The following is a 41008-nucleotide window of genomic DNA, read 5'->3' as shown; positions in this document are numbered from 1 at the left end:
AGCAGCCAGCAGCTGAAGGTCACAAAAGCAGTGTATATGTGCCCTTCGCGGGATCGTCCATCAACTGAAGGTCACAAAAGCGGTGTATATGTACCTTTCGCGAGAACAGCCAGCAGCTGAAGGTCACAAAAGTGGTGTATACGTGCCCTTCGCGAGACCAGACTGAAGCTGAAGGTCACAAAAGAGGCGAATATGTGCCCTTCGCAGGCTCAGCCAGCAGCTGAAGGTCACAAAAGTGGTGGATATGTGCCCTTCGCGATAGCAGACTGGAGCTGAAGGTCACAAAAGAGATGTATATGTGCCCTTCGCGGGAACAGCCAGTAGCTGAAGGTCACAAAAGCGGTGTATAAGTGACCTTTGAGGGATAAGTCAACACTTGGAGGTCACAAACGTGTATTGCTTATCTTGAGAGAGGACTATCATTGCTGAAATCAAAAATAGGGACGGGCTGTCTCTTCAAACGCTTTAACTGCAATAGATAACTTTTGACAGTGAATTTGTGACTCTTTAAACTTAGTAGTATAAGAATTTTCATTTTTTTATAAATAATATAATGACACATCTGAAAAGAACGAAGGAGGTAATATAATGTCTGAAAATGCTAATCTCTTTCACATATTGTCATGGGCCTGCCTGTTTTTAGGTTGGATGGGCTTATCCATACTGGCCTTTCCGTTAGGTGTCTATTTGGCTGGCCAGGCGATGGAAGGCGGCGTGGATGCGGCGCTCGCGCGTAAGTTGAACAAATGGTCACTGGTAATCATTCTTGTTCTGATCGTTCTTGCATTCTTAGCTTTCTTATTGTTAGCTACTGCTTAAGAGCCACTCTGAAGCAAATGTGATGACAGCTTTTAACATTTAGGAATAGAAGTGACTGATCAAGCTTCTATTCCTTTTTTATGTTTGAACAATTAAGTATAAATTTGGAGAACTTCATAGTCATAATTGAAGACAGAATATATTGGAGGCGAGCAATTGGATAATTTAAAATTTCACGACATGACCCTGTACTGGCTGGATGGTGGTGTCGTTTCATTCGACGGGGGAGCGATTTTTGGGGTCGTTCCCAAACCCTTATGGAACAGAAAATATCCCGCCAATGAAAAGAATCAGATTACGCATGCCACCGAGCCCATCCTTATTCAGTATCAGGGAAAGAATTATCTGATCGATACAGGGATCGGAAAAGGGAAGCTCACTGAAAAGCAGAAACGCAATTTCGGCGTTCAGGAAGAATCGCGGATCGATGAGAATCTGGCTGAACTGGGACTGACTAAGGAAGATATCGATGGCGTGCTCATGACGCATATGCATTTCGATCATGCGACCGGACTGACTCATTCAGAAGACGGAAAGTTCGTGTCGACTTATCCCAATGCGGTGATCTATATGACGGAAACGGAATGGGACGAAGTGAGACATCCGAATATCCGGTCCAAAAGTTCTTACTGGAAACAGAACTGGGAAGCCATTCAGGGTCAGGTCAGAACATTCGAAAAAGAACTGGAAGTCGTTCCGGGCATCACGATGACCCATACCGGCGGCCACAGCAACGGCCATGCGATAGTGAAACTGGACCAGGACGGAGAAACCATCATGCATATGGCGGATATCATGGCTTCGACCGCGCATCAGAACCCTTTATGGGTCATGGCGTATGACGACTACCCGATGGATTCCATATACGCCAAGCAGGAATGGATGCAGCGGGCCTATCAGAATAATTATAAGTTTATTTTCTATCATGATGCCTACTACCGCATGATCCAGTGGGATGAAGAAGGAAAAGAGATCGTGGATATGATGAAGCGTTCTAAAGCCTGACATCACTTATTAAGTAAGATAAGAATCGTTAACAAAGCGGCGATCATTGATAAAATAATGATCGCCGCTTTTACTATCGGCATTTTTTAAAACATTTAGTTTCAGCGGTGAATCCAAACTTCACATAATTGTCCATAATATAACCTTTTCAGCTGACTTATCTATGCTATATTCTGTATAACAAATGATTAAGGGAGGTCTCCGGATGAAGAAACGCGTAAAACTATGGCTGCCTGCAATTATTCTTGTGCTGTCAGTGGCTGCATACTTTTTTATAACTGAACGTTATAATGAAGCTAACGAAGGAAATCTGTGGCCGGACGAAGCATCGATCGTTCAGATTCCTTCTTCCAGAGACCATACTGACCAAGCGGCTTATTTCGTGTCGTCAGACAAGCCGAGTCCTTTGATCATCAGCCTGCATCAATGGAGTGCGACGTATTCAAAATACGATGTACTGGTGGAACATGCAATTGAAAATGACTGGAATTATATCCGCCCGAACTTTCGAGGTCCGAATAAACACGCAGAGGCTGGAGGAAGTGACTTAGTCATTTCGGATATTGATGACGCCATCGACTACGCTATAGAGAATGGCAATGTGGATGAAGATTATATACATATCATCGGAACGAGCGGAGGCGGACATGCGGCCCTGCAGCATTTGATGACATCCCAGAAGAAGGTAGCTTCCTATTCGGCATGGGTGCCGATAACAGATCTGGTGGCTTGGTACGGTGAAAGCAAGATTCGTGGGAATTTTTATTCTGAAGATATTCTGACCATCACCGGCTCTCAAAATGGAAGACTGAATATAGAAGAAGCACGCCGGCGCTCGCCCATCCATCAGCCGACACCTGTTGATAAAGCAAGTCAGACGACGATCCAGATCTATGCGGGGGTCAATGATGGTTATGATGGTTCAGTACCGATCAGTCATTCCATCCAGTTCTACAATAAACTCGTTCGCGATTTAGAATACGGCGAAGAACATGTCGTTCCTCCGGGAGTCAGTTCAGAACTACTGTATACGCAAAGCGTCACCGAACAACTTGGCGCTCAGCTGCTCTACGGCAAAAGAGACATCATCTACAACAAGAAAATCAATAATCTTTCCTTAGTCATCTTTGATGGGAATCATGAGATACTGAGTGATGAAGCCTTCAAAAGCATACTGGAACGTTACGACCTAGCAAATGACGGACAATAACTGCTGTCTAATTATCAATTTTTTAATAAAGGTATTAACATTCCGAAATAATTATGCTATACTAGTGGAGTTCCGGCTAGGTGGTGGAATGGTAGACACGCTAGACTCAGAATCTAGTGAGCGCAACGCTCGTGAGGGTTCAACTCCCTTCCTGGCCATATTTTAAACGAATCAAACGCATATTCCGATATGCGTTTTTTTTATGCGATAAAATAGATGTTGGAAAAGTTTTGCCTGCCCTTCGCGCGTTCAAAAAGTTACTGGAGGGCATGCAAACGGCTAGCGCGTGCCCTTCACGAGCTCAGAAAGCGTCTAGAGGTCACGCAAACGGCTGGCGCGTGCCCTTCGCGAGGTCAGAAAGCGTCTAGAGGTCACGCAAACGGCTGGCGCATGCCCTTCACGGTATCAGAAAGTATCTGAAGGTCACGCAAAGGATCGGCCCGTGCCCTTCGGAAGTTCAGAAAGCATCTGGAGGTCACGCAAATGGCTGGCGCGTGCCCTTCGCGAGGTCAGAAGTGATCTGGAGGTCACGCAAACGGCTGGCGCGTGCCCTTCGCGAAGTCAGAAGTGATCTGGAGGTCACGCAAAGGGTCGGCGCGTGCCCTTCGCGAATTCAAAAAGCAGCTGAAGGGCAAGCCAAAAATCAAAAGCTTAAAAAGGAAACAATCGCCGGGCGATTGTTGACCGTTCTCATTACAACAGGGGCTTATTTTGATATACTGATCTTCGGAAATTAAGAGCATATTATTAATTGATAGGTATTAAACTGAAAACGTTCTCTGATTCTTTTTCTTAAATAAAGTAAAAAATAGCTCTCAAGGATTGCGCATTAATGAAATATCACTTAACATAATACAGTATAGGATAAAAATCCGAAAAAGAGAGGGACATTTTATGAAAAGGGTAACAATTCATGATGTGGCAAGAAAAGCTGGTGTTTCAGTCACGACAGTTTCAAGAGTATTAAATGATCGAGGATACATCAGTAACGAAATGAAAGAAAAAGTTCTAAATACTATTGAGGAACTCAATTATATTCCAAATGAAATGGCAAGATCTTTTTTTAGTAATCAAAGTAAATTTATTGCTTTAATAGTACCAACTACTGAGAATCCCTTTTTTGGTGAACTCACTTTTCATGTTGAAAAAGCTTTAGCAAAGTTTGGTTATCATTTATTTATCTGTAATAGCCTTAATGACTCTGAAAATGAAGAAAAGTATTTACGACTACTAAATGAAAAAAGAGTAGATGGTATTATAGTGGGCTCTCACAATGTAGATATATCTGAATATAAGAATTACGAGGATCAGATTGTATCAATCGAAAGAAAATTAACCAAAAATATTCCTATGGTACAAAGCGATGATTACAATGGTGGTAGATTAGCCACTCAAGAATTGATTACTCAAGGCTGTACTAATATCTTGTGTGTTACCGGGGATAAAAATGTTGAAACTCCAGCGAATGATAGATCAATTGGGTACGTCGATGAAATTGAAAAGAACAACTATAGGAAAAACTTTATAGAGATTCCTTTTCAAATAGACTTAGATGAAAAATTAAAAATAATCAAAGAAACTTTTCAAGGTGATTTTAAATACGATGGTGTCTTTGCGGGTGATGATGTTAATGCCAAACTGTTTTTAAATGTTGCAAAAGAAATGGGTTACGATGTGCCAAAAGACGTTAAAGTCATTGGGTTTGATGGAACACAGTCTATACGGTATTTAGTACCGGAATTGAGTACTGTGGTACAACCTATTGAGAATTTGGCTTACGAAGCTGTAACTACTTTGTTAGATTTACTCAAAGGAAAAAAAGTTAAAAATGAAGTTATTTTGCCTGTTGAGTTGTATCTTTCCGAAACAACGCAAGGATCAAAAAAATAAAAAATTTTATTATTAATAAAATTTTTTATTTTAAATTTATGTCATCCGGTTGACATATGAAACCGGATGACATATACTTCAAATATAAATAAAACGATTACAAAACGGAGGGTTAAAAATGAAAAAAATGTCAAAGTATTTTATGTTAATGAGTTCAGCAGCATTATTGGCTGCCTGTGGAAATGGTGAAAGTGATAGCGATACAGCAAGTAACGGTGAAACCGAATCTGCTGCTTCTGACGAAGTTACAGTATGGGTTCAATATTCAGAAGAATCTGCTGAAGGACAAGTAATGGTGGAGTCAATCGAAGAATTTAATGAAACTAATGAACAAGGAATCACAGCAGTTGTTGAATATATTCCAAGAAGCGGTTCAGGTGGTGGTTATGAAGATAAGATAAATGCAGCCCTTACTACTAGTTCCTTACCGGATGTCATAACTTTAGATGGTCCTAACACAGCAGCATATGCAAATTCCCAAATTATTCAACCATTGGATGAATACTTAAGTGATACTGAAGATTTTCTACCAAGTATCATTGAACAGGGAACTTATAACGATGAACTTTATTCAGTTGGTTATTCGGAATCAGGTGTTGGTTTCTTCTACAATCGAACAATGTTAGAAGAAGCAGGGGTAGATTTAGAAACTCTTCCTACTGTAGAAAATCCATGGACTTGGGATGAATTCAATGGTTTATTAGATACATTGGCCACTAACCATGATGGTCCAGTGTTAAATATGGGATTTGATGATCAGTCTGAATGGTTATTGTATGCATTTTCTCCATATGTCTGGTCTGCTGGCGGAGAAATCACAAATGAAGCAGGAACTGAGGCCGTAGGTTACTTTGATTCTGAAGAGACAGTTTCAGCTTTTGACTTCATACAAAATCTAGTTGAAGAAGGTTATTCTACAATCACTCCAGTAGAAAAAGGGTTCCACACAGGAGAGTATCCTTTATATATGAGCGGTTCTTGGACAATGCAAGAACTTAATAATGAATATGAAGATATTGATTATGGTATTATGCCTTATCCAGTTTCCCCAGAAACCAATGAACTGGTCAGTCCTACAGGAAGTTGGGCATATGGGATGACATCATCTACTGACAAACCCGAAGCAGCCGGGGCATTGATTGAATTTCTAACATCTGAACAAGAACTGTACGATATGAGTATGGGGAATTCAGTACTCCCAGCAAGACAGTCAGTGGCCGATCGTATGCTGGAAGAAGTTGAAGAGCCAATGCAAGTGCTTATCGAGCAAAATAGTAAAACAGGAAGAGCGCGTCCAACCCTTATCAACTATCCTCAGGTGAGCAGAACATTCCAGGAAACGGTTACTGAATCAACGTACTTTGAGCAAAACCAAGATTTAGAGTCCTTACTAGAAACAAAAGCTCAAGAAATAGAAACTCATTTAGAATAACAAGTAAATCATGTAAGTAGTAGTACTTTATATATAGGAGTATAAAGTACTACTACATATAAAAAAATAAATGGAACTGCAATCAATAAGGAGCTGAACAATGAAAAACGTGAAAGGAATTTTTAGAGGATTTACAGGAGTGAGACCAAAAGCTAGAAGTACGATACAAAGTTCTGCTTTAAAAGAAAACGCAACAGGATTTCTATTTCTATTACCTGCTTTGATAGTATTAGGATTGTTTTTATTCATTCCTGCTATGATGTCTTTATACTATTCATTTACGGATTATTATATGTTGACTCCTGATCTTACTGAATTTATTGGTTTAGAAAACTTTAGAACACTTTTATCAGATGCTACATTTCGAACGAGTGTAGGGAATATATTTCAGTTTGTATTATTCATAATGCCTATACAAGTAGGAACTGCATTAGGACTGGCTTTACTAGTCAATAGATCTCGAAGAGGGACCATGTTTTATAAAATTGCTTATTTTTCTCCAGTAGTTATGTCACTGGTTGTTGTGTCTGTTTTATGGTTGTATATCTTAAATCCTGCATCAGGACTATTAAACGAGATATTACAAACGATTGGTCTGCCAGCGCAACCTTTCTTGAGCAGTCCAAATCAAGCAATGTATGTAATCATTTTTGTATCAGCCTGGCAGGGCGCAGGGTATCAAATGTTGATTTTCTTAGCCGGATTACAAAATATCCCCGAAGAAGTATACGAAGCTTCTACAATAGACGGAGCTAATAAATGGCAACAATTTCTCAATGTTACACTGCCCATGCTAAAACCGACATCGTTATTGATTCTAACAACGACTTTGATCGATGCATTTAAATTAATTATCCAGCCAATGGTAATGACACAAGGTGGACCATTGAATTCTACATTAACACCTGTTTACTATATATTCAGAACTGGCTTTACCGATAGACAAATAGGCTTTGCCAGTGCGTTAACTGTTATGTATGGCGGTATCATAATTATCTTTACCGTTCTTCAAAGAAAATTCGTAGGAGGGGATAAAAATGAATAATAAGACAACATCATTCTTGTACCATTTTTTAAGTATTCTCTTAGCTATATTGTTTATATTCCCTCTTATATGGATGCTGGTGTCTTCCATGAAGCCGGAAGCAGCGATTTATAGCGACATGGGATCACTGGAGGCGTTTTTACCATCAATGAATGTCAGTGAATGGTTAATGCCTTATAGAGAAATCTTCAATCGGTTCAACATTATTCGATACCTTGGGAATAGTATCTTTTACGCATTAAGTGTAACGGCAGGATCGATCATAATAAATTCTTTAGCTGGATATGCATTTGCCACTATAGATTTCAAAGGTAAAAAATTATTATTTGGTTTAATGATTGCTCTATTAGTCATACCCGGAGAAACGATTATTATAACTAAATTTGTAATTACTGAAAGATTAGGAATTTTGAATACCCCACTAGCTGTAATCTTACCGCTTTTGGCAACACCGTTATATATCTACATGTTTACGATATTCTTTAGAGCCATTTCTACAGAACTTCAAGAAGCGGCGATGCTGGAAGGTGCTACAAAGTTCAAAATATATTGGAAGATAATGCTGCCTATGTCGAAACCGGCTATAGCTACGGTAGGTACACTTTCATTCATTATGAGCTGGAACGATTATATTTGGCCGTTGATGGTTTTAACTGATTCAGAAACCTATCCTCTGCAGGTAGCGATAACAAACATTAATAACACTCAACCAGTATACACTAATCAGGTGATGGCGATTTTAACGATATCGACGATTCCTTTGATTCTGATTTACGTCTTTTTCCAGAAACATTTAGTGCAGGGATTGAGTAGTTCAGGTACAGGAGTGAAATGATGACTAAAACGTACACAATTGAAAAAGCTAACAAATTTATTGCATCGAACAAAGATAAATTAAATCAGAAATATTATCCGGAATATCACTTTGCTTCTCCGTACGGATGGATAAACGATCCTAACGGTTTTTCGATATATAAAAACGAATACCATTTATTTTATCAATACTATCCCTATGCTTCACAGTGGGGTCCTATGCATTGGGGACACGCTAAAAGTCCCGATGGAATAAAGTGGGAACATCTTGACGTTGCATTAGCCCCTGATGAAGCATACGATCAGGGAGGCTGTTTTTCTGGGAGTGCAATTGAGAAAGACGGAAAATTATATGTTATGTACACAGGTCATTTACCAAACGACAGTGATGAAAGCCTGACTAGACAAAATCAGAATATCGCTGTCTCTGAAGATGGGATTTCATTTAAAAAGTATGAAAACAATCCTGTTCTGACCGAGAAAGACATACCTGAAGGCTCTTCAATAGTAGACTTTAGAGATCCTAAAATTTTTGAGAAGGATAATGTATATTATTGTGTTCTAGGTTCAAAAACCGAAGATAATGAAGGTCAAGTTCTGTTGTATAAATCAGACGATTTATTGAAATGGGATTACGTATCAGTATTTTTCCCCTACAATAATTATTTAGGAACAATGGTTGAATGTCCTGATTTTGTACAAATAGGTAATAAGGAATATTTTGTATTAAGTGCTATGAACTATGAGGACGAAAAAACTGGGAAAGTATATAATCATATCTCCTGGCTTATTGAAGGAGAAGTAGATTGGGATAATTTCTTGTTTAAAATGAAGAACATAAAAGAAATGGACAACGGTTTAGATTTCTATGCTCCTCAAACAGTTGCTAAAGAGGATGGACCTGTTGCAATTGCCTGGATGCAAGGCTGGGGAAGAGATTTTCCTTCTGATGAACAAGATCATGGATGGGCTGGTCAAATGACATTACCCAGAAAATTGATGCTTGATGGCGATGTATTAAAACAACAAGTCCCATCTGAAATTGAAAGCTATAAGCACGTGAAAACGAGTGAGAATAATGTAAGTATTGATAAAAAACACATTGCTTCTAGAGAAGCCGTTCAATATTTAAACATACAAGCTAACAGTGATGAATTAAATGATTTTATTATCCAATTTTCTAATGATATGAATGAGAATATCAAATTATCTTATAATCATTCTGAAAAAGCTTTCCACTTTTCAAGAAATAACACTGAGGTCAAGATTATGAATGAAGATAATGAAAAAGTTCTGGTCTCTTCTTCAACATATCCATACACTGGTGATACTTTAAATATGGAAATATTTTTGGATAAATCATCATTAGAATTATTTGTTAATGAAGAAATCACTCTTTCTAACACTTTTTATTTAGAAGACAAGATCTCAGAAATATCAATTGAGAGTAAAGAATCGGTAACACTAAAGCGTTTAGAAACAGCAAACATCGATTTAAGGAAATAATATAAAAAATAACAGGATAAGTAATAAAAGACGATACAAAGTTTTATAGAAAGAACATCTCTACTACTGATTCCAGTAAAACATAATGAGATGTTCTTTTTCTATTGATTATATGAGGAGGAATAAAAATGTATGGTGCGATAGAAGCTGGCGGTACAAAATTTGTTTGTGCAATTGGAAATGAAGATCTGAAAATTATTGAACAAGAAAGTTTCCCTACTACTGATCCGGAAGAAACAATGCATTTAGTAGAAAAATTTTTCAAAAAACATCAGAATAATATAGAAAGTATTGGGGTGGGTTCGTTTGGTCCGATCGATGTGGACAAGTCTTCCGAAACTTATGGATACATAACCTCGACACCGAAAAAAGCGTGGGCATATTTTGATTTTGTAGGTAGCTTAAAAAAGAGGATCGACCGTCCAATTGCCTGGACAACGGATGTAAATGCAGCAGCATATGGAGAGTTTATCAATTCATACAGACAAGAAAACTTAAATGTGGTTTACTATACTATTGGAACAGGTGTAGGAGGTGGCGCAATACAAAATGGAGAATTTATACAAGGTTTCAGTCATCCTGAAATGGGACACATGAAAGTTGTATCGCACCCAGAAGACTCCTTTAAGGGAAATTGTCCTTTTCACGACAATTGTTTAGAAGGAATGGCTGCCGGACCCGCAATTGAGCAGCGAAACGGAAAGAAAGGGCAGGAAATTCCAGTTGAAGATCCATTTTGGGATATTGAAGCGTATTATATTGCTCAAAGTGCGTATAATACTACATTAATGTTATCACCAGATGTTATTATTTTTGGTGGAGGTGTGATGAAACAGGAACACCTTATAGAAAAAGTTAGAAAAGAATTTTTGAATCTCATAAATGACTATGTTAAAACTCCTGATATAAAGGAATACATTGTTACTCCCAAATTAGGACAAAACGCAGGAACTGTTGGTTGTCTAGCTTTAGCCAAAAAGTTAGTCACTAAAAAGTAAATGAACTGAAAAAATAATATCGTATATCAAGCATAGCATTCGCTTATGAGTAAAATCGTAAGAGTCGTTATGCTTGATTTTAATTTAAACAGCTGAAGTCCAATATTTAAATCATTCTAATTCTTGATAACATAGATAATCCTTTATGATACAATTAATGCAATTACAAAAATACAATAATTTAACTATGAAGAACAGGAGGACAATCATGAGAATCTTACATACGGCAGACTGGCACATTGGTAAAATCGTCAATGAGTTTTCAATGCTCGAGGATCAGGAAGCGGTGCTGCATGCGCTGGTCGATAAAGTCAAAGAGCTGGATGTCGACGTCTTGATCATGGCGGGGGATCTGTATGACCGTTCAATTCCTCCAAAAGAAGCGGTGACCTTGGCCAATGACATTTTCAACCGACTGATCAGGGAAGCGGGCATCCCGGTCCTGGCGATCGCCGGGAACCACGACAGTAACGAACGGCTGGAATACGGTGCCGAACTGCTGGCCGGAAGTCAGCTCTATATCGAAGGCACCGTGAAAAAAGACGTCAGAAAAGTATCGATCGACGGGGTCAATTTCTACCTGCTTCCTTTCGCGGATCATGTCACGATCAGACAGCTGCTCGAAGACGATGAGATCAAGGATCTGCAGGATGCGACGCGTGCCCAAATCGAGTCGATCAAAGCGGCGATGAATCCGGATGAAGTAAATATCCTGATCGCGCACGGCTATATCATCAACGGGGCCAAGGATTCGGTGGAAGCCTCAGATTCCGAGCGGCCGTTGAGTATCGGGACCGCAGAATACGTGGATGTGAACCTTTTTGACGATTTTGATTACGTGGCTTTGGGACACTTGCATAAGGCACAGAAGGTCAAGACCGACCGGGTGCGTTACAGCGGGTCGCCACTCAAGTATTCAAAATCGGAAGTCCGCCATAAAAAACAGCATGTCCTTTTAGACATAAATAAAGACGACTTCAACTTTGAAATGATCAAAGTGGAGCCGGAAAGAGACATGAAAGTCTTGAAAGGTACCTTTGACGAGCTGATGCAGGACGGATCGGATGATTATATTTTCTTCGAGCTGGAAGATAAGAATTACGTCATGGATGCGATGAATCAGCTGCGCCGCCGCTATCCTTATGCCATGGGACTCGAATACACGGCTCAGAAGGAACGCCGGGAATCAAGTCAGATGACCAAACAGGAAGCCGTAGAAAAACGAAGTCTCCTGGATCTGTTCGACGATTTTTATTCAAAATACAAACGGAACCCGCTGGACGATAACCAGAAAGAAGCCATCCATGAAACCTGGGAACAGGCACTGAAAGGAGAGGAATAAATGCGTCCGTTAAGACTCGTGATGAATGCCTTCGGGCCGTATAAAAACAAAGTGGAAATCGACTTCACCCAGTTTACCCAGTCTTCTCTCTTTTTAGTCAGTGGACCGACGGGCGCGGGGAAAACGACGATCTTTGATGCGATCGCCTATGCGCTCTTTGATTCGGCGAGCGGTGATGCCCGCGGGAAAGATACCTTCAAATCCGACCACGCGACCGATCTGGACTTGTGCTACGTCGAGCTGGAATTTGAACTGGGCAAGAAAACCTATAAAGTGCGCCGGGAACCGGAACAGACGGGACCGGGGACCCGGACAAAGACCAAACAAGTCAAGTCAAGCGTCGAGTTCCATAACGAAGACAGTGTGACCACGAAGATCGCCGAAGCGAATCAGGAGATACAGGACCTGATCGGGCTGACCTATGACCAGTTCCGTCAGATCGTGATGCTTCCCCAAGGGGCTTTCAAAAAGATGCTGGAATCCAACAGCCGTGAAAAAGAAGCGATCTTCCGAAATATCTTTGAGACCGGTATTTATGAACGTTTCCAGGAAGAACTGAAGAAAAAGGCCAAAGAGCTGTCGGACCAGCGGAAAGAATATGAACTGGCGCTGCAGGAAGCCTTCAAGCGTATCAACTACGAAGAAAACGAAGCTTTAGACAAAGCCATCGAGCAGTTTGACGTCAAACCGGTTTTGAGTGAACTGGACCAGCTTATCGAGACTGAAACTGAAGAATTAAAAGCAGCGAAGAGCAAACTGTCTCATCTTCAGGATGAAAAAGTCAGACAGACCAAGCTTATTGAAATGCTGACGAAGCAGGAAGCCCTTCAAAAAGAGAAAATCGAACTGGACGAAAAAGAAGAAAAAGTAATCCAGTATAAAACCCAGCTGGACCAGCACAAAAAAGCCGAAGCCTTAGTTCAGGCGCAAAAAAATGTCGAAGAAACCCGTACAGAAAAAGAAGCGAATCAGAAATGCCTCACGGAGCTGAGTGAAAAGATCCAGCAGGTGAAAGAAGAGCTGGTGTCTGTCGATGAACGCTATCAGGCTATTTCAAAAGACTATGCCAAGCTGGACAGTTCGAGAAAAGAAGTACAAGACCTTAACGAAGAGCTGAAGCGTTTTGAAACGATCAAAGAACAGAAAACGCGTCTGACTGAACTTGAAAAAGAGAAAAAGACTGCTGAAACTGAAAAGAAACACTTGGCTGAACAGAAAAAGGAACTATCGGCTCAGCTCAAAGACTTGAAAGAAACGTTGAAGGGCATCGCTGAGACACGCGAAGAACTGACGGCCGATTATAAAGTCTTGAGCACGAAAAAAGCCGAACAGTCTCAATTGAATCAGCGTCTGAATGCACTCACAGAAGTCTGTCAGTGGCGCGAACAGGGGGTCGAGCTGAAAAAAAATTTCCAAGATGCGGAACGCAAGCTCAAAGAAGCCAGAAACGACTGGCAGACAGCTAAATCGGCTTACTTCAGTCAGCTGTCCGTTGTGCTAGCCGGCGAACTTATAGAAGGCGAACCGTGTCCGGTCTGCGGATCTAAAGAGCACCCTGGAAAAGCCCATGCTAAAGGGGAAGACGTGACAAAAGAACAGGTCGCCGAACTGGAACAAAAGAAAGAGACGGCCGAGACGAGTTATAATCGTCTAGTCAGCCAGTCGGAACACCTTTTTGCTCAAGTGAGTGAACGGTGTGAAGCTTTAGGGGTTTCACCTGAAGACGCAGAGAGTGAAAAAGAAACAGTCGCAGAAAAGACAGCCGAAGCGACCGGAACCATCACTGATCTGCAGACGGAAATCGAGCAGAAAGAAAAAACCGTCAAGCAGGAAGCGGCCTATACCAAGCAGCTGAACGATATACAGAAACAGGAACGCGAAACATCTGAATCCTTATCCAAAAACACGTCAAAAATAGAAAATATAGAATTGCGTACAAAAGAAATCCGTACAGAGATCTCCGGGCTGGAAGAGAAGCTAGTCTATGAATCGAAAGAACAGGTCCAAGACCTTATCCAGTCGAAAGAACAAGCGATCAAAGAAACAGAGAAACAGGAGAAAACGGTGCGTGAAGAACTGAATACGCTGAAGAACACGCTGGCGACTTCTGAAACCGAACTGAACCTGACCGAAAAACGCGTCAAGGAACTGAGTGAAAAGGAACAGAAGCTTGAAGAGATATTCAAAGAACAATTGGACGCAAGCGAGCTAGGGGAAACGTTCGCTGAATACGTGCTTGAAGAAAAACTCGTTTCAGAGATGCAGGAAGCGATTCAGACGTACGGTGAAGCACGTGCCGTTCACCTGAGTGCGGTAAAAGAAGTCACAGACTTTCTTGGAAAAGCAGAAGATGTCCAAACGAAAGCAGAGCACGCGACCCGTTTGTCGGAAATCGAAGCAGCGCTGCCTGAGTGGGAAGCGAAGCGAGATGCTTATGTCCGCGTAACGAGTCAGAATACTGAAGCTCAGAAAACCATCGAGCAGTATCAGAAACAGAGCGAACACATCGAGGCGGATTATCAGATGTACGGCGAACTGTCCCGCATGGCAAACGGTGCGAAAGAGACCGACTATGTCTCCTTTGAACGCTACGTTCTGGGGATCTACTTTGAAGAGATCCTTGAAGCGGCCAACATCCGCCTAGGACAAATGACCAACAACCGTTACGAGATGCACAAAAAAGTAGAAAAAGCCAAGGGAGCCGGGCCGCAGGGACTGGACATCGATGTCTTTGATCACCATACCGGGAAACCGCGCGGCGTCCATACCTTATCGGGCGGCGAAACCTTTAAAGCCTCGCTCGCTCTGGCTTTAGGCCTCAGTGATGTCATTCAAAGCCAAAACGGCGGGGTGAGTGTGGACACGCTCTTCGTGGATGAAGGGTTCGGCACACTCGACTCGGATTCACTGGACAACGCCATTCAAACCCTCTTGGACCTTCATGAGCGCGGACGACTGGTCGGAATCATTTCCCACGTTGAGGAACTGAAGACCCGTATCCAGTCACACATTATCGTTGAGAAAAAAACAGACGGCAGTCACGCCTATATTCAGGCTTAAAACTTAAAAAATACAGAAATTAAAGGAGAAATCATCATGACAGACTTCAATAAACAGATCCTCAAATCAGACAAAGCCCCAGCAGCTATTGGACCCTATTCACAGGCAGTCAAATTCGGCAACACCGTGTATGTCTCAGGCCAGCTGCCGATCGATGCAGAAGCCGGAAAGATCACGGAAACCACAGCGGCAGGACAGACCAGACAGTCGCTCAAGAACATCGAATACATCCTGGCCGAAGAAGGATTGGACTTGTCAGATGTACTGAAAACGACGGTCCTCTTGAGTGACATCGACAACTTCCAGGAAATGAACGGCGTCTATTCAGAATTCTTCAAAGAACCGTATCCTGCACGTATCGCCTATGAAGTCGCGGCCCTGCCGGCCGGAGCCTTAGTTGAGATCGACGTGATCGCCGGGAAGTCAGATCAGTAGTATATAATCTTCTGAAGGTAGTTTGTATATGTAAGTTGCTCGTATCCAGCAATAAGAGTATATGGATGATTAAATTATGCATAAGGGGAGAAAGCTATGACTCAAGACCGGGATAAGAAAATCAAGACGTTGATTAAAGAATTAAGACCAGAACTTCAGGCGTTAAGTGAGTACATTTATGAGCATCCGGAGCTCGGGCACGAAGAAGTGAAGTCCTCAAAAGCGCATGTGGAGCTTTTAGAAAAGCACGGATTTCAAGTGGAGTATCCGTATTTAGGCATCGAGACTGCCTTTAAAGCTGTATACAAAGGTGAAAAAGAAGGGCCAAGCATTGCTTACTTGTCAGAATACGATGCGCTGCCTGGCATCGGGCACGGCTGCGGCCACAATCTCCTGGGGGCGACAGACACCGGCGCCGGCATTGTTTTATCGAAACGGGTGGATGAGATCGGGGGAACGGTCGTTGTCTTGGGGACGCCGGCTGAAGAAACGAACGGGGACAAAGTAACGATGGCCGCTGCTGATACCTTTGATGCTGTCGATGTGGCCTTCTGCACGCACCCGTCTGACGGCTATTATGCCAGCGGGACATCCATGGCGATGGAAGCGATCGAATTCCGTTTCTACGGCAAGACCGCTCATGCGGCGGCAGCTCCGTTTGAAGGAAAAAACGCACTGGATGCCTGCATCAACTTCTTTAATAACGTCAGCTCCTTGAGGCAGCAGATCCATCCGACGGCGCGCGTACATGGTGTGATCAAGGAGGGCGGAGAAGCTGCCAACGTGATCCCTGACTATGCCCGTGCCGAGTTTTACGTGCGCGCCATGGATATGCCTTACTTGAACAAGCTGAAGGAAAAAGTCATCCGCTGCGCTGAAGCAGGAGCTTTGGCAGCTGACTGTAAGATGGAGTGGGGCCATTACGAGGCCAGTTATAAAAACATGATCACCAACGAGACACTATCTTCACTGTATAACGAAAAGATGCAGGAACTGGGCATCGACATGATTACTGAGGAACGAGATTCCATGGGGTCGATGGATATGGGGAACGTCAGCCAGGTCGTACCGGCCATCAACCCGTATTTTGAGATCACTAACGGGAAAGCTGTTTCTGCCCATACTACGGAGTTCAGAGATTGCACCTTGACCGAAGAAGCCTATCAGGCGATGGAGAAAACCATTGAAGCACTGACCTTGACGGCGACAGAACTTATCATGGATCCCAAAAAACTTGAAAAAGTGAAAGAAGAATTTGACCAAACTCTGAAATGATACAGAAAAGGACGTGTGCAGCGACACGTCCTTTTAATTTGCTCTAAATCGTTGGGTTCTCTCAGCTATCCTTTAATTCTTCTTTCTTTTTTAAGAGCTGTTTGAATTCTTCATCTTTTTCTTCTGAATAGTCCAGTGACAAAGCGCCGAGCACTTCTGCGATCTTGTTTTCCACCCGCAGAAGTTCTTCTTCCTTAGCCGACGCACTGTTGACTCGGGTTTTTGAAGCTTCCCACTCACGAAGATTCCCTTCAAATTCACTGATCTTTTTATCTTCGATCTCCCAGATTTTTGAAGCGATCGTATTGATGAATGAACGGTCGTGGGAAACGACCAGTACACTCCCGGGGTACTCTTTAAGCAAGGTCTCCAAGGCTTCAACAGCCTGAATATCCAGGAAATTGGTCGGCTCATCAAGGATCAGGGTGTTATAGTTGCCGGCAAGCAGTTTCGCCAGTGAGACTTTGACACGTTCTCCGCCACTCAACACAGAAACGGGCTTGTAGACGTCCTGTCCTTTGAAGTACAGCTGGGCTAGAATGATGCGGATCGTTGTTTCAGACTGAACGGCCTCTTTCTTTACATTCTTTAAGATCGATTCGTTTACATTTAACGTACTCAAATTTTGAGAAAAGTAACCGGCCCTGAGTGAAGGGGACAGCTGAACCGCTTCATCTTCTGTCAGGAGTTTGTTGATCAGCGTCGTTTTTCCGCTGCCGTTGGGACCGATCAATGCGATTTTCTCGCCGCCTTTTACCGACAGTGTCGCGTGTTTCCAGAGGGTTTTCCCGGGAACCTTTCCAGTACTGTCAGCTAATCGGATAATAAACCGCCTGTTCAGTTTTTCCATTTCCGGGAGCTCGATTCTGATTGCCTGCGAGTCTGTGGGCTTCTCTACTTTTTCAAGCTTTTCTAGACGTGAGTCTATGGCTTTCTGGACCTGGTGCAGTTTCTTTGATTTTTTCTGAAAGTAAGGAGCTGAGCCTTTCAGATTGTATTCAGAGTCCCCGACCGGTACGTTTCTTTTGGTCGCATTCACTGCCTGTCGCGTTTTGCTGTTTCTGGCTTCCATCAGCTGATTCCGCTTGCTGATGTACTTTTCATACTCGGTCTCCTGATGACGCCTTTCCTTAGCCTTCTGCTCTTTATAGGATGAGTAATTTCCGTGATAGACAGTGATTTTCTGCTCATCCAGTTCCCAGATAGACGTACAAACCTTATCCAAGAACGTGCGGTCATGAGAGACAACGATAAAGGCACCGTTAAAGTGTCGGAAAGACTTTTCCACCCAGTTGATGTGAGAAATGTCCAGGTGAGTCGTCGGTTCATCAGCCAAAAGGAGTTTCGGCTGTTTATTGAGTGCCTGAATAACGTATTCGGCCGTGGTTTCTCCGCCGCTTTTCGTTGCATGATTTTCTTTTAATTGAGGAAGCAGTTCGGCTGGGTACTGCCTTTTGATCGAACCGGAATCCGGCTCTTCCTGTCCAGCTATCAGACGGAAGAGGGTCGTCTTCCCGCTTCCATTGGCTCCGACTAATCCAATCCGGTCCTGTTCTTCGATCTGCAGATGATCGATCGCGTATAGCAGACGATCACCGTAACTTTTTTTAATTTGATTTAAAGTAACTAATGGCATATCAATCATTCCTTTATGTTTGATCTGTCGCTGGTTCGTTTAATTACGCACACAAAAAACCTCTCATTCTGTTTTCAGACAGAATGAGAGGATTAAGACAAATCAAATAAAAGACTTGAGTATACAGAAAGAAGTCTTGAATCCAGTGCCGAATCGTGTAGCTATCTCATTTCAGTCTGAAAAAGGCATGACAAATAAGACCGGTCGATGATCTTATTCAGCTTCTTTTCGACGTATAAAAATGAGATTAGTTACGCATTGGCCCAGATAACACTCCTGTCCTGATTGATTAAGAATAGAGTAACACAGTCGAAGGCGGTTGTCAAGGCAAGTTAATGTTTTGTGCTCCTAGTAAGAAGCGCTGAACTAATGTAAATGTTTCAAAATAGGAATAAACGATAAGGAGTGATAAACTTATAATTGTAAACTGATGAGAAATCGCTGAATATCAGTTGTTCAAAGATATGTGAAGGATTTGGATCAATATGAAGAAATTTATCGCCTATACGGCTATAACCCTCGGTTCACTAACTGTGCTTGTGCTCATAGGGATCTTTATTGTCTCGCTGTTTCAGGCACGACTGGAAACGTCCAATGAACGTCTGGAGTCCCGGGAAGAAGAACGCTCGTCTCTTGAGGATAGATGGCTGGATGCGCATGAAAACGATGAAAGTGTCACACTTGTCATCGAAGACGTGAGTATTGACCAAAGCAGCGGGACACTGGCATGGTCAGACTCGCGGGAGAATGATGGAATGGTTCACTTTTCCATCCGTTCAGATGATTCGATCATTTTTTCGGAAGAGGAAAGCACGTATCCTGTGAATATGCCCAGTTACCCACAGTACTTCCGGGAAGCCATCAGAGAGGAGATGGATAAATAGAACCAAATCACCTGAAAAATATAAGGAGCAAGGCTGCTTTTTTTAAATAACTTTTCAGCAAGCTGTGCTATACTCTATTAAATAGGAAATATAAGGAGTGGACGGATCGTGATTGAAAAATCTTATGATAAAGAAGTATTTGACGCTATAGAGTTAGAGAAGCAGCGTCAGGAAGAAAATATCGAACTGATCGCTTCAGAGAACTTTGTTTCTCAGGCTGTCATGGCTGCGCAGGGAAGTGTTTTGACGAATAAATATGCAGAAGGCTACCCAGGCAAACGGTACTACGGCGGCTGCGAATTCGTGGATATTGTGGAGAACCTGGCGATCGACCGTGTGAAAGAACTGTTCGGAGCCGACTATGCGAATGTCCAGCCTCACTCCGGTTCCCAGGCCAATGCGGCTGTATTCCAGACTTTTTTAAAGCCCGGTGATACATATATGGGGATGGCTTTGAGCCACGGCGGGCACTTGACGCACGGTTCTCCGGTAAACTTCAGCGGCAAGCTGTACAATGTCATCCCGTATGAAGTGGACAAGAAAACAGAGACGATCGACTTCGACCAGGTCAGAGAACTTGCCAAAGAGCACAAACCCAAGATGATCATAGCAGGTTACAGCGCCTATCCACGGACGATCGATTTCAAAAAGTTCCGTGAGATCGCTGATGAAGTGGGGGCGATCTTAGTGGTCGACATGGCCCATATTGCCGGACTGATCGCGGCAGGCGTGCATCCCTCACCGATCCCTTATGCAGACGTCGTCACGAGCACTACCCATAAAACGCTGCGCGGTCCAAGAGGCGGTCTGATTTTAGGGAAGGAAGAATACGCCAAACAGCTGAACAGTGCCATCTTCCCGGGCACGCAAGGCGGTCCGCTCGAGCATGTCATTGCCGCCAAGGCCGTGGCGTTCGGAGAAGCGCTCCAGCCTGAATTCAAAGACTATGCCGAACAGATCGTCAAGAACGCCAGGGCAATGGCCGAGGTATTTGAAGAGTCAGCCGGACGTCTGATCAGCGGCGGTACGGATAACCACTTGCTTCTTATGGAAGTCACGGATTTTGGGCTGAACGGCAAAGAGGCCGAAACCTTGCTGGATAAAGTCGGTATCACGGTGAACAAGAACTCGATTCCGTTTGAGACCTTGAGTCCATTTAAGACGAGCGGCATCCGAGTCGGCACACCGGCGATCACGACACGAGGATTCAAAGAAAAAGAGTGCAGAAGCGTGGCTGAACTGATCATCTATACTTTGAAGGCGAAAGATGACGAAAACAAACTGGCTGAAATCAAAGAGTCCGTTCGTGACCTGACGAAACGTTTTCCCTTATACGCGTAAAATGAATAAAAAGTAAAAAGTATCGGCTCCCTTGTCTTGTGAAAAAGGAGCCGATACTTTTTGATTGAGATGAATCGATGTAGCTAAAACACTTATCCAGAATTCAAGCGGTTATCCGGGGCAAAGGCACCCTGCTGCACATAAACGACAGTGGAGTGTCTCTTAAAAACATGATGAATAGTTTACTCAGAAACGTATTATAAAGCCTCCAGATCCAATTCTTCCAAAGTGGCATCGATAAATTCGCGGCGCATCTGGAAGTCACTGCCGTACTGTTTCACTGCGGCGATTTCACCTTCATCCGAATAGAAGCCTGCATATTTCTCAGGCTGTCTGACTGCTTTGACGACGGACTGGCAGCCTTCTTCGACGGTCACAAAGAAAGGGTCGAGCAGCTTAAAGACCAGTCCGGCAACAGTAGGGCTGACATTACTCTTTCCGATATTCGTTGATACCATCCCGGGATGGACAGCTGTCGTTTTGAGCCCCTTACGGGAATATTTTTCATGCAGTTCCTGTGCCAGGTAAAGGGTCCCAAGTTTTGACCGGCCATATCCAGCGAAGGCATTGAACCGCTTTGGTTTGAAGAAAGGCTTTTTCATAGGTGCGAACTTGTAGGCTCCAGAAGAAACGACGACCACTTGCTTTCGCTCACTGTTCATGACCAGCGGCAGCAGTTCATGAGTGAGCAGGAAATGACCGATATAATTCGTTGCCATCATGAGATCGTACCCGTCGACGCTTTCTTCTTTAGACGTCGAAACGATGCCGGCGTTGTTGATCAGACAGTCGAGATGATCGTATTTATACTTGATGTTTTCTGCCGCCTGTCTCACGGAATCCAGCACACTTAAATCGCATTCAATGATTTCTATCTGCACCTCAGGATTCAGTTCCAGTAATTCCTGCTTCAAATATGCCGCTTTTTCCAGATTTCGGGCAAGCAGGAGGATACGGTCAAAGTCGTGGATCAGATTTTTTACAGTCCCGCGCCCGATGCCTGAAGTCGGCCCGGTGATTGCCATTATAGTTTCAGTCATTTCATTCTTCCTCCTTCTATATGTGATAAGATTTAATCACTATCATTTTCTTTATATTCAATTGTTTTTCTTGTGAAATACACTACGGGTATGCTCAAAAACAGTAATCCTCCAGTTAGCTTAAGGAAGTTCTCCGTGATTTGTCCATCTGATGTCATAGGAGTACCGGAGGAGAAAGAGTTAAAGATATATGTCATACCCAGTATAAAGTAAAAAAGAGAAGTAAGTGAAGGAAACTGCCATTTGTTGAAAAAAGCACCGGTATAGACATTCATTAAAATCGAGTAACAGACCGCAATTAATAAAAACAAACCAAACTCCAGCGTTTTAGTTTCCGCCCATTGAATATTTAAAATAAAGTTGGCGAGAGATAAGGCTATAACGATATAAAAAGCATGGTGGCCATGTTTATAACACATCAATTTCTGATATTCGTCATAGTATTTCATTGTCAGTGTCCTCCCAGAATAAGTCGTTAAGTATATGGTTAAATGCCTTCTGATTCAAGTTAGTTTATTCTTCGTCAAAGTCTTCTTTATCTTGTCTTTTTTCAACAAACAATTTTAAAAGGTAGGCTGCAGATATAAAAACAAACATTGCTCCGTTTAGTGGCATGATGATATTCGAGGTGATTTTCCCATCAACTATAATCGGTGAATAGGGAGACAAAGAATTAGAAATATTGAGTAGACCTAGTATAAAGAAGATGACGGCATTAAGTTGAGGATTCTGCTTTTTAGTAAAATAGGCTCCTTTATAGATATACATAATAAGGGAGTACATAGCTGCAATCAATACAATCACCATAGTCTCCAGTTCTCCTGTTTCACCCCACTGAAAATCGTAAAATAAACTCATGAAAAAATTTAACAGTGTAAGCACAAGTACGATACTAAAAGCTTGATACCCATACTTGTAACGCATATATTTCTGATATTCATCAAAATTACTCATCTCTATCTTCCTCCTATGTCATTAGAATTCAGTTTGTCCACTACAAATCTTGTAACCAAATACGTACAAGATATCCTTATTAAAACTAAGCCAATCAAGAAAAGTAGAATGCTGGATGTGATTCTACCATTTGAAACTAAGGGTGAGGATAGAAAAAAAGATAAGGTCATAATAGCTATCCCAAATACAAAGTAAATAATAGAATAGCGTTTGGGACTTTGCCATTTAGCAAGGTAGGCACCTCGATAACTAAACATAATGAGTGAGTAGATATTTGCAATAAATATAATGACTATTATCTCCAATTCTTTAGTTTCCGCCCATTGAAAGTCGTAAAGAGCACTAAGAAAATAATTAAATAGTGTTAAAAATGTTATGATTTCAAATGAATAATAGCCATACTTATATCGTATGTGTTTTTGATATTCATCATAAGATTGCATTGTAAGTACCCTCCCAGAATAAGTCATTGAGTTCTATACTATATTATTTGAGTTTTTCAGTCAGTTTATTCTTCGTCATCATTCTCCTCTTCGTTTATCTACTAACACTCTCGTGAAGTGAGCAACGGGTATAGAAATCCAAAGCAGACCACTTACTAGCATAATACTATTGAAGGTGACCAATCCATCAACTATCATAGGTGTTCGAAGGGAGGAAGAAGAAAGATAAATATTGGCCAAGCCTAATAAGAGAAAAATAACAGCAAATACAGTAGGATTACTTTTATTGTAGAAATAAGCGCCTTTATAAATGCTCTTCATCATGAAGTATCCCAGAGCAATAAATATTAATAACACAAACTCGAGTTCTTTCGATTCTGCCCACTGAATTTCAAGAAAACTAGAGAGAAAATAATTTATCATGATTAATATGATTAAAATACAAATGAATGGGCACCGTATTTATAGCGCAGCAGTTTCTGATATTCATCAAAGTTGTCCATCTTAATTTTCCTCCCAGAATAAGTCGTTGAGTGTCACGTTTAATGCTTTGCATATGCGTATGCATAAATTGATAGTTGGATTGTAATCGCCCCGTTCAATGGCACTGATCGTTTGCCGGGTGACATCTACTGCGTCTGCCAGATCTTGTTGGGACATATCCAGACTTGCCCTGGCTGTCTTTAACCGCAAGTTTTTAGCCATTGTTTTCTCCTTTGGAAGTAATCTATATTGTTCATTGTGTAAAGTATATCTTACATTGTAGGTAGTGTAAAGGATTATTCACTTATATTAATTTATTTATCTTGAAGGACTGTGAGACCTTTTAATAGGTGGATAGTTTGAAGAGAAATATAAAAAAACAGATCATGTGAACCGTCCTGGTCTTCACGATCTGTTTTATTATGTCTATGAAAAACATCATTCGGTTAGTTGTTAATCGTAATCGTATTATTCTTAATAACATCCACGATTTGTTCTTTTAATTCGTCAAAGGGCTTGTCCCAAGTGGCCACTATCACACATGTTTTGACAGCTTCATCAGTCGGTAGAGCAAGTTTCATCCCATTAATACGCAAAAAGTAAACGAGCGTCATGAAGGCTGTCCGTTTATTCGCGTTATGGAAACAATGCTTTTTAACCAGATTTATGAAAAGGATAGCTGCTTTTTCTTCTAAAGTCGGATAGACTTCTTCTCCGAAAGCAGTCTGATGTATGGACTGAAGGCACATGTTCAGAGCAGTGGGTTCTTTGACACCAATAAATTCTTGCGGAGAACCCTTTTTGATCAAATAAACATTAAAAAATATGACTTGTTTCTCTGAGAGTGTATTCATTTATCCACCAGTGATTTAAACGTTTCTTTATGTTCTTCATAAATAGAATCTACCATATTAATAAAGTCTTCGTTTACAACGTCCGGATCCTGTTTAACGAGTTCAGCACGATTTTGATCACTCGTAATAGAGACTGTATCTCCTTCTTTTAAATCAAGTGCTTCCATTACAGCGGGTGGAATAGTCAGTACATAACTGTTTCCGCTTTTACGAATTTTTCGTACTTGTTTAGTAGTCATTACAATACCTCCTCTGTATATACATCTAATCTTGTAAATACATTATAGCATAATAAGACTTCGACACAATCGAAACATCTTTTTATTATAATAATCTTCATTAGAATACCTAAGCAGTTACTCAAGCATCAGTCGTAATACACTTCATCTAAAAATAGACCCTGCGAAGGCACAGCCATGCCGGCGTCACTTCTTACACCGCTCTCAAACACGTCGTCGATCGCGTCCAACTCCAGAGTGCCGGTACCGATTTCCAATAATGTACCTGTCAGGATCCGGACCATTTTGTACAGAAAGCCTTCACCGGCAAACGTGAAGTGCACCAGATTGCCTTCTTTTTCGATCGTGATTTTATCCAATGTACGAACGGTCGACTTTTTTGACTTTTTAAGTGCTGAGAAACCAAAAAAGTCGTGTCGGCCAGTTAGTTTTTTTGCAGCCTGTTCCATCTTTTTCATATCCAGCTGTTCAGGGTAATGGAAGCTGTAGTTGCGCTCAAAGGCAGAAGGGATGGTCTGGTTCCACACATAATAGCTGTACTGTTTCCCACTGGCATGATAGCGCGAATGGAACCGTTCAGGCACTTCTTCCAGTTTTTTGACGATGATATCTTGTGGAAGGTTTTTTATCAGGACTTCCTGCATGGCCGAAAGATCCATATCGGACTCGGTCTTGAAGTTGGCGACTTGTCCTCTAGCGTGGGTCCCGGCGTCTGTGCGGCCTGAACCGACGATCTCAACTTCTGTGCCGGTCAGCTGTGACAGCACGTTTTCGATTTTTCCCTGAATCGTCTTGTCTGTATCACCAAGACGCTGCCAGCCCTGATAGCGGCCGCCGTCATATTCGATCGTCATTTTAATGTTTCGCATGGTATCCCTCTTTATCTTTTTGATGTAGTTTAGGTCTAAGGTGAATCTGTTTAGTCCGGTCTTCTAAATTTCTCATAGAGTTGCTAAAAAGCCTAACGGTTCTACTACTCTTCACCATTATACCTTTAATGAACCAGTGGCGCATGCCTCTATGATATACTGGACCTAAATCTTTTAAAATGAATGCATATGAGAAATGAGGGGCTGGAAATGAAAGTACATGCTGGAAGCGAAAACTGGAACCGGGCAGCGGCTTTTTATGTACGGATGCAGGTGTTTGTGTTAGAACGTGAGATCTCGCTGCAGGAAGAATTCGATTCAAAAGACACGGACGGCACCGTTTATGTCGTCCTTTATGATGACGGCAAGCCGGTCGCCACGGGCCGGTATAAAGAGATCGACTCAGAGACTATTCGACCTGGAAGAATTGCAGTTTTGAAAGATTACCGCAAGCAGGGTCTGGGCGAACAATTATTGAAAGAACTGGAAAAAATAGGGCAGAAAAATGGCTGCACAAAGTCGGTCATCCATGGTGAACTGACGGCAGCTGAGTTCTATGAAAAACTGGGATACGTACGGGTCTCAGACATTTACTACGAAGATGGCGCGCCCTGTGTCACCTTGAATAAACAGCTATAAATCAGTAAGTGTCTGCTTTTTAAGTAAACTAAAAACTGACAGAATCGAGCAATCGAGGGCATGAAACAGATAGGTGCTCCTTATATAATGTAAATGAGGTGAGCGATATGGACTATTTTAAAACGATTCAAAAGGCTATTGACTATATGGAAGACCACTTATTGGAAGATATCAGTTACAGTGACGTTGCTAAACATCTGTACCTTTCAAATTTTCACTTTCAAAGAACGTTCAGTCTGATAACGGGTGTCACGCCGAATGAATATATACGCTACCGGAGATTGTCGATGGCCGGCGAAGAACTCACCCTGTCTCGATCGAAAGTCATAGACGTCGCCTACAAATATCAATACGAGTCACCGGAAAGTTTTTCTAAAGCCTTCACTCGCTTCCATGGTGTGTCTCCCGGTAAAGCCAAAAAAGCCGGAATTGATTTGAATAGTTATAACCGCCTCGTTATGAAATTATCGACGGAAGGAGGAACGATCATGAATTACAGAATCGTCGAAAAGGAGCCGTTTAAGCTGATTGCCAAGGTGGAACAATTCCCCAATGAATCGATCGATGATTCAAGCGAAGTGGAAAACAAAATACCGGATTTCTGGAAAGAAAGCGGTCGGTCAGATGTGTTTGAAACACTGCAGGAACATGCTGTGACGGAGGATCTTTATGGGGTATGCGCACCTATGACAAAGGAAAGTGATTATTTCGCCTACGGCATCGGTATGCTGCATGATGGCAGGGAAACGCCTGATGGCTATCGTGTCTGGCATGTCGAATCCACGCTTTGGGCAGTATTCCCCTGCATAGGTGACAGTCCTGATTGTATTGGTGAAACATGGGAGAGGATCTTCAAAGAATTTCTTCCGGGATCAAATTATCGGATGCTGGAGGCTTCAGATTTCGAATTCTATCCAGCCGAAAAAGACGAGGCCCTATTTTGTGAGATATGGATCCCAGTTGAGAAAAAAAGTGAAAGCTGACTTTTAGCGTCGGGACAGCTAGACAAGTCTGCTAACGGTACAGTATACAGTAAAACGCCCTCTTCCAAATCAATGGAAAAGGGCGTTTTATCTGTCTGCTATCAGGCAAACTGTTTACTGGTTTTCACTGCTTCAGAAACGTGGATACCGTATTGGACAACCGTCCAGATCAACAAGAATGTAAATGGAACGAAGAACAGCACGGATGTTCTAACGGGTGCCAGAGAAGCCACGTGATAGTAGACCAAGGTGATACCGGCTGTCATCAATCCGTTGACGTAAAGACTCAACTGGGCTGAACCACCGACTTTATTCATGATGTAAGTCGCTCCGGCTAATAAGAAAGCCGCGATCGCAGCATATCCAAATGGATTGGTTAAGGAAGCGAGTCCGATCGTTGAGAATAGATTGGCTTCAATGAACGTATGCGCGCCGATAAACGTAAAACTGGCAAGGGCTCCCGCTATGCTTAATCCTCTGCTGTTCACCGATGAAAAAATCACCATGCCGCTCATAATTATGTAAGCCAGTGTACCGATGATCATCGAACGACCATGAGTGGCGTAAGCGGGCAAGACAGCTGAAGAAAGAGCTAGAAACATAATGACCGCCAGTGAGAAGAATAGAAGTGAAGAGACTATAGAACGTGTATTTTTCATGTAGAGTGATCTCCTTATGTATATTTATAATGGTTTCTTATAAAGATAAACTTAACATATGGTGGGGAAGATATCAATATAAAGTAGCATTGAACATACTGTCTAGAGGTGAGAAAGAGAAAGAAGGCGGCATTCTTACTGTGTTATCCTGTCGGTTTCGGAGGATCATGAACGGCGAATACCAACAAGGGGGCAGTATCGAGCGTCAGCGGTATTTATTTCTCTCACTGACCTCTGAGCCGGCAGAAAATGTGGCGAAACCTTGAGAAAATAACGCGGATGTTGACTTTTTTGCTCTTTATAACTAAGGTCGGTCGGATCATTTGATTGAGGATTTCATCTATGTTATTATCATGCCTGTGCGTGTTTTAAGTTAAGTTTTTTCAAAAAGAAAAAATAAAAATTACTTGGTAGTTTACTTCACTCACGCTAATAAATAGGAGGCAAAGAATGAAGAAATCAAAATATCGTAGACTGTTAACTGTGCTACCTGCAGCATTTTTACTGTTAGGTTGTGAGGCTGGAGAAGCTGAAGAAGAACCTGATGACTTCGGAGAGGCGATGGAGCATACCATCGTTGGGATCGAAGCCGGCTCCGGTACGACTGAAATGGCAGAGGACATGCTGAACGACTACGATAATTTAGAAGACTGGGAACTGCAAACGAGTTCCACAGCAGGGATGGTCACGGCGCTTGAAGAGGCCATCGAAAATGAAGAGCCGATCGTTGTGACTGGATGGACACCCCACTGGATTTTTGAAGAGTTTGATCTGAAAATTTTAGATGATCCGAAGCATTCGCTTGGAGAAGAAGAATTTATCCACACGATCGTGCGTGAAGGACTGGAAGAAGACATGCCTGGCGCCTATACTGTCATGGAGAATTTCAGCTGGGAAGTTGAAGATATGCAGGAAGTGATGTTTGCAGCGCAGGATATTCCTTTTGAAGAAGCTGCATCAGACTGGGTCAATGATAACAGAGACCTCGTTGATGAATGGACAGAAGGCGTTGAAACAGTAGACGGTAAAGAATTTGAATTAGTGTCCACACCGTGGGACTCCGAACGTGCGTCTTCTCATGTGATGCAGTACGTATTGGAAGAAATGGGCTACACCGTCGACATCACTAATGTGGATCCTGTCGTTATGTTTCAGGCGATCGCCCACGACGAAGGTGATGCCAGTTTAGCTCCATGGCTGCCAATGACTTTCGGCGCTTACTATGATGAATATAAAGATCAGATCGTTGACTTAGGACCGAATATGTCCGGAGCAATGAATGGACTGGTCGTCCCAACCTATATGGATGTGAACTCGGTAGAAGATCTGCCGGCCAAAGATTAACTGAAAAGTGATTGTAAGATATATCCCGACAATTTATCCTGATGCTAAGTATATCAGGGTAAATTGTCGGGATTCTTAGTGGTCATTAATGCATTTTAATAATAAAAAATGTATAAAAACTCTTATTTACCAAAGATAAAATCGGCAGGATCGAATGTAATGAAATGCAAATCAGCCGGATATTTGATATAGTTCAGTAAAGCGGAAGGGTGGTAACGACATGAGAAGTTTGAATATCGCACACAGAGGGTTTAGTGGTCAGTACACAGAAAACACCATGACCGCCTTCGAAAAAGCGTATGAAGCAGGCGCTGACGGGATAGAACTGGATGTCCGACTGACGAAGGACGGGGAAGTCGTCATCTTCCATGACGCTAAAATAGACAGGATGACGGAAGGGAAGGGTGCGGTCAGCGAGTATACACTGGAAGAACTGCAGTCTCATCCGATCATCACCCGTCCCCTGCAGAAAGCGATCAAACAGGCAGTGATACCGACGCTCTCAGAGTACCTTGAATGTGCAAAAGACAAGCCGCTCGTGACGAATATCGAGCTGAAAAGCATCAAGAAGAACTACCGGTTAGAGCTCCGAGTAGCGGAAGCCATCCAAATATATAAAATGGAAGAACAGGTCATTATTTCCTCCTTTCTTGAAAACAGCCTGATCCGTATGAAAATACTGGCGCCTCGTGCCAAAACCGGACTGCTCCTTTCAAAGTATGATGAATCGACCATTCAAATGGCCAAGGAACTGGGATTTAATTATGTACATTTAAAGGCAGTCAATCTGACTGAAGAAATTATAGAGTCAGCTCACGCTCACGGTCTGGGTATCAACACTTGGACAATCAATGAAATGAAAGATCTGGAGAAAGCGAATGCTTTGGGTCTGTATGGCATTATTACGGACTATCCGGATCGGCTGCGTACGATTCAGTATAATGATCAGTGATTCCCCGCTTCAAGCTATGAGCAATCGTGTGATAAAGACCCATGCATCATTCCCGAAACTGGGCGTGATGCTTTTTTTATGTCGACTGATAAGAAAGTCCTTTCAAATGTAATGAAAAACCTGTTATGATAGATAAGTTGATTATTTATTTAAAAAAAGAATATTATTACATAATAGAGTATGGGGATGGTGTAAGTTATGTTACATAGACGATTAATGACAGGGATGATAAGTGCCGCCATGCTTCTGGCCGGGTGTGAACCGGTGGATGAAGCTGTGGAACGTGAAGAGATCGAAACGAAAGAGGCAGTCCCAAGTGGAGTGACGGATTCGGAAGAGAACGCCACAGTCCTGACAGAAGAAGAGAGCGGGAATAGCGTTTCTTCTGAAGAAACAGTGGATGATGAGACAGATGGTATTTCTAACGATGCTGATGTTGTAGAAGAAACAACAGAAGAAGTTGCCATCGACGAATCAGAGGATAGAGTCGCAGAAGAGGATGCCGTCTATGAAGTGTCCGCAAGTCAAGATGATGTGGCGGCGTCCGAAGCGGAAACAGCAGAAGACGAGCCTGAACTGGGGACAGAAGAAGCAGCGTCTGACTTAGTCTACGATATTGAAGCTTTAGACCTTCCGAGTCCGGAAGACCTGCCGCTGGACGAGGTTTATATCGAAGTGAATGACAACGTACCGCTGTTCACGAACGAAGAACTGGAGGTCAGCGAACCGTTTCATTCATATGAAGCAAGAGATGAACTCGGACGGGTCGGTGTGGCGGATGCTCTTTTGGATGTTGAGCTGATGCCGGCAGAAGAACGCGGATCCATCAGCCATGTCGACCCGACGGGATGGAACCAGGGGAATTATGAGGTCGTCTCCGGCAACTGGCTCTATAACCGCAGCCACCTTATCGGCCATCAGATGACTGGGTATGACGGCAAAAACAACCTGATGACCGGGACCCGCCAGTTCAACGTCGAAGGCATGCTGCCGTTTGAAAACTTCGTTGCCAGTGTCGTTGAAGACACCGAAATGCAGGTCCGCTACCGTGTCACCCCGCTGTTTGAAGATGACAACCTGCTTGCCCACGGCATCGTCATGGAAGGCTTCTCCGTGGATGATAACGGCGAGACCCTCTCCTTCAATGTCTTCGTCCCGAATCAGCAGGACGGCATCGAGCTGGACTATGAAACAGGCGACCATGCGCTGGTTGAATAAAGTAATATTGAAGAAGCAAGAGGCTGGGACTAATCCCAGCTTCTTGCTTTTTTAATTACATTTTAAGGTAGTCAGAAGAAATATGACGTTGCTGGCGGTTCCTCTACCATCTCAAAGGTGAAAGCTGATTTGAGTGGGTAAGCAATTCGTCAGGCTTACAAACTGGTTAGTATTTATTCATTTGAGCTAGTAGACTATGTTCTAGGCTTACTATCTCAAAGATGATTTTTCTATCGAGATGGTACGGGAAGATGAAAGCTTACTAACTGGCTGTCAATTATTCCAATGAGTAAGTAAGCGTCAAACGATGCACACCATCTCACTCAGCATTTTCCCCCTCGAGTTAGTATGCGTTTGCATGGGCTTGCCAGCTCGAGCAACATCAGCTCGTCCAGTTGTTCTTTCAGTCAGTTCCAGTACCCGTGCATCTACATTTTTACTCTTGAGTGGAACATATTATTCGCCAAAGATTGCTTTACTTTTACATGAATCATGAAATCACTCTTTATTCCTTTTGGTAATTTTAATTGATTCAACAAAGTAATTGAAAACGAAATAACCTACTATGACGAGAGCATAGCCGATCCATTCGGCCGGTCCCTCAAAGCTACTTACTATACTACCCATAATAAACAAACCGATGAATTCCCAAAAAAACCAGGAAGCATTACTTATTTCGATATAGTCACCATCATTTACAACCAGTTTGTTGCTTTTGCTGCCAAATTGCTTGATCTGCAGGACTGATTCTTCTTCAGGAAGAGTGAATGCTTTCTCTTCCCCCTGTGCAAGTTTTCCAATATCCTCATTATTGATTTCGATTTTGAATTTTAAAAAAGAAGCTGCAACCTCTGTATCCCTTATAAGTATAAAAGCCATATCATTTCCTCCTAGTTTATTAAAAAAATCTTCATCATCTTCAAGGGTTTCACTAAGGACCACTAGGACGGTATCAGGCTGGAAAATGATACCGTTACACATATTCTAGTGAATTAATTAAAACCAAAAGGGAAGCACGTGTTCTTGGTTGAGGGTGCGTTTGCCTTGGCGTGGTCATTGTGTGGACTTGTTATTGATCTTCGTTAATTTGAATGAGTCAGTCTTTATAAGTAAGATAAAGAAACATGTAATGGAAACAACTAGACTGATAAGCATGGCTGGCCCATCAAGGAGAATGGCTATAGGTACAAATAATACTGCGAGCAAAACCATCCACCACAGTCCAGGTCCGTTGGATATTTCCACGTGATCGCCGTCGTTGACCGTAAGTGCGTTGCTTTTTCCGCTGAGCTGCTTTATCTGAACAATAGAATAATCTTCCGGGAGAGTGATCGTCTTTTCTTCACCTATCGCTATTTTTGTTACCGGTTCATTGTTTAGCCATACTTTAAATTTCGGTAATGAACCAGCGACATAGGGACTGCGTGTCAATGTGATCGTCATAAGTAAGCCTCCTTATTCTATTTTCTGATCGTCTACTTTTTCAAGTTGATATCTATTCATTAATAGGGGAATGAGAAGGAACCACAAGAGCACAAAGAATAAACTGACTAATTTAGGCGTACCAGTAAGGAAGCTCGAGAATAAGGGCGCTTAGATGACAGCTAAGATAAACATAAAAAGAAGTCCCGGTCCATTAGTCACTTTAATATGGTCACCGTCATTCACAGTCAGTTTGTTGCTTTTGCCTTCCAACTGTTTGATTTGGATCACCGAGTCTTTATCACGAAGTGTGAACGTTTTTTCTTCTTCATGAGCAATTTTTCCAATTTCTGTATCATTAGCCTTTACTTTTAACTTGAATAGCGCACCTGCAACGCCAGTGTCCCGTGTCAATCGAATGGTCATGTGTCTGTCTCCTTAGCTTTACATTCAGAATAACACATGATTAGTATATATCATAAACGGTTTTTGAATACGCACGTCATTCATTGTGGCAATTAATGCCAGTTTATTAAATCGACTGTTTCAAAGGGAGTGAATCTTTTGACAAGAGATCCTGCGCTACGAGAAGGAGATGCCACATGAGTGATTCCGGTATCTTCCTGTTAGATGTCTTGGGTTTAGTGTATGATGGGTGATAAATAAGCGTTAAGTACGACTGACATCTTGGAATACATAGAGGAGGAATTGTTTATGGCAATGATAGAGGATTTCATGAAGCTGGATATGCGTGTTAGCACAGTTGTGAAGGCAGAGCCGTTTCCTGAAGCGCGGCAGCCGGCAATAAAATTAGACATTGATTTTGGTGAAATGGGGATCAAGCAGTCATCCGCGCAAATCACCCAAAGATATGAACCAGAGCAGCTTATTGGAATACAGGTGGTAGCCGTTGTCAACTTCCCGCCCAGACGTATAGCAGGATTTAAATCCGAAGTGCTGGTCATCGGCGGTGTGCCCCAAGAAGGTGATGTGGTGCTCTTAAAGCCAGACGAGCGAGTAGAAAATGGTTCGCGAATTTCTTAGGACTGCCAACTTTTTCTTGTAACAGAGACACACTACATGCACAAGAACTTACACAAAAGACAAACACGCTCTCAGCTAAGAGAGCGTGTTTGTCTTTTATTCCCACTCCACAGTGGATGGTGGCTTGCTCGTTATGTCATACACGATACGGTTGACGTGGTTCACCTCGTTGACGATGCGGACGGATATCTTCTGCAGGATGTCCCACGGGATGCGGGCGAAGTCTGCAGTCATGCCGTCGATGGAGGTGATGGCACGGATGCCGATGGTGTAGTCATAGGTCCTCGCGTCGCCCATGACCCCAACACTCTTGAAGCCAGGCAGGACCGTGAAGTATTGCCAGATGTCGCGGTCTAGGCCGGCTTTTTTGATTTCTTCACGTAAAATTGCGTCGCTTTCTCTGACGATCTCCAGTTTATCTTCGGTGATTTCACCGATGACGCGGATACCAAGACCTGGTCCTGGGAAAGGCTGGCGCCAGACGAGGGATTCGGGCATGTCGAGTTCCAGTCCCAATTCACGGACCTCGTCTTTGAATAAAGTATTCAGGGGTTCGATCAGCTGGAAGGTCATGTCGTCAGGCAGTCCGCCGACGTTATGATGTGACTTGATGGTCTCAGCCGTCGCTGTCCCGCTTTCAATGACGTCTGTGTAAAGCGTGCCTTGGGCCAGGTAATCAATGCCGTCGAGCTTGGCTGCTTCGTCGTTGAAGACATAAATGAATTCATTCCCGATGATCTTGCGTTTCTGCTCGGGATCGGAGATGCCTTCCAGCTTACTTAGGAAACGCTCTTTGGCATCAACACGGATAACATTCAAGCCGAATTTGCCCTGCAGGCTGTCCATGACCTGATCGCCTTCGTCTTTGCGCAGGAGACCGTGATCGACAAAGATACAGGTCAGCTGGTCACCGATGGCTTTGTTCAAAAGAACGCCGACAACACTGGAATCGACGCCGCCGGACAGGCCGAGCAGTACTTTTTTGTCGCCGACAAGTTCTCGGATTTTTTCAACTTCCATATCGATGAAGTTCTGCATGCTCCAGTTGCCGGAACAGTCGCAGATACCAAAGGCAAAATTGCGCAGCAGTTCGTTGCCGTGTTCAGTATGGCGGACTTCCGGATGGAACTGGACCGCGTGAAAGTTCTTGTCTTTATTTTGAATGGCGCTGATCGGGCAGTGGTCATTGGATGCCGTCACTGTAAAGCCATCTGGAAGATCTGTGACGTAATCGCCATGACTCATCCAGACGTTCTCATTGGCTTCAAGTGATGTGAATAAGTCAGCAGTGCGGTCCTGTACTTTGATCTCAGCTTTGCCGTACTCTCGGTTCATGCTCGGTTTCACTTCGCCGCCAAGCATATAAGTCATCAGCTGCATGCCATAACAGATCCCCAAGATCGGGATGCCCAGTTCAAATATCTCCGGGTCGATGGAGAAGGCATTTTCATCATAGACGCTCATCGGGCCGCCGGAAAAGATGATGCCTTTCACGTTCATGTTTTTCAGTTCTTCTGCCGTCGTTGTGTGGGGGAGGAGTTCAGAGTACACACCGAATTCTCTGATGCGGCGCGTGATCAGCTGATTGTACTGGCTCCCGAAGTCCAGAACGACGAGTTTTTCTAATGTTGTTGTATCAATGACTGAAGTCAATCGTTTCCCACCTTTCATCTTGTTATGTTTAACGCATGGTATAGTTGGGTGCTTCTTTTGTGATTTGAACGTCATGCGGATGCGATTCTTTCAGTCCGGCACCGCTCATCTGAACGAACTGGGTCTCTTCGCGCAGGGCCTGGATGTCTTTGGCGCCGACATAACCCATGCCTGAACGGAGTCCGCCGAGCATCTGGAAGATCACTTCTTCCAGGCTGCCTTTGTATTCGATGCGGCCTTCGATGCCTTCAGGGACCAGTTTGTTGGCCTCGTTCACTGAATTCTGGAAGTAGCGGTCACTCGACCCTTTCTTCATAGCGCCCAGGCTGCCCATGCCGCGGTAGGTCTTGAAGCGGCGTCCCTGGAAGAGTTCGAATTCACCAGGCGATTCGTCCGTCCCGGCAAGCAGACTTCCCAGCATCACAGCGTGTCCGCCGGCAGCCAGGGCTTTGACGATATCGCCGGAATATTTGATCCCGCCGTCTGCGATGATGGGTTTGTTGAATTCCCTGGCGACCGTTGCGGCATCATAAATGGCCGTGATCTGCGGTACACCGACACCGGCAACGACGCGGGTGGTACAGATGGAACCTGGTCCGATGCCGACTTTGACGACATCCACGCCAGTTTCAAAGAGGGCGCGTGTGCCTTCGCCTGTCGCGACGTTTCCGGCAATCAGGGCTACGTCCGGGAAGGCTTCTCTGAGTTCTTTGATTTTACGGATCACGCCGGCACTGTGGCCGTGAGCGGTATCGATGACGATGGCATCCACTTCGGCGTCTACAAGGGCTTGGGCACGTTCGAAGGAGTCACTCGTCACGCCGATCGCGGCACCGACAAGCAAACGGCCGTGCTCGTCCTTGGCGGCGTTGGGGAACTGGACGACTTTTTCAATATCTTTGATCGTAATCAGTCCGCTGAGTCGGCCGTCATTGTCTACAAGCGGCAGTTTTTCGATTTTATGTTTCTGCAGGATTTTTTCGGCTTCTTCTAAAGACGTTCCCACTGGCGCAGTAACGAGTTCTTCATCTGTCATTTCGGTACTGATCTTCTTGGTATAGTCGGTTAAAAAACGCATGTCGCGGTTGGTCAGGATCCCGACCAGGACGCGGTCTTCCATCGTATTGACTAAAGGCACGCCGCTGATGCGGTAACGGGACATCAGTTCTTCTGCGTCAGAGATCAGGTGGTCAGGGGTCAGATAGAACGGGTCGATGATGACGCCGTTTTCCGAACGTTTGACTTTACGCACTTCCATCGCCTGATCCTCGATCGACATATTCTTGTGAATGATCCCAAGGCCGCCCTGACGTGCCATGGCGATCGCCATGCGTGAATCTGTGACGGTATCCATGCTGGCGCTTAAAATCGGTACAGAGAGTTTCACTTTCTCGGTGAGTTTCGTGCTCAGGTCCACGTCATTGGGCAGGACATGGCTTTCCTGCGGCAGTAATAAAACATCGTCAAAGGTCAATCCTTTTTTAGCAAATTTCGTTTCCCATTGTGACATAAATGAATAGCCTCCTTGAATTGTATGTGTGACCGGCTTTTGATTTTAAGGACTAGTGTATCAAAGCGACCAGAGGCGGTCAAAGGGTAATTTTGAGGATTTTTTATTATGAGAGACTTATCATAAAATGCGATTGTGATGGTTCTAATAAATAACGTTTCCAAGTCTGATAAGACAAAGTTCGCTCAAAATGAATATTTTTAAAAAGGAAAAATATATAAGTTCGTTCTAATCGAAATATAATGATATTTTATATTTGTAGTCTATTTAATGTTAAGTTTTTAAAACTAAAAGGCGAATGTTCGCCTTTTACATCTCTTTATAATCAGTAATATCCGAACATTATCGTGAAGGAGGCCAAGCCTGTATAAGTGGCATTTATGCTAAAATCGCACTATTTGATCTGGTTCCGGTTAGACTGAAGTGAGTTCATTCACCGGTCAGCCACCTATCCCAGACTCCCAAACACTTAAGGTGAAGTACAGCTCCTTTTGCGTGTCCTGAACTTCATGTTTCGATGGTTTTGTTCAGTTCGAGCGATGAGAGAGAAGCTGAACTCAACTTTTTTGTGAATAAATGATGTTGACCCCTTTTTAGAGGAACCAAACTCAACGAATCCGGCTTTAACCTAATGAGTCCATAAGAAAAAGCAGTCCAGCCTCTTCTTTAAAAGGCTGAACTGCTTTCTGGTCATTCGATTTATTTAGCTGACATGTATCAGAGATTCGTTTACTCTTCAAGCAAGCCTGCTTCGATCAGGAACTCACGGGCGACTTCTTCAGCCGGACGGTCTTCCACGTCGACTTCGTAGTTCATAGCCCGCATCTGGTCACTGGTGATCAAGCCGTCTAAAACAGACAAGGCCTCTTCGATCTCAGGATGTTCTTCGATCAGTTCCGTCATCATCAAAGGCGCTCCTTGATACGGCGGGAAGAGTTCCATGTCGTCTTCCAGAACGACCAGGTCGTAGACTTCCAGCTGACTGTCTGTGCTGTAGGCATCGATCAGGTTGACGTCGCCCTGTTCGATCGCTTCATAACGGAGCTGAGGTTCCATGGTGATGACTTCACCGAATTCAAGACCATACATGTCCTGGATCCCAGGGTAGCCATCTTCACGGTCATTGAATTCAAGAGTGAAACCGGCACTGACCTCGTTCTGTACCGATTCCAGATCGGAAATGGTTTCCAGATCGTATTCTTCAGCGAATTCTGATGTTACCGCCAAGGCATAGGTATTGTTGAAAGCCATCGGATCAAGCAGGGTCATGTCATACTCTTCCTGCAGACGTCTCCTGGCTTCTTCATATACTTCTTCTTTAGGGGTGCCCGGTTCAGGGACTTCTTCAAAGAAATTAGACAACACGGTGCCTGTGAATTCTGTATAAATATCGATTTCGCCGGAACGCAGGGCATTGAAGATGAACGTCGTTTTTCCGAAATTCGGTTCCACTTCAGCCGAGAGATCTGTATCCTGTTCGATCAGGAGTTTATAGGCATTCATCAGAATTTCCGGTTCAGCCCCGATCTTACCGGCGATGACCAGATCATCTTCATCTGAACTGAACAGCGGGATGATCAGCAGGGTGCCGATAATGACGATGGCGGAGCTTAAAATGATGGCCGTTTTTCTGAAGGACGTGTGCTGCAGGTAACTGAGCAGACGGTCAAACAGGATAGCTAATAAGGCCGCCGGAACGGCTCCTAAAATGATCAGATAGTTGTTCCCGCGGTCGATACCCAGAAGGATCAGGCTACCCAGACCACCGGCGCCGATCAAAGCGGCAACGGTCGCTGTACCGATGATCAATACAGTGGCGGTTCGGATACCTGCCATGATGACCGGCATCGCTAAAGGCAGCTGCACTTTTATCAACTTCCGTGAACGGTCCATCCCCATGGCATCAGCCGCTTCATTAAGTGAAGGGTCGATCCCCGTCAATCCGGTATAAGTATTTCTCAGGATCGGCAGGAGGGCATAGATGATCAGAGCCATGATCGCCGGAATGGAGCCGATACCTACGAGCGGGATCAATAGACCCAATATCGCAAGGGACGGAATCGTCTGAAAAATAGCTGTGACTTGAATGATCGGCTCGGCGATTTTTTTATGGTTCATCAGGAATATCCCTAAAGGTACGGCAATGAGGACCGCAATAAACAAGGAAATGAAGGATAACTGCATATGTTCGATCAGAGCTGTCCAGACGTCCTGCTGGCGCGCCTGCAGCGTGTCTAAAAGTCCACTCATCCGTTAACCTCCTTTTTTGCCGCTTCTTCAGAAAGAATATCATCCGCATAGTGGTGAATCAGATGTTCGCGTCTGATATAGACCGGTTCGTTCTCCTTGCCTGTTTCGACTTTTACCGCACCGAAACGTGCCAGGCAAAGGGTCAAGTCATCCAGTGACGTATCCAGAGAAACGGTCTCGTCATATGGGTTCTCTTTATTAGTACAGAAGCCTCTGTCCACAAAGGTCTGAACGCTTATTTCGCCTTCGTAATAAGGTAAACCGGTACGAAGGAAGTCTTTGACAAAGTCATTGGCTGGATTTTTAAGTATGTCGTCAGCGGTGCCGACCTGTTCGATCTTGCCTTTATTCATCACACAGATGCGGTCGCCCAGCTGAATGGCTTCCTGCATATCGTGCGTCACAAAGACAACGGTCTTCTTGAATTTTCGCTGCAGGTTCAACACATCCTGCTGCAGGCTGTTACGCGTGATCGGGTCTAAGGCGCCGAACGGTTCATCCATCAATATGATATCCGGATTAGCTGCCAGTGCACGCACGACACCTACACGCTGCTGTTCACCACCGGACAATTCCGATACCTGACGGCTGCGGTATGTATCCGGATCTAAGTTCACACTCTCAAGTAATTCGGTCACCCGGTTCCGCATGTCCTCTTTCGACCATTTCAGCATTTCAGGAACGATCGTTATGTTTTCTTCCACCGTCATATTAGGGAAAAGAGCGATCTGCTGCAGGACATAGCCGATATTCCACCTGAGTTCCTGGATGTCGTACTCACTGATCTTCTTGCCGTCGATATATAAATAGCCTTCCGACAAAAGAATGAGCTTGTTTATCATCTTTAATGTCGTCGTTTTGCCGCTGCCACTAGGGCCGATGAGGACAAAAAATTCGCCTTCATTGATTTCCAGATCAAAATCAGAAACCACAGCTTTGCCGTTATAACGCTTGGTTACATTATCAAAACGTATCATATTCCACCGTCCTCCTTCATCTTATTCTTCTTATTATCTTAGTATAACAAACTATATTAATTATTCTGTAATCATATACTCAACGATATTGAAGAAATATCTAATAAACGGTATACTTTCCTGTAAGCAAAGGGGAGAAGCTAATGGTCAAATTACGGGAAATCGCAGAGAAAGATAATCAGGCAGTTGGGGAGATCGTGCAGGCCTCACTGAAAAGCAGAGGGTTGAATTTACCGGGAACAGCTTACTTTGACCCGTATCTGTTTTCGCTTTACGATTATTATCAGGTGCCACAACGCGCATACTGGGTGCTGGAGGAAGAAGGCAGGGTCGTCGGGGGCTGCGGCATCGGTCCGTTCGGAGAAAGTGAAACCGTTGGGGAACTGCAGAAACTTTATATCCGTGACGAAGCACAAGGGCGGGGTTACGCACACCTTTTGATGGAAAAGGCCCTGGCCTTCGCTGAAGACAATTACGAGGCGGTTTATATCGATACGTTTGCTTCATTGAAGGAAGCAAACAAGTTGTATGAAAAATATGGCTTTGTGAAGCTGACCGAACCGATCGCTGGCTCCGAACACAATGCCTGCGACACCTGGTATTTAAAGGAGTTTTAGTAAACACATGTCCAGCATCGACTAACTCAGCGCTTGTTTTTCACTGTCACGATTAAAATGCAGCGCAATGGGATCGCTCAAAGGTGATTTCCCGTGAGTACGCTGAATGAGCGCCGCATTGGTAGCGCTCAAACTGAAATTTACGTGAGTACGCTGAATGAGCGCCG

At 43.5% G+C, this 41008-nt stretch carries 38 protein-coding genes and 1 tRNA gene; 23 read left to right on the top strand and 16 right to left on the bottom strand.

What is annotated here, in order from left to right; translation table 11 throughout:
• The first annotated feature begins 588 nt into the window (after window positions 1–588).
• The 14 genes from BM049_RS10150 to BM049_RS10080 all read left to right on the top strand — a co-directional run bounded on the left by BM049_RS10150 (window position 589) and on the right by BM049_RS10080 (window position 16830).
• The gene (locus tag BM049_RS10150; RefSeq protein ID WP_091531287.1) at window positions 589–819 is read left to right on the top strand and encodes a hypothetical protein; all 231 of its coding nucleotides are present in this window, start codon (window positions 589–591) and stop codon (window positions 817–819) included.
• 156 nt (window positions 820–975) lie between these two features.
• A complete protein-coding gene (locus BM049_RS10145) occupies window positions 976–1824 on the top strand; it encodes a YtnP family quorum-quenching lactonase (protein WP_091531286.1) in 849 nt (282 codons plus the stop codon).
• Window positions 1825–2029: 205 nt separating this feature from the next.
• A complete protein-coding gene (locus BM049_RS10140) occupies window positions 2030–3034 on the top strand; it encodes an alpha/beta hydrolase family protein (RefSeq protein ID WP_177188682.1) in 1005 nt (334 codons plus the stop codon).
• A gap of 74 nt (window positions 3035–3108) precedes the next feature.
• A tRNA-Leu gene (locus BM049_RS10135) sits at window positions 3109–3192 on the top strand.
• A gap of 736 nt (window positions 3193–3928) precedes the next feature.
• Window positions 3929–4924 carry a LacI family DNA-binding transcriptional regulator gene (locus tag BM049_RS10125; RefSeq protein ID WP_091531279.1) on the top strand — a complete coding sequence of 332 codons (996 nt, stop codon included), beginning with the start codon at window positions 3929–3931 and terminating at the stop codon, window positions 4922–4924.
• A gap of 118 nt (window positions 4925–5042) precedes the next feature.
• The gene (locus BM049_RS10120) at window positions 5043–6356 is read left to right on the top strand and encodes an ABC transporter substrate-binding protein (protein WP_091531278.1); all 1314 of its coding nucleotides are present in this window, start codon (window positions 5043–5045) and stop codon (window positions 6354–6356) included.
• A 100-nt stretch (window positions 6357–6456) separates the two neighbouring features.
• Window positions 6457–7401, top strand: coding sequence for a carbohydrate ABC transporter permease (locus tag BM049_RS10115; RefSeq protein WP_091531275.1), 945 nt, complete (start codon window positions 6457–6459; stop codon window positions 7399–7401).
• Window positions 7394–8236 carry a carbohydrate ABC transporter permease gene (locus BM049_RS10110; RefSeq protein WP_091531272.1) on the top strand — a complete coding sequence of 281 codons (843 nt, stop codon included), beginning with the start codon at window positions 7394–7396 and terminating at the stop codon, window positions 8234–8236. The genes BM049_RS10115 and BM049_RS10110 overlap by 8 nt, the downstream gene beginning before the upstream one ends.
• Window positions 8236–9720 carry a glycoside hydrolase family 32 protein gene (locus BM049_RS10105; RefSeq protein ID WP_177188681.1) on the top strand — a complete coding sequence of 495 codons (1485 nt, stop codon included), beginning with the start codon at window positions 8236–8238 and terminating at the stop codon, window positions 9718–9720. The genes BM049_RS10110 and BM049_RS10105 overlap by 1 nt, the downstream gene beginning before the upstream one ends.
• Before the next feature lie 128 nt (window positions 9721–9848).
• On the top strand, window positions 9849–10718 hold the full coding sequence (gene scrK, locus BM049_RS10100; RefSeq protein WP_091531268.1) for a fructokinase ScrK: 870 nt from the start codon (window positions 9849–9851) through the stop codon (window positions 10716–10718).
• A 208-nt stretch (window positions 10719–10926) separates the two neighbouring features.
• Window positions 10927–12060, top strand: coding sequence for an exonuclease SbcCD subunit D (locus tag BM049_RS10095; RefSeq protein ID WP_091531266.1), 1134 nt, complete (start codon window positions 10927–10929; stop codon window positions 12058–12060).
• Window positions 12061–15120 (top strand): AAA family ATPase, encoded by a 3060-nt coding sequence (locus tag BM049_RS10090; protein ID WP_091531264.1) that lies wholly within the window; start codon window positions 12061–12063, stop codon window positions 15118–15120.
• Window positions 15121–15156: 36 nt separating this feature from the next.
• Window positions 15157–15555: a RidA family protein gene (locus BM049_RS10085; RefSeq protein WP_091531262.1), complete on the top strand. Its 399-nt coding sequence runs from the start codon at window positions 15157–15159 to the stop codon at window positions 15553–15555.
• Between the two features lie 96 nt (window positions 15556–15651).
• Window positions 15652–16830 carry a M20 family metallopeptidase gene (locus BM049_RS10080; RefSeq protein ID WP_091531259.1) on the top strand — a complete coding sequence of 393 codons (1179 nt, stop codon included), beginning with the start codon at window positions 15652–15654 and terminating at the stop codon, window positions 16828–16830.
• A gap of 61 nt (window positions 16831–16891) precedes the next feature.
• Here BM049_RS10080 and abc-f read toward each other — a convergent pair whose 3' ends face one another.
• Window positions 16892–18466, bottom strand: coding sequence for a ribosomal protection-like ABC-F family protein (gene abc-f / locus BM049_RS10075; protein ID WP_091531257.1), 1575 nt, complete (start codon window positions 18464–18466; stop codon window positions 16892–16894).
• 485 nt (window positions 18467–18951) lie between these two features.
• On the opposite strand from abc-f, the gene BM049_RS10070 reads away from it, so the two are divergent.
• Window positions 18952–19350, top strand: a complete 399-nt coding sequence (locus BM049_RS10070) for a hypothetical protein (RefSeq protein WP_091531254.1) — start codon at window positions 18952–18954, stop codon at window positions 19348–19350.
• A 105-nt stretch (window positions 19351–19455) separates the two neighbouring features.
• Complete coding sequence (gene glyA / locus BM049_RS10065; protein ID WP_281242234.1) at window positions 19456–20691, top strand: serine hydroxymethyltransferase; 1236 nt, start codon at window positions 19456–19458, stop codon at window positions 20689–20691.
• 197 nt (window positions 20692–20888) lie between these two features.
• On the opposite strand, the gene BM049_RS10060 is transcribed toward glyA, so the two are convergent.
• From BM049_RS10060 to truA, 7 genes are all read right to left on the bottom strand, one after another.
• Complete coding sequence (locus BM049_RS10060; RefSeq protein WP_091531248.1) at window positions 20889–21731, bottom strand: SDR family NAD(P)-dependent oxidoreductase; 843 nt, start codon at window positions 21729–21731, stop codon at window positions 20889–20891.
• 32 nt (window positions 21732–21763) lie between these two features.
• The gene (locus BM049_RS10055; RefSeq protein WP_091531246.1) at window positions 21764–22180 is read right to left on the bottom strand and encodes a hypothetical protein; all 417 of its coding nucleotides are present in this window, start codon (window positions 22178–22180) and stop codon (window positions 21764–21766) included.
• 64 nt (window positions 22181–22244) lie between these two features.
• Entirely contained in the window at window positions 22245–22685 is a 441-nt protein-coding gene (locus tag BM049_RS10050) for a hypothetical protein (protein ID WP_091531244.1), read from the bottom strand.
• Window positions 22686–23632: 947 nt separating this feature from the next.
• Window positions 23633–23833, bottom strand: a complete 201-nt coding sequence (locus tag BM049_RS10040; protein WP_091531240.1) for a helix-turn-helix transcriptional regulator — start codon at window positions 23831–23833, stop codon at window positions 23633–23635.
• 224 nt (window positions 23834–24057) lie between these two features.
• Window positions 24058–24465: a type II toxin-antitoxin system death-on-curing family toxin gene (locus tag BM049_RS10035; RefSeq protein WP_091531237.1), complete on the bottom strand. Its 408-nt coding sequence runs from the start codon at window positions 24463–24465 to the stop codon at window positions 24058–24060.
• Window positions 24462–24704, bottom strand: coding sequence for an AbrB/MazE/SpoVT family DNA-binding domain-containing protein (locus tag BM049_RS10030; protein ID WP_091531236.1), 243 nt, complete (start codon window positions 24702–24704; stop codon window positions 24462–24464). The genes BM049_RS10035 and BM049_RS10030 overlap by 4 nt, the downstream gene beginning before the upstream one ends.
• A gap of 128 nt (window positions 24705–24832) precedes the next feature.
• Window positions 24833–25573 carry a tRNA pseudouridine(38-40) synthase TruA gene (truA, locus tag BM049_RS10025; RefSeq protein WP_091531231.1) on the bottom strand — a complete coding sequence of 247 codons (741 nt, stop codon included), beginning with the start codon at window positions 25571–25573 and terminating at the stop codon, window positions 24833–24835.
• A 210-nt stretch (window positions 25574–25783) separates the two neighbouring features.
• On the opposite strand from truA, the gene BM049_RS10020 reads away from it, so the two are divergent.
• Together BM049_RS10020 and BM049_RS10015 are read left to right on the top strand one after the other, a co-directional pair.
• Window positions 25784–26212, top strand: a complete 429-nt coding sequence (locus BM049_RS10020) for a GNAT family N-acetyltransferase (RefSeq protein ID WP_091531229.1) — start codon at window positions 25784–25786, stop codon at window positions 26210–26212.
• A gap of 107 nt (window positions 26213–26319) precedes the next feature.
• Window positions 26320–27195 carry an AraC family transcriptional regulator gene (locus BM049_RS10015; protein ID WP_091531227.1) on the top strand — a complete coding sequence of 292 codons (876 nt, stop codon included), beginning with the start codon at window positions 26320–26322 and terminating at the stop codon, window positions 27193–27195.
• Between the two features lie 101 nt (window positions 27196–27296).
• Here BM049_RS10015 and BM049_RS10010 read toward each other — a convergent pair whose 3' ends face one another.
• Window positions 27297–27854 carry a hypothetical protein gene (locus BM049_RS10010; RefSeq protein ID WP_091531225.1) on the bottom strand — a complete coding sequence of 186 codons (558 nt, stop codon included), beginning with the start codon at window positions 27852–27854 and terminating at the stop codon, window positions 27297–27299.
• A 450-nt stretch (window positions 27855–28304) separates the two neighbouring features.
• Here BM049_RS10010 and BM049_RS10000 point away from each other — a divergent pair, with 450 nt between their 5' ends.
• The 3 genes from BM049_RS10000 (at window position 28305) to BM049_RS09990 (ending at window position 31368) form a co-directional block, all read left to right on the top strand.
• On the top strand, window positions 28305–29198 hold the full coding sequence (locus tag BM049_RS10000) for a glycine betaine ABC transporter substrate-binding protein (RefSeq protein WP_091531219.1): 894 nt from the start codon (window positions 28305–28307) through the stop codon (window positions 29196–29198).
• Window positions 29199–29418: 220 nt separating this feature from the next.
• The gene (locus tag BM049_RS09995) at window positions 29419–30150 is read left to right on the top strand and encodes a glycerophosphodiester phosphodiesterase (protein ID WP_091531217.1); all 732 of its coding nucleotides are present in this window, start codon (window positions 29419–29421) and stop codon (window positions 30148–30150) included.
• 198 nt (window positions 30151–30348) lie between these two features.
• Window positions 30349–31368 carry a DNA/RNA non-specific endonuclease gene (locus BM049_RS09990; protein WP_091531214.1) on the top strand — a complete coding sequence of 340 codons (1020 nt, stop codon included), beginning with the start codon at window positions 30349–30351 and terminating at the stop codon, window positions 31366–31368.
• 498 nt (window positions 31369–31866) lie between these two features.
• On the opposite strand, the gene BM049_RS09985 is transcribed toward BM049_RS09990, so the two are convergent.
• The 3 genes from BM049_RS09985 to BM049_RS09975 form a co-directional block, all read right to left on the bottom strand.
• The gene (locus BM049_RS09985; protein WP_091531212.1) at window positions 31867–32247 is read right to left on the bottom strand and encodes a hypothetical protein; all 381 of its coding nucleotides are present in this window, start codon (window positions 32245–32247) and stop codon (window positions 31867–31869) included.
• 174 nt (window positions 32248–32421) lie between these two features.
• Window positions 32422–32811, bottom strand: a complete 390-nt coding sequence (locus BM049_RS09980) for a hypothetical protein (RefSeq protein ID WP_091531209.1) — start codon at window positions 32809–32811, stop codon at window positions 32422–32424.
• A 150-nt stretch (window positions 32812–32961) separates the two neighbouring features.
• Window positions 32962–33216, bottom strand: coding sequence for a hypothetical protein (locus BM049_RS09975; protein ID WP_091531206.1), 255 nt, complete (start codon window positions 33214–33216; stop codon window positions 32962–32964).
• A 288-nt stretch (window positions 33217–33504) separates the two neighbouring features.
• Here BM049_RS09975 and csaA point away from each other — a divergent pair, with 288 nt between their 5' ends.
• Window positions 33505–33834: a chaperone CsaA gene (gene csaA, locus BM049_RS09970; protein ID WP_091531204.1), complete on the top strand. Its 330-nt coding sequence runs from the start codon at window positions 33505–33507 to the stop codon at window positions 33832–33834.
• Between the two features lie 96 nt (window positions 33835–33930).
• On the opposite strand, the gene guaA is transcribed toward csaA, so the two are convergent.
• The 4 genes from guaA to BM049_RS09950 all read right to left on the bottom strand — a co-directional run bounded on the left by guaA (window position 33931) and on the right by BM049_RS09950 (window position 40224).
• Window positions 33931–35487, bottom strand: coding sequence for a glutamine-hydrolyzing GMP synthase (gene guaA / locus BM049_RS09965; protein WP_091531202.1), 1557 nt, complete (start codon window positions 35485–35487; stop codon window positions 33931–33933).
• Between the two features lie 28 nt (window positions 35488–35515).
• Window positions 35516–36997, bottom strand: coding sequence for an IMP dehydrogenase (guaB, locus tag BM049_RS09960; protein ID WP_091531199.1), 1482 nt, complete (start codon window positions 36995–36997; stop codon window positions 35516–35518).
• 729 nt (window positions 36998–37726) lie between these two features.
• Window positions 37727–39247 carry an ABC transporter permease/substrate-binding protein gene (locus BM049_RS09955; RefSeq protein WP_091531197.1) on the bottom strand — a complete coding sequence of 507 codons (1521 nt, stop codon included), beginning with the start codon at window positions 39245–39247 and terminating at the stop codon, window positions 37727–37729.
• The gene (locus tag BM049_RS09950; RefSeq protein WP_091531194.1) at window positions 39244–40224 is read right to left on the bottom strand and encodes an ABC transporter ATP-binding protein; all 981 of its coding nucleotides are present in this window, start codon (window positions 40222–40224) and stop codon (window positions 39244–39246) included. Before BM049_RS09950 ends, BM049_RS09955 begins: the two co-directional genes overlap by 4 nt.
• 143 nt (window positions 40225–40367) lie before the next feature.
• On the opposite strand from BM049_RS09950, the gene BM049_RS09945 reads away from it, so the two are divergent.
• Window positions 40368–40841: a GNAT family N-acetyltransferase gene (locus tag BM049_RS09945; RefSeq protein ID WP_091531191.1), complete on the top strand. Its 474-nt coding sequence runs from the start codon at window positions 40368–40370 to the stop codon at window positions 40839–40841.
• Window positions 40842–41008: the final 167 nt, after the last annotated feature.

The sequence above is a fragment of the Alkalibacterium subtropicum genome, from assembly GCF_900112455.1.
Taxonomy (GTDB): domain Bacteria; phylum Bacillota; class Bacilli; order Lactobacillales; family Carnobacteriaceae_A; genus Alkalibacterium; species Alkalibacterium subtropicum.
Note: the sequence above shows the minus strand (reverse complement) of the source record. Positions and strands in the feature narration are given on the sequence as shown.

Coding starts and splice junctions, on each gene's coding strand:
- BM049_RS09985 (WP_091531212.1), bottom strand. CDS start 32,247: ATGGCTTTTATACTTATAAGGGATACAGAGGTTGCAGCTTCTTTTTTA.
- BM049_RS09955 (WP_091531197.1), bottom strand. CDS start 39,247: ATGAGTGGACTTTTAGACACGCTGCAGGCGCGCCAGCAGGACGTCTGG.
- BM049_RS10125 (WP_091531279.1), top strand. CDS start 3,929: ATGAAAAGGGTAACAATTCATGATGTGGCAAGAAAAGCTGGTGTTTCA.
- BM049_RS10090 (WP_091531264.1), top strand. CDS start 12,061: ATGCGTCCGTTAAGACTCGTGATGAATGCCTTCGGGCCGTATAAAAAC.
- BM049_RS09950 (WP_091531194.1), bottom strand. CDS start 40,224: ATGATACGTTTTGATAATGTAACCAAGCGTTATAACGGCAAAGCTGTG.
- BM049_RS10095 (WP_091531266.1), top strand. CDS start 10,927: ATGAGAATCTTACATACGGCAGACTGGCACATTGGTAAAATCGTCAAT.
- BM049_RS09945 (WP_091531191.1), top strand. CDS start 40,368: ATGGTCAAATTACGGGAAATCGCAGAGAAAGATAATCAGGCAGTTGGG.
- BM049_RS10030 (WP_091531236.1), bottom strand. CDS start 24,704: ATGACTACTAAACAAGTACGAAAAATTCGTAAAAGCGGAAACAGTTAT.
- BM049_RS10080 (WP_091531259.1), top strand. CDS start 15,652: ATGACTCAAGACCGGGATAAGAAAATCAAGACGTTGATTAAAGAATTA.
- BM049_RS10085 (WP_091531262.1), top strand. CDS start 15,157: ATGACAGACTTCAATAAACAGATCCTCAAATCAGACAAAGCCCCAGCA.
- BM049_RS10055 (WP_091531246.1), bottom strand. CDS start 22,180: ATGAAATACTATGACGAATATCAGAAATTGATGTGTTATAAACATGGC.
- BM049_RS10110 (WP_091531272.1), top strand. CDS start 7,394: ATGAATAATAAGACAACATCATTCTTGTACCATTTTTTAAGTATTCTC.
- BM049_RS09980 (WP_091531209.1), bottom strand. CDS start 32,811: ATGACGATCACATTGACACGCAGTCCCTATGTCGCTGGTTCATTACCG.
- BM049_RS10035 (WP_091531237.1), bottom strand. CDS start 24,465: ATGAATACACTCTCAGAGAAACAAGTCATATTTTTTAATGTTTATTTG.
- BM049_RS10105 (WP_177188681.1), top strand. CDS start 8,236: ATGACTAAAACGTACACAATTGAAAAAGCTAACAAATTTATTGCATCG.
- BM049_RS10000 (WP_091531219.1), top strand. CDS start 28,305: ATGAAGAAATCAAAATATCGTAGACTGTTAACTGTGCTACCTGCAGCA.
- truA (WP_091531231.1), bottom strand. CDS start 25,573: ATGCGAAACATTAAAATGACGATCGAATATGACGGCGGCCGCTATCAG.
- BM049_RS10050 (WP_091531244.1), bottom strand. CDS start 22,685: ATGAGTAATTTTGATGAATATCAGAAATATATGCGTTACAAGTATGGG.
- BM049_RS10040 (WP_091531240.1), bottom strand. CDS start 23,833: ATGGCTAAAAACTTGCGGTTAAAGACAGCCAGGGCAAGTCTGGATATG.
- scrK (WP_091531268.1), top strand. CDS start 9,849: ATGTATGGTGCGATAGAAGCTGGCGGTACAAAATTTGTTTGTGCAATT.
- abc-f (WP_091531257.1), bottom strand. CDS start 18,466: ATGCCATTAGTTACTTTAAATCAAATTAAAAAAAGTTACGGTGATCGT.
- BM049_RS10120 (WP_091531278.1), top strand. CDS start 5,043: ATGAAAAAAATGTCAAAGTATTTTATGTTAATGAGTTCAGCAGCATTA.
- BM049_RS10020 (WP_091531229.1), top strand. CDS start 25,784: ATGAAAGTACATGCTGGAAGCGAAAACTGGAACCGGGCAGCGGCTTTT.
- csaA (WP_091531204.1), top strand. CDS start 33,505: ATGGCAATGATAGAGGATTTCATGAAGCTGGATATGCGTGTTAGCACA.
- BM049_RS09995 (WP_091531217.1), top strand. CDS start 29,419: ATGAGAAGTTTGAATATCGCACACAGAGGGTTTAGTGGTCAGTACACA.
- guaB (WP_091531199.1), bottom strand. CDS start 36,997: ATGTCACAATGGGAAACGAAATTTGCTAAAAAAGGATTGACCTTTGAC.
- BM049_RS10010 (WP_091531225.1), bottom strand. CDS start 27,854: ATGAAAAATACACGTTCTATAGTCTCTTCACTTCTATTCTTCTCACTG.
- BM049_RS10140 (WP_177188682.1), top strand. CDS start 2,030: ATGAAGAAACGCGTAAAACTATGGCTGCCTGCAATTATTCTTGTGCTG.
- BM049_RS10150 (WP_091531287.1), top strand. CDS start 589: ATGTCTGAAAATGCTAATCTCTTTCACATATTGTCATGGGCCTGCCTG.
- BM049_RS09990 (WP_091531214.1), top strand. CDS start 30,349: ATGTTACATAGACGATTAATGACAGGGATGATAAGTGCCGCCATGCTT.
- BM049_RS10015 (WP_091531227.1), top strand. CDS start 26,320: ATGGACTATTTTAAAACGATTCAAAAGGCTATTGACTATATGGAAGAC.
- BM049_RS10060 (WP_091531248.1), bottom strand. CDS start 21,731: ATGACTGAAACTATAATGGCAATCACCGGGCCGACTTCAGGCATCGGG.
- BM049_RS09975 (WP_091531206.1), bottom strand. CDS start 33,216: ATGACCATTCGATTGACACGGGACACTGGCGTTGCAGGTGCGCTATTC.
- BM049_RS10115 (WP_091531275.1), top strand. CDS start 6,457: ATGAAAAACGTGAAAGGAATTTTTAGAGGATTTACAGGAGTGAGACCA.
- BM049_RS10070 (WP_091531254.1), top strand. CDS start 18,952: ATGAAGAAATTTATCGCCTATACGGCTATAACCCTCGGTTCACTAACT.